Annotated in this window: 43 protein-coding genes and 2 riboswitches (2 of these 45 running past the window's edge); of the genes, 23 read left to right on the top strand and 20 right to left on the bottom strand. The window is 66.5% G+C overall.

The window, feature by feature from the left end:
• Both C1O66_RS06500 and C1O66_RS06495 read right to left on the bottom strand, forming a co-directional pair.
• Nucleotides 1-340, bottom strand: partial view of a S8 family peptidase gene (locus C1O66_RS06500; protein ID WP_207795909.1) — the 5' end (the start) only. 1,607 nt of this gene lie to the left of the window's left edge; only the first 340 of its 1,947 coding nucleotides appear in the window; the start codon lies at nt 338-340; its stop codon lies off the left edge, out of view.
• Nucleotides 341-394: 54 nt separating this feature from the next.
• A riboswitch (cyclic di-GMP riboswitch) is annotated at nt 395-490 on the bottom strand.
• Nucleotides 491-621: 131 nt separating this feature from the next.
• A complete protein-coding gene (locus C1O66_RS06495; protein WP_102767134.1) occupies nt 622-2,310 on the bottom strand; it encodes an electron transfer flavoprotein-ubiquinone oxidoreductase in 1,689 nt (562 codons plus the stop codon).
• A gap of 218 nt (nt 2,311-2,528) precedes the next feature.
• Between C1O66_RS06495 and C1O66_RS06490 the strand changes: the two genes are divergently transcribed.
• Both C1O66_RS06490 and C1O66_RS06485 read left to right on the top strand, forming a co-directional pair.
• Nucleotides 2,529-3,311, top strand: a complete 783-nt coding sequence (locus C1O66_RS06490; protein WP_102769501.1) for an SDR family oxidoreductase — start codon at nt 2,529-2,531, stop codon at nt 3,309-3,311.
• Nucleotides 3,312-3,317: 6 nt separating this feature from the next.
• Nucleotides 3,318-3,992, top strand: a complete 675-nt coding sequence (locus C1O66_RS06485; RefSeq protein ID WP_165794509.1) for a YceH family protein — start codon at nt 3,318-3,320, stop codon at nt 3,990-3,992.
• A gap of 64 nt (nt 3,993-4,056) precedes the next feature.
• On the opposite strand, the gene C1O66_RS06480 is transcribed toward C1O66_RS06485, so the two are convergent.
• Together C1O66_RS06480 and C1O66_RS06475 are read right to left on the bottom strand one after the other, a co-directional pair.
• On the bottom strand, nt 4,057-5,232 hold the full coding sequence (locus C1O66_RS06480; protein WP_165794508.1) for a serine hydrolase domain-containing protein: 1,176 nt from the start codon (nt 5,230-5,232) through the stop codon (nt 4,057-4,059).
• 38 nt (nt 5,233-5,270) lie between these two features.
• Entirely contained in the window at nt 5,271-8,036 is a 2,766-nt protein-coding gene (locus tag C1O66_RS06475; RefSeq protein WP_102767132.1) for a TonB-dependent receptor, read from the bottom strand.
• Between the two features lie 254 nt (nt 8,037-8,290).
• Between C1O66_RS06475 and C1O66_RS06470 the strand changes: the two genes are divergently transcribed.
• Nucleotides 8,291-9,805 carry a cyanophycinase gene (locus C1O66_RS06470; RefSeq protein WP_102767131.1) on the top strand — a complete coding sequence of 505 codons (1,515 nt, stop codon included), beginning with the start codon at nt 8,291-8,293 and terminating at the stop codon, nt 9,803-9,805.
• Nucleotides 9,806-9,888: 83 nt separating this feature from the next.
• Here C1O66_RS06470 and C1O66_RS06465 read toward each other — a convergent pair whose 3' ends face one another.
• Nucleotides 9,889-12,639 (bottom strand): TonB-dependent receptor, encoded by a 2,751-nt coding sequence (locus tag C1O66_RS06465; protein WP_102767130.1) that lies wholly within the window; start codon nt 12,637-12,639, stop codon nt 9,889-9,891.
• A gap of 309 nt (nt 12,640-12,948) precedes the next feature.
• On the opposite strand from C1O66_RS06465, the gene C1O66_RS06460 reads away from it, so the two are divergent.
• The 6 genes from C1O66_RS06460 to C1O66_RS06435 all read left to right on the top strand — a co-directional run bounded on the left by C1O66_RS06460 (nt 12,949) and on the right by C1O66_RS06435 (nt 20,004).
• Nucleotides 12,949-14,310: a cyanophycinase gene (locus C1O66_RS06460; RefSeq protein WP_102767129.1), complete on the top strand. Its 1,362-nt coding sequence runs from the start codon at nt 12,949-12,951 to the stop codon at nt 14,308-14,310.
• Nucleotides 14,311-14,448: 138 nt separating this feature from the next.
• A complete protein-coding gene (locus C1O66_RS06455; protein ID WP_102767128.1) occupies nt 14,449-15,570 on the top strand; it encodes a succinylglutamate desuccinylase/aspartoacylase family protein in 1,122 nt (373 codons plus the stop codon).
• An 8-nt stretch (nt 15,571-15,578) separates the two neighbouring features.
• Entirely contained in the window at nt 15,579-17,012 is a 1,434-nt protein-coding gene (locus C1O66_RS06450) for a YfcC family protein (protein ID WP_102767127.1), read from the top strand.
• 36 nt (nt 17,013-17,048) lie between these two features.
• Nucleotides 17,049-18,170: a GlxA family transcriptional regulator gene (locus C1O66_RS06445; protein ID WP_207795908.1), complete on the top strand. Its 1,122-nt coding sequence runs from the start codon at nt 17,049-17,051 to the stop codon at nt 18,168-18,170.
• Complete coding sequence (locus C1O66_RS06440; protein WP_102767126.1) at nt 18,167-19,243, top strand: arginine N-succinyltransferase; 1,077 nt, start codon at nt 18,167-18,169, stop codon at nt 19,241-19,243. The genes C1O66_RS06445 and C1O66_RS06440 overlap by 4 nt, the downstream gene beginning before the upstream one ends.
• A complete protein-coding gene (locus tag C1O66_RS06435) occupies nt 19,240-20,004 on the top strand; it encodes an arginine N-succinyltransferase (RefSeq protein WP_102767125.1) in 765 nt (254 codons plus the stop codon). The genes C1O66_RS06440 and C1O66_RS06435 overlap by 4 nt, the downstream gene beginning before the upstream one ends.
• Nucleotides 20,005-20,027: 23 nt before the next feature.
• Here the strand turns inward: C1O66_RS06435 and C1O66_RS06430 are convergent, their stop codons facing one another.
• The 5 genes from C1O66_RS06430 to C1O66_RS06410 form a co-directional block, all read right to left on the bottom strand.
• Nucleotides 20,028-20,372 carry a hypothetical protein gene (locus tag C1O66_RS06430; protein WP_102767124.1) on the bottom strand — a complete coding sequence of 115 codons (345 nt, stop codon included), beginning with the start codon at nt 20,370-20,372 and terminating at the stop codon, nt 20,028-20,030.
• Nucleotides 20,372-21,484, bottom strand: coding sequence for an outer membrane protein assembly factor BamB family protein (locus C1O66_RS06425; protein WP_102767123.1), 1,113 nt, complete (start codon nt 21,482-21,484; stop codon nt 20,372-20,374). The genes C1O66_RS06430 and C1O66_RS06425 overlap by 1 nt, the downstream gene beginning before the upstream one ends.
• A gap of 201 nt (nt 21,485-21,685) precedes the next feature.
• Nucleotides 21,686-22,078, bottom strand: a complete 393-nt coding sequence (locus tag C1O66_RS06420) for a hypothetical protein (protein ID WP_102767122.1) — start codon at nt 22,076-22,078, stop codon at nt 21,686-21,688.
• A 119-nt stretch (nt 22,079-22,197) separates the two neighbouring features.
• Nucleotides 22,198-22,674 (bottom strand): hypothetical protein, encoded by a 477-nt coding sequence (locus tag C1O66_RS06415; RefSeq protein WP_133155120.1) that lies wholly within the window; start codon nt 22,672-22,674, stop codon nt 22,198-22,200.
• Between the two features lie 140 nt (nt 22,675-22,814).
• The gene (locus C1O66_RS06410; protein ID WP_102767120.1) at nt 22,815-23,243 is read right to left on the bottom strand and encodes a GFA family protein; all 429 of its coding nucleotides are present in this window, start codon (nt 23,241-23,243) and stop codon (nt 22,815-22,817) included.
• Between the two features lie 486 nt (nt 23,244-23,729).
• Between C1O66_RS06410 and C1O66_RS06405 the strand changes: the two genes are divergently transcribed.
• On the top strand, nt 23,730-24,926 hold the full coding sequence (locus C1O66_RS06405) for an alpha/beta fold hydrolase (RefSeq protein ID WP_165794507.1): 1,197 nt from the start codon (nt 23,730-23,732) through the stop codon (nt 24,924-24,926).
• Nucleotides 24,927-24,935: 9 nt separating this feature from the next.
• Here C1O66_RS06405 and C1O66_RS06400 read toward each other — a convergent pair whose 3' ends face one another.
• Complete coding sequence (locus C1O66_RS06400; RefSeq protein WP_102767118.1) at nt 24,936-26,681, bottom strand: alkaline phosphatase D family protein; 1,746 nt, start codon at nt 26,679-26,681, stop codon at nt 24,936-24,938.
• Complete coding sequence (locus C1O66_RS06395) at nt 26,681-30,784, bottom strand: FAD-dependent oxidoreductase (protein ID WP_165794506.1); 4,104 nt, start codon at nt 30,782-30,784, stop codon at nt 26,681-26,683. The genes C1O66_RS06400 and C1O66_RS06395 overlap by 1 nt, the downstream gene beginning before the upstream one ends.
• A 192-nt stretch (nt 30,785-30,976) precedes the next feature.
• Here C1O66_RS06395 and C1O66_RS06390 point away from each other — a divergent pair, with 192 nt between their 5' ends.
• The 5 genes from C1O66_RS06390 (at nt 30,977) to yidD (ending at nt 36,217) form a co-directional block, all read left to right on the top strand.
• Nucleotides 30,977-31,474 carry a hypothetical protein gene (locus C1O66_RS06390; protein WP_102767116.1) on the top strand — a complete coding sequence of 166 codons (498 nt, stop codon included), beginning with the start codon at nt 30,977-30,979 and terminating at the stop codon, nt 31,472-31,474.
• Between the two features lie 140 nt (nt 31,475-31,614).
• A complete protein-coding gene (locus tag C1O66_RS06385; RefSeq protein WP_102767115.1) occupies nt 31,615-32,505 on the top strand; it encodes a hypothetical protein in 891 nt (296 codons plus the stop codon).
• A gap of 164 nt (nt 32,506-32,669) precedes the next feature.
• A riboswitch (cyclic di-GMP riboswitch) is annotated at nt 32,670-32,810 on the top strand.
• A 279-nt stretch (nt 32,811-33,089) separates the two neighbouring features.
• Nucleotides 33,090-35,108, top strand: a complete 2,019-nt coding sequence (locus tag C1O66_RS06380) for a methyl-accepting chemotaxis protein (protein WP_102767114.1) — start codon at nt 33,090-33,092, stop codon at nt 35,106-35,108.
• 79 nt (nt 35,109-35,187) lie between these two features.
• Nucleotides 35,188-35,706: a carboxymuconolactone decarboxylase family protein gene (locus C1O66_RS06375; RefSeq protein WP_102767113.1), complete on the top strand. Its 519-nt coding sequence runs from the start codon at nt 35,188-35,190 to the stop codon at nt 35,704-35,706.
• Nucleotides 35,707-35,716: 10 nt separating this feature from the next.
• Nucleotides 35,717-36,217: a membrane protein insertion efficiency factor YidD gene (gene yidD, locus C1O66_RS06370; RefSeq protein WP_102767112.1), complete on the top strand. Its 501-nt coding sequence runs from the start codon at nt 35,717-35,719 to the stop codon at nt 36,215-36,217.
• A 16-nt stretch (nt 36,218-36,233) separates the two neighbouring features.
• Here yidD and C1O66_RS06365 read toward each other — a convergent pair whose 3' ends face one another.
• The 3 genes from C1O66_RS06365 to C1O66_RS06355 all read right to left on the bottom strand — a co-directional run bounded on the left by C1O66_RS06365 (nt 36,234) and on the right by C1O66_RS06355 (nt 39,040).
• Nucleotides 36,234-37,463 (bottom strand): GGDEF domain-containing protein, encoded by a 1,230-nt coding sequence (locus C1O66_RS06365; protein WP_165794505.1) that lies wholly within the window; start codon nt 37,461-37,463, stop codon nt 36,234-36,236.
• A gap of 78 nt (nt 37,464-37,541) precedes the next feature.
• Nucleotides 37,542-38,453 carry a ParB N-terminal domain-containing protein gene (locus C1O66_RS06360; protein ID WP_102767110.1) on the bottom strand — a complete coding sequence of 304 codons (912 nt, stop codon included), beginning with the start codon at nt 38,451-38,453 and terminating at the stop codon, nt 37,542-37,544.
• Nucleotides 38,454-38,533: 80 nt separating this feature from the next.
• The gene (locus tag C1O66_RS06355) at nt 38,534-39,040 is read right to left on the bottom strand and encodes a response regulator (RefSeq protein WP_165794504.1); all 507 of its coding nucleotides are present in this window, start codon (nt 39,038-39,040) and stop codon (nt 38,534-38,536) included.
• A 451-nt stretch (nt 39,041-39,491) separates the two neighbouring features.
• Between C1O66_RS06355 and C1O66_RS06345 the strand changes: the two genes are divergently transcribed.
• Nucleotides 39,492-40,646: an NAD(P)/FAD-dependent oxidoreductase gene (locus C1O66_RS06345; protein WP_102767107.1), complete on the top strand. Its 1,155-nt coding sequence runs from the start codon at nt 39,492-39,494 to the stop codon at nt 40,644-40,646.
• Here the strand turns inward: C1O66_RS06345 and C1O66_RS06340 are convergent.
• Nucleotides 40,629-41,438: an arginyltransferase gene (locus tag C1O66_RS06340; protein ID WP_102767106.1), complete on the bottom strand. Its 810-nt coding sequence runs from the start codon at nt 41,436-41,438 to the stop codon at nt 40,629-40,631. The genes C1O66_RS06345 and C1O66_RS06340 overlap by 18 nt on opposite strands.
• A 69-nt stretch (nt 41,439-41,507) precedes the next feature.
• Nucleotides 41,508-42,275 carry a leucyl/phenylalanyl-tRNA--protein transferase gene (gene aat / locus C1O66_RS06335; protein ID WP_102767105.1) on the bottom strand — a complete coding sequence of 256 codons (768 nt, stop codon included), beginning with the start codon at nt 42,273-42,275 and terminating at the stop codon, nt 41,508-41,510.
• Between the two features lie 23 nt (nt 42,276-42,298).
• On the opposite strand from aat, the gene C1O66_RS06330 reads away from it, so the two are divergent.
• The 5 genes from C1O66_RS06330 to C1O66_RS06310 all read left to right on the top strand — a co-directional run bounded on the left by C1O66_RS06330 (nt 42,299) and on the right by C1O66_RS06310 (nt 46,439).
• Nucleotides 42,299-42,661, top strand: coding sequence for an arsenate reductase (locus C1O66_RS06330; protein ID WP_102767104.1), 363 nt, complete (start codon nt 42,299-42,301; stop codon nt 42,659-42,661).
• Between the two features lie 91 nt (nt 42,662-42,752).
• Complete coding sequence (locus C1O66_RS06325; protein WP_133155118.1) at nt 42,753-43,325, top strand: hypothetical protein; 573 nt, start codon at nt 42,753-42,755, stop codon at nt 43,323-43,325.
• Nucleotides 43,326-43,481: 156 nt separating this feature from the next.
• Nucleotides 43,482-44,066 carry a hypothetical protein gene (locus C1O66_RS23620; RefSeq protein ID WP_133155117.1) on the top strand — a complete coding sequence of 195 codons (585 nt, stop codon included), beginning with the start codon at nt 43,482-43,484 and terminating at the stop codon, nt 44,064-44,066.
• Nucleotides 44,067-44,426: 360 nt separating this feature from the next.
• Nucleotides 44,427-45,629 carry an ammonium transporter gene (locus C1O66_RS06315; RefSeq protein ID WP_102769498.1) on the top strand — a complete coding sequence of 401 codons (1,203 nt, stop codon included), beginning with the start codon at nt 44,427-44,429 and terminating at the stop codon, nt 45,627-45,629.
• A gap of 108 nt (nt 45,630-45,737) precedes the next feature.
• The gene (locus C1O66_RS06310) at nt 45,738-46,439 is read left to right on the top strand and encodes a riboflavin synthase subunit alpha (RefSeq protein ID WP_102767101.1); all 702 of its coding nucleotides are present in this window, start codon (nt 45,738-45,740) and stop codon (nt 46,437-46,439) included.
• A gap of 56 nt (nt 46,440-46,495) precedes the next feature.
• Here the strand turns inward: C1O66_RS06310 and acnA are convergent, their stop codons facing one another.
• Together acnA and C1O66_RS06300 are read right to left on the bottom strand one after the other, a co-directional pair.
• A complete protein-coding gene (acnA, locus tag C1O66_RS06305) occupies nt 46,496-49,318 on the bottom strand; it encodes an aconitate hydratase AcnA (protein ID WP_102767100.1) in 2,823 nt (940 codons plus the stop codon).
• Nucleotides 49,319-49,503: 185 nt separating this feature from the next.
• Nucleotides 49,504-50,796 carry a trypsin-like serine protease gene (locus tag C1O66_RS06300; RefSeq protein ID WP_102767099.1) on the bottom strand — a complete coding sequence of 431 codons (1,293 nt, stop codon included), beginning with the start codon at nt 50,794-50,796 and terminating at the stop codon, nt 49,504-49,506.
• A 398-nt stretch (nt 50,797-51,194) separates the two neighbouring features.
• Between C1O66_RS06300 and C1O66_RS06295 the strand changes: the two genes are divergently transcribed.
• The gene (locus tag C1O66_RS06295; RefSeq protein WP_102767098.1) at nt 51,195-52,208 is read left to right on the top strand and encodes a sulfate ABC transporter substrate-binding protein; all 1,014 of its coding nucleotides are present in this window, start codon (nt 51,195-51,197) and stop codon (nt 52,206-52,208) included.
• Nucleotides 52,209-52,322: 114 nt separating this feature from the next.
• On the top strand, nt 52,323-53,711 hold the full coding sequence (locus tag C1O66_RS06290; RefSeq protein WP_102769497.1) for a transposase: 1,389 nt from the start codon (nt 52,323-52,325) through the stop codon (nt 53,709-53,711).
• 841 nt (nt 53,712-54,552) lie between these two features.
• Here the strand turns inward: C1O66_RS06290 and C1O66_RS06285 are convergent.
• Nucleotides 54,553-57,671: the 3' portion of an NAD-glutamate dehydrogenase gene (locus C1O66_RS06285; protein ID WP_102767097.1), read on the bottom strand. It continues 1,717 nt past the right edge of the window; only the last 3,119 of its 4,836 coding nucleotides appear in the window; its start codon lies off the right edge, out of view — the gene reads right to left on this strand; the stop codon is at nt 54,553-54,555.

Genomic DNA, 57,671 nt, shown 5'->3' with positions numbered 1-57,671 from the left:
TCAGGCGACGGTCGAGGTGGAAGACTTGGGCGCCGTTGGCCATGCGGCGCAGGTGTTTCATGCGCACGCCCTGGCGGTTGGCAGCCACCTGCATGGCGGCTTCGCTGCGGGCATTGGGGCTGCCGTCGGCATTGCTGCTGACCGCGCCGCTGCGGTATTTGACGATCAGGCGGTCGGTGTTCGGGGTGGGTTCGAAACGCGCCATCGTGGGCGTGAGATCGTCGAGCTGCAGGGGCGGGCGGGCTTGGGCCGGGAAGCTGGCCGAGCTGGCCCAGGTGGCCAGGGTGAGTGCGGCGGCGAGCTGGGTGGCGCGCAGAGGGAATGTGGCCAGGTACAGCATCAGGGATCTGCCTCGGGAGGATCGAGGCCAGGCTCCGCCATCTCTAGGCGCTCACCTGGCAGCCCCGCTACCGTGGCGCGCTGTCAGGCGGTGCGCTGTAGGCCGGAGGCTTTGCGTCCCTTGCTTTCACAAGGTTTGCGGGTGCCCGCACGATAGGGCCGGGGCCTGCGGCAGTCCAGGGGCACAGAGCGCACATCGCGCAATTGTGAGAACTTGTATGCAAGCGGCGCAGATAAGAAAACGGGCCCTGTGCAGGGCCCGCTTGCGGCGCGATTTTTCTGTTACATGCCGGCGTAGTTGGGCCCGCCACCGCCTTCGGGCGTGACCCAGACGATGTTCTGGCTCGGGTCCTTGATGTCGCAGGTCTTGCAGTGCACGCAGTTCTGGGCGTTGATCTGCAGGCGGTCTTCGCCGGCATCGGTCTTGACGAACTCGTACACGCCGGCCGGGCAGTAGCGGCTCTCGGGGCCGGCGAATTTGGCCAGGTTCAGCGAGACCGGCACCGAGGCGTCTTTCAGCGTCAGGTGAGCGGGCTGGTTTTCCTCGTGGTTGGTGTTGGACACAAAGACCGAGGACAGGCGGTCAAAGGTCAGCTTGCCGTCCGGTTTGGGGTAGTCGATCTTGGCGCACTCGGCCGCCGGCTTGAGGTAGAGGTGGTCGGGCAGGGGGCGGTGGATGGTCCACGGCGGGCTCTTCATGCCCAGCTTGGGCAGCAGCCATTGCTCGATGCCGGTCATCAGCGTGCCGACGGTATTGCCCTTCTTGAACCATTGCTTGAAGTTGCGCGACTGGTTCAGCTCTTCATGCAGCCAGCTTTGCTCAAAGGCGGCAGGGTAGGCGCTCAGCTCGTCATGCTGGCGGCCGGCGGCCAGGGCTTCGAAAGCGGCCTCGGCCGCCAGCATGCCGCTCTTGATGGCGGCATGGCTGCCCTTGATGCGGGCGGCGTTCAGGTAGCCGGCATCGCAGCCGACCAGGGCGCCGCCGGGGAACACGGTCTTGGGCAGGCTCAGGAGGCCGCCGGCCGTGATGGCGCGGGCGCCGTAGCCCAGGCGCTTGCCGCCTTCGATGTGCTTGCGGATGCTGGGGTGGGTCTTCCAGCGCTGCATCTCTTCAAAGGGCGAGAGCCAGGGGTTTTTGTAGTCCAGGCCGACCACATAGCCCAGGGTGACCTTGTTGCCCTCCAGGTGGTAGAGGAAGCCGCCGCCGTAGGTGTCACCGTCCATGGGCCAGCCGGCGGTGTGCACCACCAGGCCGGGCTGCGCTTGCGCGGCCGGCACTTCCCAGAGTTCCTTGATGCCGATGGCGTAGCTTTGCGGGTCTTTGCCGGCGTCGAGCTGGAACTTGGCGATCAGCTGCTTGCCCAGATGGCCGCGGGCGCCTTCGGCAAAGATGGTGTACTTGCCCAGCAGTTCCATGCCGAGCTGGAAGTTCTCGGTCGGCTCGCCGTCCTTGCCCACGCCCAGATTGCCGGTGGCGACGCCGCGCACGCTGCCGTCTTCACCGTAGACCACTTCGGCGGCGGTGAAGCCGGGGAAGATCTCCACGCCCAGGCCCTCGGCCTGCTCGCCCAGCCATTTGGTGACGGCGCCGAGCGAGATGACGTAGTTGCCATCGTTGTGGAAGCAGCCGGGGATCAGCCACTGCGGCGTGGCGGTGGCGCCGGTTTCGTTGAGGAAGAGCACCTCGTCGGCCTGCACCGCCTGGTTCAGCGGCGCGCCGAGCTCCTTCCAGTTGGGCAGCAACTCGGTCAGCGCGCGCGGGTCCATGACGGCGCCCGAGAGGATGTGGGCGCCCGGCTCCGAGCCTTTTTCCAGCACCACGACCGAGAGCTCCTGGTTCTTGGCCGCCGCCAGCTGCTTGAGCCGGATCGCGGTGGCCAGGCCGCCGGGGCCGCCGCCGACGATGACCACGTCGTACTCCATCGATTCACGCGGTCCGTACTGGCTCAGAAGTTCTTGGTTCGTCGTCATGGTGTTCTTGTCCTGGCTGAAGCTGTAGAGCTGGCTTGTCTGCGCGGCATTCTATAAGGGGCTTTGATAAAACGAACGGTCGTGCTTTTCTTGCCGCTAGGTGCAAGGCTCTAGCGGCTTGTTGCAGGTCAATCAGACCTCGGCCGGGCGCTCTGTTTTCCTCGTAGGCCCCGGGGTCGCGTGCTACGCTTCTTCCGCAGTTTTCCCAGAGGATGACCATGAGTTACAGCATTGATTTGTCGGGCCGCGTGGCCCTGGTGACCGGCGCATCGAGCGGCCTGGGCGCCCAGTTCGCCCGAACCCTGGCCCAGGCCGGCGCCTGTGTGGTGTTGGCCGGCCGCCGCACCGAGCGGCTCAAGACCCTGCGCAGCGAAATCGAAGGCGCCGGTGGCGACGCCCATGTGGTGACCCTGGATGTCACCGATCTGGACAGCATCAAGTCGGCCGTGGCCCATGCCGAGACCGAAGTCGGCACGCTCGACATCCTGATCAACAACTCCGGCGTCAGCACCACCCAGCGCCTGACCGAGGTCACGCCCGACGACTACGACTTCGTCATGGACACCAATGTCCGCGGCGCCTTTTTTGTGGCGCAGGAGGTGGGCAAGCGCATGCTGGCCCGCGCCCAGGGCTCGGCGCCCGGCACCTTCATCGGCGGCCGCATCGTCAATATCGCCTCCATGGCCGGCCTGCGCGTGCTGAGCCAGATCGGCGTCTACTCCATGAGCAAGGCCGCGGTCATTCACATGACCCGCGCCATGGCGCTGGAGTGGGGCAAGTACGGCATCAATGTCAACGCCATCTGCCCGGGCTACATCGACACCGAGATCAACCACCACCACTGGGGCACCGAGCAGGGCAAGAAGCTGGTGGAGCTGCTGCCGCGCAAGCGCGTCGGCCAGCCGCAGGATCTGGACACCTCGCTGCTCATGCTCTGCGCCAACGAGAGCCATTTCATCAACGGGGCCATCATCCAGGCCGACGACGGCTTCGGGGTCTGAACATCCATGTCTTTGCGAACCCTGAGCGCCCTGGAGGCGCGTGTGCTGGCGGTGCTGGTGGAGAAGGAATCCACGGTGCCGGACAGTTATCCCCTGTCCCTCAACGCCTTGACCCTGGGCTGCAACCAGAAGACCGCCCGTGATCCGGTCATGAACGCCAGCGAGGCCGATGTGCTGCTGGCGCTGGAAGAGCTCAAGGCCATGCACCTGGTCAACAGCGTCAGCGGCAGCCGCGTGGTGCGTTTCGAGCACAACGGCGCGCGCGGCCTGGGCGTGCCCGGCGCCGGCCTGGCCTTGCTGACCTTGCTGATGCTGCGCGGCCCGCAGACCACGGCCGAGCTGCGCCTGCACACCGAGCGCCTGCACCGCTTTGCCGATGTGTCCTCGGTCGAGGGCTTTCTCGAGGAACTGGCCGAGGCCACGGACAAGCGCCCGGCCTTTGTCGTCAAGCTCGCCCGTGCGCCTGGCGCCCGCGAATCGCGCTGGGCTCATCTGCTCTGCGGTGAGCCGGTCATCGAGGCGCAAACCGGATTTTCCCCAGGAGCGAGCAGCCCCGAGCAAGCCGAAGACATCGCCCATCTGCGCGCCGAGCAGCAGCGTTTGAGCCGCGAGCTCGAGCAGCTCAAACTTTTGGTACAGCGGATGGCAGGTGAGTTGGGCATAGACTCCAGCCTCAGCTGACGAACAGCAGGCCGCGTGTTCGTCGGCAAGGTGCAGGTGGTCGGCTGCTGTGCCAGTGTCTGGCCTAGAGATCGCCCCAGCGTTTGATCAGAGACTGCCAGAGCTGGTGGCCGTTCAGGCTGTTGCTCAGAAAGACCAGGCCGCTGCCCTGTGAAGGGTTGAACTGGCAGTAGGCGCGAAAGCCACTGCTGTTCGTGCCGGTGTGATAGATCACGCGGCTGCCATCGGCCATGGGGTTGAGGATCCAGCCCAGGCTCCAGTAGGCCTTGGCCGGCTGGCCTGGCAGATCGAGGGCGCGCCCGGGCCGCTCCAGCGGCTGGCGGTCGCTGGCCACGGTCTGCGCGGCCAGCATTTCGCGCCGCCACTCTTCATTCAGCAAAGCGCTGGCCGTGGGTACCGGGCGCAAGAGCGCCGCCAGAAAGCGGCCGTAATCCTGCGCCGTGGTGTGCAAGGTGTAGGCCGCATTGGCCCGCTCGTAGCGGCTCCAGGGCAGGGGCTGGCCGTCCTCGCCATGGCCGCGCGCACGCCGGGCTTCGAGCGCCGGCGTCAGCACAAAGCTGCTGCTGCTCATGCCGAGCGGCGCGAACAGCTCGCGCTTGGCCGTGGTCTGCAGGGGCTCGCCCAGCAGATGCTCAAGTGCGCGCTGCAAGTAGAAATAGCCTTCGCCCGAATACTCAAAGCCCTCGCCGGGCGTGAACTTGAGGGGCAGGGGGCCGCTGTTCTCGTCGCCGCTGCGCCAGTTGGGCAGGCCGGAGCGGTGGCACAAGAGCATGCGCGCGGTGATGCGCGCCTGCGCGGGCTGCGGCGGTTGAAAGCGCTCGGGGTAGAAATCCAGAATCGGCTGATCGAGGCCCAGCCGTCCGCGCTGCACCTGTTGCATCAGCAGGTAGGCAAACACCGGCTTGCTCATGGAGGCGCATTCGAACACGGTGCCGGCCGTGACCGGCTCCGAGCTTTCCTCGCCGAACTCGCGCCGACCCAGTTGCCAGGCTTCGCTGAGCTCGCCATGCTGGATCAGCTGCAAGGCCAGGCCCGGCACGCCGAGTTTGGCCATCAAGCCCGGCCATTGCTGCTCCACCTCCTCGCGCCGCTCCAGCAGCCGCCGCGCCAAGGACAGGGCCTGCCAGGCGGGAGAGTTGCCGGAACCCGGCTCGACCGTGGCCCCGGCAGGCTGGGCGCGCACCCCAGCGGTCGACAGCCCGGCTGCGGCCAAGGCCTGCAATCCGAGACGGCGCTTCATGCCCACCTTCTCGATCGCCCGCCAGCCCATGCTCCGCTTCAGCGGAACTGGTACTGCACGCTCAGATAACCGAAGCGGCCACGCGGGTCGGTGTAACTGGGGTCGTAGCCCGAGATGAAGAAATAGGCCTGGTTGGAGTAGGGGGGCGCGGTATTAAAGAGGTTCTTGATGCCGGCCCGCAAGGTCAGATCCTTGCTCGCGTTCCAGGCGCCAGACAAGTCCCAAAGCGAGTAGGCCTTGACTTTGTTCTTCTCGACCACTTTGCCGGAGTTGGTGTCAATCGCCGAGTTCTGGTCGTCGTAAGCACTGATGTAGTTGTTGGACAGGCTCAAACTCCAGGGGCCTTGGCTCCAATCAACGGTCAGGCGATGGCGCCAGCGCTGCACCACGCCATCGGTGACGAACTTGCCCAAATTGCTGACGAAACCATCGCCATAGCCCGTTTGCTTTTCTGACTTGAGCGCCAAGGTTCCCACGAGCTTGGCTCCAAAGTCGCCCACGCCGGTGCGCAGGCCCTTCAAATCCATCGTGATATCGAGCCCCGAGGTTCGTTGCTTGCCCCGGTTCTCCTTGCGCAATTCGATGAAGCAAATTTCGTAATCGTCCGGGTCGTAGTCGCAACCCTCGAGCCCTTCATCCATGTTGTAGCGATGGACCAGCTTGCCGTACTTGTCGAGGTTGGCCAGGATGATGTCCTCACCGATGGTGCTGATCAGATCCGACTTCTGGATGTTCCAGTAGTCCAGGCTGACGCTGAGGTTTCGCGTGGCCTCGAACACCATGCCCAAGGAGAACTGACGGGAGCGCTCAGGTTTGAGGTTGGGATTGGAGTAGGTCTGGGTATCCCAGTTGTTGGCGCAGCGACCAAAATCGTTGTTGACATCGGCGCAGTACACCGGGTCTGGCAGGACCTGGGTACTGCCGAACTTGGTCGGACGGTAAAGATCGTTCATGGATGGAGCACGGAAGCCCCGGCCCGCGGAGGCGCGCAGCAAAAGATCAGTGCTGGGCTGGTAACGCAGGCCGATTTTCGGGTTGGTGCTGCCGCCGATCTTTTGGTAGTGATCGTGGCGAAGTGCCAGCTGCAATTCCACTTGTTTGGTGAATGGGGCATTCAGTTCGCCATAGGCGGCCCAGACTTTGCGTGAGTTCTTGACGAACTGGGAGTCACCTGGCGTCCAGTCCTCGTTGATGTTGTCCGAGAGCAGCAGTTCGGAGGCGCGAGACTCCACTTTCTCCCGCCGGAGTTCGCCGCCAAATGCAATGGCAAGCGCTCCGCCATCCAGACGCATCAGTTCGCGTGAGGCTTTGGCATCGAAGGAACTCATGCTGCCCTTGGCGCTGCGAACTTCGTCATTGACCTGGATCTTTTCTAGGTAGTCGCGGCCGGCTGCCGACGATGGACCAAAAACATTGATCAGGCCTTTGTGGATGCCGTCAATCAGTTCCTGGTACAGCAGATAGCCCCTGACATCTCGGTCTGCCACCTTGTTGGTGCTGTGATTGAGCGCCCAGTCATAGTCCCATCCTGCCAAGGCGCCCGACATCCCAAGAACCAGACGTTCGCCACGGCTCTCGAGGTTTGACTTTCGTGGGCCGGCTTCCAAAAGACGGGCGCGTACTTCGACAGTTTCGTCAGGCAGAGCTGAATCAAGACCGGGAATCATGGACGTCGGTAACTCGTTGGCGCGACGCAGCCGAATTCGGGTTGATGTGCCAACATAGTTGGTCTCAGCCTTGGCCAGGGAGAGTTCGGCAAACGCTTGATGACCGCCGCCCAGATCGAGTACGCCACGGCTCAAAAAGCTGAGTTTTTTGGAATCAGGGTACAGCTCCACATCGCGCATGTAATCGAACGTACAGCCATCGGGGCCGCCAATGCCGTCCTTCAGGTTCAGCGAATGCGGGGGATTGCAGTTCGGGGCACTGAGGTTGATGGTGGTCGATGTGGGGACCCTGCCGTTGATCTTGAATCCTTGGTCTTGCAAGGCCGTCAATTGATCGTCGGAAAGCAGAATATTGGCCGGCATCGGATAGCTGGACAGCAGATGCGGCAGCCGCTCAGGGACTTTCAGGTCCGAAATGAACTTGCGTTGCGAGGTGCTCAACGCATCCGTCTTCTGCACATCGAGCACCGCGAACACATTGAAGCCATCTTTGGCGTAGTCACCGAAGCCACCGGCCAGCGATGCACTTCGCTTGCCTGCGCCGCCTTCTTTGCTGGCGCCTGCGTAGGCATCGAGTTGCAGTCCTTGGTAGTCCTTTCTGGTGATGAAGTTGACCACGCCGCCGATGGCGTCGGCCCCGTACAAAGCGGATGCGCCGTCTAGCAGCACTTCCACGCGTTGGATGGCAGCCATGGGGATGGTGTTCAGGTCCACGCCGGCGTCATCGCCCGGCGAAGCGAAGTTCGCCATGCGTCGGCCGTTCAACAGAACCAGCGTGGATGAGGTGCCCAGGCCGCGCAAATTGGCGGAGTTGAATCCCATCTGGTCTTTGTAGCCACCGATGGCGATGGAGGCTCCGTCAGTCAGGCTGTTGCTGGCGGCGCTGATGCTGGCCACCAGTTCGGCAGCTGTGGTGATGCCGGCCTTGATAATGTCAGCCTTGGTGATCACCTGCACCGGCAGCGCCGTTTCTGACTCCAGGCGCTTGATCGCCGAGCCAGTCACTTCGACACGGTTCAGTGTGCTGGTGGCTTCCTGGGCTTGGGCCAGGTGGCTGGTCACGGCGGTCGAGGCCATCAGGGCCGCAAGGGCCGTGGCGCGAAGAACGGGGCGGGTGCAAGCGCGGGGCGGTGTCATCGGTACTTCTCCCAGGATGTAAGGGGTTTGCACCAGTCTAGGAAGCATGGACCTGTCGGGCCATAGGGGATTCACGCGCCAGTCGCATCAGCGCAACTCAGGGTGCAGTTCGTTCGCATAGCGTTCTAAACGCCCTCGGGGCGGCCTCAGACTGACCGGTGCACAAGGCCGCGAGTGCGGCCGTGCCATGATTCGCATCGCCCCGCCTGTATCTTCTGTTTTTGCGTTGGCTCATTCACACAGTCTCCCAGGCCATGAACACCAAGCACGTCTCTGATTTGTTGATCTCCACCCTGGCTGCGGGCCTGCTGGCCACGGCCAGCCTTGGCGCATCTGCCCAGGGTGGCACGGTGCACACCCTGAAGCCGGGCACCTTCGGCCCCGCCGGCACGGTGCTCGGCGCCACGCCGCCGCCGCCGACCACGCCGGTCAAGGGCGTGCATGCGCCCTCGCCGGTCACGGCCAAACCGATCAGTTCGACGGCAGGCCACAGCGCCGCGTCCGGCAGCAGCGCCGGCCCCGGCCCGCTGGGCGCGGGAGAGGGCGCCATCAAAGGCTATGCCGTGCCCATCGGGGGTGCATTGAAGGCCGACAACGAAGACGTCTGGGGCCGTATCGTGCAGCTGGCCGGCGGCAAGGGCGCGCGTTTTGTCGTCTTCGGCACGGCGGCCGAGGACCCCGAGGCCAGTGCCAAGACGGCGGTGGACATGTTGCAAAAGCGCGGCGCCGTGGCCGAGGCCCTGCCGGTGGCGCCCAAGTTCAGCTGGGTGGACCTGAGCAAGGTGGTGCGCGACCCGTCCCTGATCGCCAAGGTCAAGAACGCCCGCGGTGTGTTTTTTACCGGCGGCTCGCAAGAGCGCATCGTTGACGTGCTGATGCCGGGTGGCAATAGCACGCCCATGCTGGAAGCCATTTGGGACGTCTACCGCCGCGGCGGTGTGGTGGCCGGCACCTCGGCCGGTGCGGCCATCATGAGCACGGTGATGTTTCGTGACGCACCCAGCGTCATCAACATCATGAAAGGCAAGTGGGCCGAGGGCAAACAGATCGACCGTGGCCTCGGTTTTGTCGGCCCCGATCTCTTCGTCGACCAGCATTTCCTCAAGCGCGGCCGTTTTGGCCGCATGATCCCGCTGATGATGGCCAAGGGCTACAAGCTGGGCCTGGGTGTGGAAGAGAACTCGGCCGCCGTGGTGCATGGCGATGAGGTCGAGGTGATCGGTGCCAAGGGCGCCTTGCTGGTGGACCTGACCGATGTGAAGACCGACCCGACCCTGGGCGCCTTCAATGTGACCAGCGCCCGCCTGAGCTTCCTGGACCAGGGCGACCGCTACAGCCTCAAGACCCGGCAGACCACGCCGGCGCCCATCAAGCTGCGCGGCGCCAAGCACGACCACACGGCGCCCGACTTCAAACCTTACTTCACCGAAGACCGTTTCGATCTGGACATGCTGGGCGACTCCACCATCGCCAATGCCATGACCTATCTGATCGACAGCAACCGCAACGAGGTGCGCGGCCTGTCCTTCGATGTGCTGCCCAAGCCCGGTGACCCGGTCGCCGAGCTCGGTTTCCTGTTTCGCCTGTACAAGGGCAAGGGCAGTTATGGCTGGAGCACGGAGGAGTGGGGTGGTGAGGAGTTCACCGTGGTCAATCTCTACCTCGACGTGACCCCGGTGCGCATGCCCCAGCCGCTGTACAGCGCCTGGCCCGGCCCCGACCGCGCCACCGGTCCGGCCCCCGAGCGGGGCGACGGGCCGAGCAAGTGAAACGACAAGCCAGCCCCGATTGAATGGAAAAAGGGGCCGGGCGCGTGATGCGCCCGGCCCCTTTGCTTTGAGGCTGCCCGGTTTCAGCGGAAGCTGTAGTTCAGGCTGAGGTAGAAGTTGCGGCCGCGCGGGTCGGTGTAGGTCGGGTCATAGGTGGCCAGGAAGTAGTAGCCCTGGTTGGAGAACGGCGGCTGCGTGTCCAGCAGGTTCTGGATGCCGGCGCGCAGCTTGAGCTGCTTGTTGATGCGCCAGGAACCCGACAGATCCCACAGCGAGTAGGCCTGCACGCTGCGCGCGGGCAGCAGTTCGTCGGTGTTGGGATTGAAGGCGGTGTTGTGGTCGCGGTAGCCCGAGTAGTAGGTGTTGCCCAGGGTCAGGCCGTAAGGGCCCATATCCCAGTCCACCGACAGGCGATGGCGCCATTTCTGGATCACCTGGTCGCTCAGGAACTGGCCGGCGTTGTTCATGAAGGGCTCGCCGGCGCCGGGCTGGCGTTCGTACTTGAGCACATAGGTGCCGCTCAGCGAGGCGGTGAAGCGGCCCCAGCCCTCGGTGGCCTGGCGCAGGGTCAACTCCAGATCCAGGCCCGAGGTGCGCAGCTCGCCCTGGTTGTCCTTCTTGAGCAAGATGGTGTCGATGAATTCACCGAACTCGTCGCGCTTGACGAAGTCCTTCTCGTACTTCGGCAGATTGCCCAGGATCACCTGTTCCGAGAGGTCGCTGATGACATCGGTCTTGCGGATCTGCCAGTAGTCCAGGCTGGCGGTCGCGTCCTTGCTGGCTTCGAAGACCACGCCGAAGGAGGCCTGCTTGGACTTCTCGGGCTTGAGATTCGGGTTGCTGCGGCGCTCGACACGCCATTGGTCGGTGCAGTCAGCGACGGCAAAGCCCTGGGCCACGCAGCCCGGGTCGGTCAGGAAGGCCGAGCTGCTGCCAAACGAGGTCGGGCGGGTCAGCTCGGTGATGGTGGGCGCCCGGAAGCCGGTGCCGGCCGAGCCGCGCAGCACCAACTGCTTGTTCGGTTGCCAGCGCACGCCGAGCTTGGGGTTCAGGGTGTCGCCCACGCCGCTGTATTTGTCGTAGCGCAGCGCGGCTTGCAGTTCCAGCGTCTTGCTCACGGGGGCGTTCAGTTCGGCAAACACGGCGCCGACCTTGCGGCTGTTGCTGCTGGCCACAGGTGCATCACCGCGCGAGCTGCGGTCGCCCTGGATGTTGTTGGTCAGCAGCAAGGCCGAGGGTGTGAACTCGGTCACCTCGCGGCGCAGCTCGGCGCCCACGGCCAGACCCAGGTCGCCGCCGTCCAGCTTGCCCAGGCTGCCGCTGAGTTTGAAGTCCAGGGTGGTGGTCGTGCCCTTGGAGCGGCGCGATTCATCCTGCACGCGAATGCTGTTCAGCAAATCCTTGCCGGCCTGCGGCGAAGGGCCGAAAGGGTTGATCTTGCCCGTGCGCACGCCGGCGACGAACTCGTTGTAGAGGAAGTAGCCATCCTCGATGGCATCGGTCGAGCGGTTGACGGCGCGGTTCAGGGCGATGTCGTAGTCCCAGCCGCCGAACAAGGCCAGGCTGCCGCTCGCGCCCACCACCAGGCGCTCGGCGTCGCTGGTCACTTGATTGGTCCGGTTGCCGGCTTCGGTCACGCGCTGACGGATGTCCACCGTGCCGCCGAAGGGCAGGGGCTTGCTCAGGAAGGGGTTGATGGCCGCGGTCGGCACCGCGGTGATTTCGATCGGGTTGGGGCTGGCCACGTACTGGGTCGTGGTCTTGCTCTTCAGCACTTCGGCGAAGAGCTGGTGCTGCTCGTTCAGCTGAAAGACACCGCGGCCCAGGAAGGCGAGCTTCTCGGATTCGGGATATAGCTCGGTGTCCTGCATGTAGTCGAAGCTGCAGGCCTCGGACAGGTTGTCGGGCGCGTAGACCGTGGCCGGCGGGTTGCAGGCTGGGGCCGAGAGGTTGATGGTGCGCTGGGTCAGCGGCTTGCCGTTGAAGCTGAAGCCGGCGGCGTTGAGGGCATCGAGCTGCACCTTGCGTGCGGCGGCCCGGCTGGCCAGGCGGATGTTGCCGGGGAAGGTGCGGCTGCTCATGTAGAAGGGCAGGGTGCTGGCCAGCGGACGCTCCTTCAGAAAGTCGCGCTCGCTGCTGCGCAGGGCGCCGAGCTTTTGCGCGTCAATCACGCCGAAAACATTGAAGCGGTCCTTGGCCAAGTCACCGAAGCCACCGCCCAGCGAAGCGGCGGTCTTCTCGGCGCCACCCTCTTGGGTGCGCGAGGCGTAGACGTTCACATCGGCGCCGCGGTAGTCCTTGCGGGTGATGAAGTTGATGACGCCGCCGATGGCGTCGGTGCCGTAGATGGCCGAGGCGCCGTCCTTGAGGATTTCCACGCGTTCGATGGCGCCGGCCGGGATGTTGTTCAGGTCCACGCCCGAGTTGTCGCCGGGCGATGCGAAATTGGCCATGCGCCGGCCGTTCAGCAGCACCAGGGTGCTGGAGACGCCGATGCCGCGCAGGTTCGCGCCGTTGAAGCCGCGCTGGCCGCCGGTGCTGTCGGTGATGGAGGCGCCATCCGTCAGGCCGGCGGCATTGCCGCTGATGGATTTCATGATCTCGGCCGCGGTGGTGGCGCCGGTCTTGTCGATGTCGCTGCGCTTGAGGGTCTGCACCGGCAGGGCAGTCTCGCCCTCCAGGCGCTTGATGCTGGTGCCGGTGACTTCCACACGTTCCAGTTTCGCTTCCTGGGCTTGGGCGCTGCTCAGGAATTGGCTGCCGAGCAGCAGCATGGCGGCCTGGGCCAGGCGCTGGGGTTGAAAGAGTCGATGCGGCTTGCGGGCTTGCGTCATGGTGGAACCTTGGAGGAAGGAGAAGTGAACAGGTGAAGGGGTGAACAGGTGAGGGGGACGAACAACCTTGGGCGCCGGGGTGGCTGGGGTTCGAACGGACTCTAGAAGTGGCCCTCGTGACTTGCCTATGGGGTTTTGGCGCCTCGGTCGCTTGCGTGTAAATGCATGTCGCAAGCGCGCAAACCTCGATGAACAGGGGTGAAACGCGCTTGCATGGATGCGACACGCACTTGCGCTTTGCGTCCTTTGCAGGCGCTGCAGCGGGCCAACCCGCTGGTTTTGCGGCGCGCGCGCTGACAGACTGGCGCCATGCAAACCCCAAGCCACTCCATCGCATCCGGTGCGCGCACCGCAGTCCGCCGTCGCTTTCTGCTGGCCTCGCTGCTGGCCTCGCTTCTGGCCAGCACGGGCCTCTTCGCCACGCCCAGCCATGCGCAAACTTCGGCTGAAGCGGCGCCGCGCGGCACGGCCATCGTCATCGGCGGCGCGCTGAAGTACGACAACGACGCGGTCTGGAAACGCATCGTTGACGAGGCCGGCGGCCCCGGCGCGCGCTTCGCCGTGTTCGCCACGGCCGCCGCCAACCCCGAGCGCAGCGCCGGGCAAATCATCGAAGCCTTGCAGCGCCAGGGCGCCCGCGCCGAGCACATCCCCGTGGCGCCGCGCCTGGCCGGCAGCGATGTGGCCGCTGCCGTGCGCGACCCGGCCCTGCTGGCCAAGGTGAATGCGGCGCAAGGCGTGTTCTTCTCGGGCGGCGCGCAAGAGCTGATCGTTGACAGCCTGCAGCCCGGCGGCCAACCCACGCCCATGCTCGAGGCCATCTGGGCGCTCTACCGGCGCGGCGGTGTGGTGGCTGGCACCAGCGCCGGCGCGGCCATCATGAGCAGCACGATGTTTCGCGACGCGCAGGACTCGCTCAAGGTCTTGAAAGGTCAGCTGCGCCGCGGCCAGGAGGTGGACCGCGGCCTGGGCTTTGTCGGCCCCCATCTCTTCATCGATCAGCATTTCCTCAAGCGTGGCCGCATTGGCCGCCTCCTGCCCCTGATGCAGGCCGAGGGCTATCGCCTGGGCCTGGGCGTGGAAGAGAACAGCGCCGCCGTGATCAAGGGCGAGGCCCTGGAGGTGATCGGTGCGCGCGGCGTGCTGCTGGTGGACCTGAGCGAGGCCCGCCGTGATGCGCGCTTGCCCGCCTTCAACATCCGCGGCGTGCGCCTGAGCTTTCTCGACCGCGGTGATCGCCACCATCTGGGCCGCGGCGAAACCACGCCCTCGGCCGCCAAGCGCGCGGGCCTCAAGATCGACCCGCGCGCGCCGGACTTCAAGCCCTTCGTCACCCAGCAGCCCTTTCTGATGGACATGCTGGGCGACAACACGATTGCCAATGCCATGGCCCAGCTGATCGACAGCCCCTTCCCGGAAGTGCTGGGCCTGGCCTTCGCCGGCCCGCGCGCGGTGCCTGTATCGGCATCGGCATCGGCAGCGAGCGCGACGGGCAGTGAGCCGGACAGCGAGCTGGGTTTTGAGTTCCGCCTCTACAAAGGCCCGGACAGCCTGGCCTGGTTCACCGGCGCCCTGGGCGGCGAGGACTACACCGTGCTGAATCTGCGCCTCGATGTGCAGCCGGTGCGGGTGCAGCAGCCGTTCTACAAGGCCATCAGCCCGACCCCTTGAGCCGAGCCCGCGCGTTCTGCGCGCGGTCTACCTCCATGTCGCTCTCGATCTCGGCACTGGCTTCTCGTCCAGCCGAGCGGGCAGGGCTGTGCCCGCCCACTTCATTTCAGCTCATTCCTCTTTTTCACTCACACCCTCATGCGCCGCCAACTTCATGCCCTACCGCCGGCCCATGCCGGCAGCGCCCGCCAGCTGCACAGCCTGCATTTCGGTGCCTGCCAGAGCGGCCGCAAGGTCTACATCCAGGCCTCGCTCCATGCCGACGAGGTGCCGCCCATGTTGGTGGCCCAGCATTTGAAAGATCGATTGCTGGAGTTGGAGGCGGCCGGCCAGCTGCCCGGCGAGATCGTGCTGCTGCCCCTGGCCAACCCCATCGGCCTGGCCCAGGAGCTGCAGGGCACGTCCTTCGGTCGCTTCGATCTCAGCACCGGTGTCAACTTCAACCGCGGCTATCAACACCTGACCCCGGCCCTGCTGCCGCGCCTGCAGGGGCAGCTGGGCGCCGATGCCGTGGCCAATGTGCGCACGGTGCGCGCGGCCGCCAAGGCCTTGCTGGCCGAGCGGCCCGTGGCCACCGAGACCGAGGCCCTCAAGCGCCTGCTGCAAAGCCTGGCCCTGGACGCTGATGTGGTGCTGGACCTGCACTGCGACAACCAGGCCGTGCTCCATGTTTACACCGGCACGCCGCTGGCCTCGGCCCTGGCGCCGCTGGCCGCGCGCCTGGGAGCCCAGGCCTATCTGATCTCGCGCGAGTCGGGGGACGACCCTTTCGATGAATCCCTGGCCCGCCATTGGTGGGAGCTGGCCGAGCACTTCGGCCCGGCCACGCCGGTGCCCCTGGCCTGCCTGGCAGCCACGGTGGAGCTGCGTGGCGAGACCGAGGTGTCGCACGAGCTGGCCGCCGCCGATGCCGCCGCCCTGATCGAGTTTCTGCGCGACACCGGCGATGTGACGGACCGCCCACCTGCCGCGCTCCAGGGCCTGGCCTGCCCGGCCACGGCGCTGGAGGCGGTGGAGCCCATCGTCGCGCCCCATGCCGGCGTGCTGGTCTTCCTCAAGGCGCCCGGTGATCGCGTCGGCGCTGGTGAGGCCGTGGCCGAGCTGATCGATCCCTTGAGCGAGCAGCGCAGCCTGCTCTGCGCACGCGCCGCTGGCCTGATGTTTGCCCGGGTGTCTCGGCGTTATGCCAGCGCCGGCATGCGGGTCTGCAAGATCGCCGGCGCCATTCCTTTCCGCAGCGGCAAGCTGCTTTCCATGTGAGCCCGGCCATGTCCACGCCCATCACCCCAGCCAACCCCGCCGCAACCTCCGTCAAACCCCTCAAGTTCCCCAACACCTTTGTTCTGCTGTTCGCCCTGCTGGCCTTGATCGCCCTGGCCACCTGGGTGCTGCCCGGCGGCCAGTACCAGACGGAGTTGGTTGATGGCAAGAAGGTGATCGTGGCCGATTCCTTCCGCCACATCCCCAGCCAGCCGCAAGGCCTGGTGGCCTTGATGACGGCGCCGATCAAGGGTTTCGTCGAGGCGGCCCTGATCATCGGCTTTGTGCTCATCGTTGGTGGCGCCTTTTCGGTCCTGCAGCGCAGCGAGGCCATCGACGCGATGATCAAGTCCGTGGCCCGCGCCCATCGGCACTCGGCCCTGGTGCGCGCCGGCCTGATCCCGCTCTTCGTTGGGCTGTTCTCCCTGGGCGGTGCCACTTTCGGCATGGCCGAGGAGGCGATTCCCTTTGTGCTGATCTTCATCCCCCTGGCCCTGGCGCTGAAGTACGACAGCATCGTCGGCGTGGCGATTCCTTTCGTCGGCTCGCAGATCGGTTTTGCCACGGCCTTTCTCAACCCCTTCAATGTCGGCGTGGCCCAGAACATTGCCGGTGTGCCCATGTTCTCGGGCCTGGGCTACCGCCTGCTCTGCTGGCTGATCTTCACCACGGTGACCATCGCCTTTCTGATGTGGTACGCCGCCCGCGTGCAGCGCGATCCGCGCCTGAGCCCCTGCTTTGAACAAGACCAGGAGCGCCGCCGCCACCTGGACCTCAGCAGCTTCGAGCAGTTCGAAGGCCTGCAGCCGCGCCACAAGCTGGTGTTGGGCCTGTTCGTTCTGACCCTGCTGTCCATGATCGTCGGCGTGGTGCGCTTCGGTTGGTACATCGAGGAGATTGCGGCCCTGTTCCTGGTGATGGCCCTGGCCGTGGGTTGGGTGGCGCGGCTCTCGGCCGAGGATTTCGTCGCCGCCTTCATGCAAGGCGCCAAAGACCTGGTCAGCACCGCCCTGGTGATCGCCCTGGCCAAGGCCACCGTGGTGCTGATGCGCGACGGCCACATCATCGACACCGTGCTGCACAGCCTGGTGCCCTTGGTGGAATCGAGCAGCCCCATCTTCTCGGCGCAGAAGATGTTTCTGATCCAGTCGGTGATCAACTTCTTCATCCACTCCGGCACCGGCCAGGCGGCCCTGACCATGCCGGTGATGGCGCCGCTGGCCGATCTGGTGGGGGTGAGTCGGCAGACCGCCATCCTGGCATTTCAGTTCGGCGAGCTGACCACGCCGGTCATCCCCACCTCGGGCATCACGGTCGGCGTGCTGGCCCTGGCGGGCATCCCCTGGAGCCGTTGGGCCCGCTGGATGCTGCCCCTGCAGCTGGCCTACCTGCTGCTGGCCTTGCTGCTGCTGGCGGTGCCGAGCTGGATTCAGTGGCATTGAGCGCGTGCCGCCCGCCGCTTGCCGTACAGTGATCGCGTGAACGGCGACACCTCGATCTCCACCCGCATGCCGGCGCCTGAGCCGCAGGCGGCCGCGCTCGCCCCCGAGACGGCCTCGCACTGCCGTTGCGCGCTCCTGCTGCTACCCGGCGCCGCGCTCTTGTCGGTGGCCGGCGTGCTGGAAGCCTTGCAGCGTGCCAACGCACTGCAAACGGCCTGCCGCTATGACTGGCGCTGCTTCACGCTGGAGGGCCAAGCGCCCGCCTGGCCCGGCCTGGCGCTGCTGGCGCCCGTGACGGTGCCGCTTCGTGGCGAAGAGGGGGGCGAAGAGGGGGGCGAAGAAGGCAGTGAAGAAGGTGGCGGCGCAGCGCTGGACGCCGAGCTCCTGCTGGTCTTCAGCGGCGAGGCTGCGCTGGATGATGAGCGCCTTTTGTCCTGGCTGCGCCGGCAGGCGCAGCTCGGAGCCGAGCGCATGGCCATCGCCGGCATCGATGGTGGCAGCGCCTGGCTGGCCGCTGCCGGCCTGCTGGAAGGCGAGCGCGCCACCGTGGCCAGCGAATGGATCGAGGCCTTGCAAGAAGAGCAGCCGGCCGTGGTCTGGAGCGACAAGGTCTGGGAGATGAATGCCTCGGGCCTGCGCATGAGCTGTGCCGGCGGTAGCGCCAGCCTCGATCTGATGACCGCCTGGCTTGGCCGCCGCCACGGCGAGCGTCTGGCGCAAGACCTGACCCTGGCCCTGGGCCTGGAGCGCGCGCGGGGGCGCGATGAGCGCCAGCGCCGCCCCGTGGCCGAGCAGCGCGGCAACAGCCCCAAGCTGGCCGAGGCCCTGAGCCTGATGGAAGCCAATCTGGCCGAACCCCTGCCGACCGAGGAGGTGGCGCGCCTGGTGGGCGTGTCGCGCCGCCAGCTCGAGCGCTTGTTCAAGCAGCACCTCGACGCGCTGCCCTCGCGCTACTACCTGGAACTGCGCCTGAACCGCGCGCGCCGCCTGTTGCAGCAGAGCAGTCAGTCGATTCTGCAGATCGGTCTGAGCTGCGGTTTTTCCTCGGGCCCGCATTTTTCAAACGCCTACAAAGCCCATTTCGACAAGACCCCGCGCGACGAGCGCAGCCAACGCGCTGCGGCCTGGCGCCGCCCGGCAGGAGAGAGCCCCCCATGAACCTCATTGAGCCGCACGATCCGCGCGCGCTTGTCTTGCGCCCGGTGGCGCTGCCCGACCTGGCGGCGCTGGAGCGCATCGCCGCCGCCAGCGAGCACGGCATCAGCTCCTTGCCGCATGACCGCGAGCAGCTGCGCCAGCGCATCGCCCACTCGATCGAGTCCTTTGCCAGCGCCGACGATGCCAGTGGCGAAGAGCGTTATCTCTTTGTGCTGGAGGACCTGGCCCGGGGCGAGGTGGTGGGCTGCAGCGGCATCGCCGCCAGCGCCGGTTTCCATGACCGCTTCTACAGCTACCGCAACGAGTTCGTCGTTCATGCCAGCGCCGCCCTGGGCGAGAGCCACCGTCTGCACACCCTGCATCTGTGCCACGACCTGACCGGCTACACCTTGCTCACCTCCTTCTACATCGACCCGGCCTATGCCGAGGGCCCGGCGCCGCAGCTGCTCTCGCGCGCCCGCCTGCTCTTCATCCTGCGCCATCTGGAGCGCTTCAACGACCGCATCGCCGCCGAGAGCCCTGGCCTGGCCGACGAGGCCGGGCAAAGCCCTTTCTGGGACGCCGTGGGCCGGCGCTTCTTCGATATGGACTATCCGCAGGCCGAAGTCGTCACCGGCGGGCGCAGCAAATCCTTCATCGCCGACCTGATGCCGCAGTCGCCCATCTACGTGCCCCTGCTGCCCGAGGCTGCGCAGTTCGCCATCGGCCAGCTGCATCCTGTCGGCGAGCTGCCGTTTTCCATCCTGCAGGACGAGGGCTTCGATGCTGACAGCTATATCGACATCTTCGACGGCGGCCCCACGGTCGAGGCCAGCCTGCACCTGCTGCGCAGCGTGCGTCAAGCCCGCGAGCTGAGCGTTCGCGCCGACGCCATGGCCTTGGGCCAGCCGGTCTGGCACCTGGCGGTTCACAACGCCCGGCCGGGCTTTCGCGCCGTCTTGGCCGAGCTGCCACCGGCTGCCCAGGCCTTGGCGCCCGGGCATGAAGCGGTGCAACGCCTGGGCCTGAGCGAGGGCCAAAGCCTGTGGGTGACGCCGCTGCAGCCCGAAACGCAGGAAAGGAGCCGGCCATGAGCGCCGCAGCAGCAACTGACTTCGGCCGCCTGCGCCCCTGGCGCGCCGAAGACGCCGCCCACATCCGCGCGGCCGGCTGGCGCAACCAGACCGGCGCCGCCCTGCAGCTGGAAGCCCCCGCCGAGCAATGGCTGCTGCTGGCCGACCCGGAGGACGAGCGGCCGCTGGCCTGCTTGCGTCTGGTGGCGCGCCTGGGCCAGGCGCCGCTGCCGCGCTACAGCTATCACCTGGGCCAGATCGTCCACGCCGCCGCCGAGCTGGGTCTGTTTCGCGCCCAGCCGACCTTGCTGCTGGGCAATGACCACACGGGCGAGAGCGAGCTGGCCGATCTGGCCTGCGCGCCGGAGCTGGATGCGGCTCAGCAGCAGACCGCTCTGCTGCGCCTGATGCGCGCAGCACTGGAAACCATGGCCGCCCATCCTGAACGTTATGGTCGTCAGCTCTTGGTCGAACTGGCCGGCCCCCGCGATGCGTCCGGCGCCTCGCCCTTCTGGCAAGGCCTGGGCGCGCATTTCTTCAGCGGCGACCCGGCCGCCGCCGAAGCGCGCCTCGGCGAGGCCTGGCGCAGCCACCTCGCCGCCTTGCTGCCGCGCCAGACCTTGTACCTGTCCTTCCTGAGCCCCGAGGCGCAAGCCGTCGTGGGGCAGGTGGGTGATGCAGGCCGCGCGGCCGCAGCGGCAGCGGCCTCACTCGGCTTTGCCGATTCCAGCCATGTGCGGATTGATGATGGCGGGCCGGTCTGGGGCTTGCGGCTGCGCTGACGCAGGGGCCGTCGACCGCAAGTTCAATGCCCAGATTGGGCCGGGGTGGCCGAGCGAAGCGCGTCCAGGGCCTCGGTCAGCACGGCGTCCCCCATCGTCCGCCGAATCAAGTCATGGAGCTTGCCCTCCGCAAATTCCTGCCAGCTGCATTGGGTGGAGCCGGATGCGTGGGCAAAACGCCCGGTGGCGGCGCAAATGGTGCCGTTGTCAAAGAGGAAGAGTTCGTAGAGATCGCCGCCCGGGATGTCGAGCGTCCAGCTTCGAAGGGTCTTGGGAGGGGTGTATCTGCGGGGCACGATGCTTGAGCTTGGGCGGGCCTGCTTGTTCCCGAAGTGCCGGGTCACATAGTGGATGAACACGCGGCGCATCAGCGAAGGCCTGTTTCTGCAGCGAGAGGCGGGTTGCAGCCGAGCTCGTAGGCAAACACATGAGGTCCGTGGGTCACGAACATCCGCCCTTGGGCGAGCGCAATGCCGCCCGCCGAAGAGGGCTGTGTCTTGAGTCGAATCTCGGATTCAGGCGCGCCGGAACTGGCGCCGATACGGCAGATGACGCCATCATGGGTCAGATAGAGCAGGCCCTGCTCGCCGACCGGCAGCGGTGCGCCGCACAGGCCCCGCGCTTCTTGCCTTTGCCAGGCGATGGACAGGGACAGCTTCTCGCCAAACAAGCCTCGGGACGCCTTCACGTCAAGGGCAGTGATCGAGTCGGCGCCTGGGCGGAGGTTGTCGCGCCAGACGTAGAACCGGCCTTCGCTCGGGCCTTGCACCAGTCTGAGCGTTTGGTTCTGATCTTCGAGCGGCAGTTCGGCAAGCAGCTTGCCACCCGCCGCATCACGGATCTGGAGCGCGCGGCTGTTGCAGACATAGAGCCGCTTGCCCGAGACGATGGGGTTGTAAAAGTAGAGGCTGTCCGTGATCGACCACCCGCTCTTGCCGGTCTCAAGCGACAGGCTGTGAAGCGAGCATCTCGAGGGCTCGTCCATCCCGGTGCTGGCTGCGGCGCTGTGGAACACGCGGCCATCGGCCATCGTGAGTGGATAGGCGTGGCCGCCGCCCTCGAACTTCCACAAGGTTTCGCCCGAGTGCCGGTTCAGGCACCAGGTGAACTTCGCTCCGCCCGCGATCTCGGCAAAGACCAGTCGATCACCCGACAGAACAGGCACGCCGATATTCCTTCCACACTCAGGCCCCTGCCAGATCAGCTGCCCTTGCGCGTCGAGCGCATGAATGGAGCCTGCAAAGCTGCTCCAGTATGTGATGTCGCCAGCGGCGACCGGCTCGTTGCCGACGTGATCGATCAGACAGCTCCAGATCTCACGGCCCGTCGCCGCCTCGAAGGCGCACAGCTTGCTCTGATAAAAGCCTGCTTTTTCATAGTGAAAGCAAACAAGAACCCGGTCACCGGCGATGACCGGCCGCCGTGCCTGAACGCGCCGTTCCTTCGGCAGTTTGAAAGACCATTTCAGTTGTGCCTCCATCAGAACCCTGACCTCCTCTCAGGTGCAAAACGTGTGAATTGAGCCCCGAGCAAGAGCTGGGAAAGCAAGGCCAAGAACGAACTGGGGCCTGAAGTGGGGAGTCCTTGCCAGTCGGCTCGAGTGCAAAGTTAGGAATTGTTGGTGCGATGGGACAGTGAATGGACGCCGAAAGCGGTCTGCTCGAAAGAAGGGGGGTGAACCTCAGTCACCGAAGCTGACAGAGCATGGCTCGGCTCCTTCGAAGGCAACGCTGATCATTGCATCAGGCCATTCGCTTAGGGAGAACTCGACCGCGAACTTGCCGGACTTGTAGACCGTGAATCCATCGCAGACCAGTTCACCATTTCCGGCAATGAACTCTTGCGCGCACGCATCTGACCTGACGAACGCGTCGGCTGCTCGAATCAGATCCTTCGGGCTTCGTAGAAGCTGGCGTGCGACTTCAACAGCCTCCGGGCTGGGTCGTTCCTTGTCTCCTTCCACGCTGACGTAAAGGCCATCCTGTACCGTCGCCGGAAACCACATGGTTCGCACCCGCTTGAACTGCCCGAGTTGCGAGTCTTTAAACGTTCGCTGGCGCCAGAATCCGAACATCTGAGGCTCAACGTTCAAGGCAAGCGGCGCCGGAAGGAGCGCAGCGAGTGGATGGCACCAACGAAGCCCATGAAAATGGCGAAGCCATGGGTTCTATTGGCACCCGCTTGATCGCAAAGCTAGGCGCCTGTTTGTACCGCCTGCTTGAGGGCGTCGAGCGCAGGCCGAACAGATGCCGCCCAGTTCTTTTCCTGGGAGTCAGATTCATACACAAAGACATTTGCTGCCCCCCGGTCAAAGATGCCTCGAGCCGCAACTGACTTGTGCAACAAGACCAGAGTTGGCAACTCAAGCATGAGCGAAATGGTGGCTTCGATCTGATTCCACTCAGTGGGCAGCATCAACTTCGAAGATATCGGCACATGCTTCACGCTGCCTGCTTCCATGAAAATTTGAGGGAGGCCGAGAACAATCGTGCATTGACAGCGTTTCATTAATCGGCGTACGTCTTCAAACGGACTCATGAGCGGCGCTTGGCTCTTGCCAATGGTGTTGGCGTTAAATCCAACATCTTGGAGCAACTGATAGAAGTCAGTCAGCTTTCGTTCGATTACCTGTGGTGCCCAGTTCGGGCGGGATACAAAGGTCGGAATCATCCTTGGCTGTTCCATGTTTGCTCTTGGCTCTTGCTAAAACACATGGCTGTAGGCGTCAAAAGTGTTGGGTGTCGATCGTTAATCAGTTTGCACAACATTTAAGCATGCGCTCGAGGCTTAGGTCGGCCTCGCAAACCCGATCAGCTTTCCTGCCCTGTACCGAGTTGTGTGTCATTGCATACGTCGGGTTGCTCGTCCAGACACCTCCAGGTATCCGCCCCGTCAAACCTGCGCACGCGCACGGAGGCGATCAGCTGCGGATCAAAGTTACCGAGGTGGACGCCATGTTTGGCGCCGGGCTCGGGTGCAATGGGCTCCCAATGGGTCACGCTGCCGCCGTGGGCACAGGGCATGGTTCGCAGGGTCTTGTCGCCTTGGATGTAGGCCTGTTGCGGTAGCGCGCCTGGCGCGGTTTCGATCTTCACCGCGCCCCATTCGAAATTCACCCAGGGTCCGCCGACCCGGCGGCACAGCGAGCAGTTGCAGGATGTGGCCGTCTCGGGCGTCTTGGGCAGGGGCAGGCGGACGGCGCCGCAATGACAGGAACCTTGGTGCTGAACCTGTTGCATGGTCGGATGGCCTTGACGAGAAGTGGCTTCAGTTCATGGTGCGGGAGTGTCCTTAGGCTAACCGATTCATTCGTGGCGATGCGAGGAGCGTACGGCCTTGCATGCCAGCTGGAAGCGACTGAAATGACCTGAGCCGTCCGACTTGCTTGGCAGGTGCGCCGGTCTCTGAGCGATGCGCTTGACCCCAGGCCACGCTTCATCCCCGTGTTTTGACGCCCTGTCTGCGATGCCGGCCGGTACAGCGCAGGGCGCTGGCCGCATGGTGGCTGTAGGCCTACAGTCGGGACACTCCCTCTCTTCGATTCCCGCCGCACCCTCCCGGACTTGACGCTCATGACTTCCTCGACAGCCTGCCTTTGCCGTCCCGCCTTACACCCATCCTCGTCCTTTCAGCGCTTGCAGCTGCCCCTGGTGGCCTTGTTGATGTCCGCCTTCAGCCTCTCGACATATGCTCAAGCGCAGGCTCAGCCGCAGGTCCAAGCGACCGTGGCCCCCGCCCCAATCAACGAACAAATGCTCGACGTCGGCGGCCGCAAGCTGCATGCGATTCTCATGGGTGATGAAAAGGCGCAGGCCACGATCGTGTTCGAGTCGGGATTCAGCATGGACTTGAGCGCCTGGCGGCGGGTGGCGCCGCAGCTGGCGCCGCGGGCCAAGGTTCTCATCTACTCGCGTGCCGGCCATGGCCAGAGCGAGCCCAGCCCGGCGCCGGTCAGCTTGCAGCAATCAGGCCGCGATCTGTCGGCTCTGCTCAAAGCGGCGCAGCTGCCGCCGCCCTATGTGCTGGTCGGCCATTCCTACGGCGCCTTTTTGATCCGCGACTTCGCAAGCCGCCACCCCGAGCAGATTGCCGGTTTGGTTTTTGTGGACCCAGCGCATGAGCGCTATGACCAGGTGCTCAAGCCGCTGGACGCCGCCCGCCTGGCCGCCGAGCAAGCGCATCTGGAGCGCGGGGCGCCCGAGCGCTTCCGCGCAGATGTGCGCTACATCCAGTCCATCATGGATGCCGGCAAGCTGCCCGATGCGGGCGGCCCCTTGCCTGATGTGCCGGCCGTGGTGCTGACGTCCACGCGCCGCTATGCCAAGCCCGAGGTGCTTTTGCACACGCCGGCCGGCATGTCCGCCTGGCGCCAGCTGCACAGCGATTTCTTCGCCCAGTTCAGCAATGGCGCCCATGTGCTGACCCCGACCAGCGGCCACCACATCCAGTTCGACGAGCCGCATCTCGTGGTGGCGGCGGTGGACCAAGTCATCCGCTTGAGCCAGGAGCAGGCGCAGCGCCGCGCGCTGGAAGCGGCGCGTGCCAAGCTGGGCGGCGACCTGCAGGCCGCGGCCGCGGCCGCTGATCCGCAAGCGGCGGTGGAGCTGGCGATCCGTGCCCCTGGCCTGAGCGAAGCCGATGTCAACAACGCCGGCTACGCCATCCTTGGCGATGGCAAGCAAGCGCCGCGCGCCCAGCTGGCGGCCCTGGTGCTGGGCGCCAATGCGCGGCTCTACCCCAAGTCAGACAACGCGGCCGACAGCCACGGCGAGGTCTTGCTCAAGCTGGGCCGTCGCGCCGAAGCACGCGCCGAGTTCGCTCGCGCCCTGAGCCTGGCTGAGGCCACCGGCCGCAGCCCGCGCGTGCTCGACAGCTACCGCAAGCACCTGGCCGAAGCCGCCGAGCTTGCTGCCAAGCCTTGAGCCTTCAGCTCACAGACCCAGCGGGAAACGCCCATCCGGCGCCGGCAGATCCGGCCCGTCGAGGCGATGGAGCGGCCGCCCGGCCCGGTCGTACCAGAGCTGCAGCTCGCTGCCTTCCACACGCAAGAGCGCGAAGCCATCGCCGGGGAAGTCCGTCCAGGCGCTGACGCGGCAGCGCAAGACCTGACCCTTGACGGGGCCATCGAAAGTGAACTCGTCGGGCTCGGCCAGGGCCTCGACATCGGTGATGGCAAAAGGCCAGGGTGCATAGAGGGCCGAGCTGTGGATGCTGTGCAGGCGGACGGTTGGGCCCTGGGCCTCGCCATTGGCGTCCAGCGCGCAGATCTCGGCGCTGACGAAGCCCGAGCGGTGCTCGTCGCCGGAGAGAAACACCACGCCGTCGGCCTGTTGGGCCCAAAGCTCTGCCAGCAGAGACTTCAGGCTGGCCGGGTAGCCGCACCATGCGTCGGAGTGCAGGGCGCTGGCGGCATGCTCCTGGCAGGCGCGGCGGCGCGGCAACAGCAGGGAGCCGGTCAAGACCAGGCGGGGGCGCTCGCGATGGCTGCGCAGCCAGTGCGCGAATGCCGCTTCCTGCTCCGGGCTGAAGATGCGGGCTTCGCGCCAGTTGCCGCTGTGCCGGGGCTCGCGCTCTGTGCGGGTGTCGCCGATGAAAAAAGCCGCGCCGCGCCAGACGAAGTCGTGCCAGAAATGCTGGAACAGCCCCGGGCGCTCCTGCTCATCACCGGGCTCCCAGCGCGCCGCCCAGGCGGCGGCCACCGCCGCGTCGAAGAAGGGGCCGCGGCGCAGGCCGCCGGGGGCCGTGGGGTCAGCGACGGGCTCCCAGTTGTCTTCGATCTCGTGGTCGTCGGGGGCGTGGACGATGCGCGCCAGGCTGGGCGGCAGATGACGAACCAAGCCGGCCTTGAAATGCTGGTAGGGCTTGGCATAACGCTCGATTCGCGTGCCCGCATCGGCCAGGCCGCCACTGGCATCGGCATAGATCTCATCGCCGGCCAGCAGCAGCAAGGACAGCTCAGCCCCGCGCGCATGCTCGCGGCTGAAAGCCAGCAATCGAGCCAGCGAAGCCTGTGCCGGGCCCACCAGCTCGGGCGCGGTGTCGGCCGGCTGGCTGGCATCGAGCACGCCCGGCGGGTACTGGCAGGCGGCCAGCACCAGGCTCAGGGCCTGGCCAGGCCGGGCCTGCTCGGGCTGGGTGTCGGGCCGCTGTACGAGGGCGTGGCGCCAGCTCAGCGGCGGCTGGGCCAGGGCGTCGCGCAGGGCGTCTTCCAGGCCCGGTGGCGGCCGCTCGCCCTCGCGGCGCGGCGTGCGGGCGTCGGCGTAGACGAGAAGGCAGAGCAGGGCGGCATCTTCATCGGGCCCGCCCTCGAAGAAGTCCATCGGTATGGCATGGCGCAGCGGCTCGCCGGGCAGGGGTTCGCGCGTGCCATCGCCGGCCGGCTTCTCAAACACCTGCAGCCGCGCCTGGCTGGCCAGGGGCGCATCGGGCTGCAACGGCTGCCATTCATCGGCACTCACGCGCCGCATTGGCAGCCAGGCCCAGAGCCGTGGCCAGCCCAGCTCGGGCTGCAGGGCGGTCAACACCAGGGCCAGGTCTTGCCCGGCCGGCGCATCGGTATCGGGCAGGGCGGCGGGTGCCGCCCGGTGGCGCACTTCCAGGCGATGCAGGGGCGGGTGGGCGCTGCGCAGTTCCGGGTCGAGCCTTTGTGCTTCGGCGGGGGTGAGACGCTGGGGCATCACGACAAGCCCTCCTTCAGGAAGCCGATGATGTGGGGGAAAACGCGCTGCTCGATGTGGCGGCCGATCAGGCAGTCCTGGTGGCCATGCTCGGCGATCACGCGGAAACGGTAGCGGCCCGGCGCCACCTGCTCGTAGAGATCGGCCGTCAGCTCGGCGCTCTCGGCCTGGCAGAGGCCGTTGTCCTGGCCGTGGATGGACAGCACCGGGAACTGCTGCAGCTGGGCCAGGGTCTTGGCCATGTCGTCGAGGTAGAGGCTGGCGCCGCTCCAGTCGGTGATCTCGTTGCTGCGCGCGAAGTTGATGGCTTGCGCCACGGTGTCCATGTTCAGCGGGCCGAAATGGTCATCGATGAAATCGAACACCGGCTGGTCGACATTGCCGATGGCGAAGTCGCGACCGTAGAGCAGGTCCATGCGGTGGCGGGTGGCCGTCCACGGCGTTTTGCGCAGGCTGGGGAAGGGCGGGTTCTCGATGTCGAACTCCTTGTCCGGGTAGGGCAGGCTGGACAACAGACGGTCGATCAGTTGGTCCGTCAGGCCCGCCGGCTCGCTCGGGCGGAAGCTGTAGTCGTCCAGTGGCAGGTAGGGTCGGATGTACTGCATCAGATGCGCCCGCAAGCTGTTGGTGGGCGAGAAGATCATCTTGGGCGTGACCTGCGAGATCACCAGCCGGCGGATCAGCCCGCCGGCCATCAGCTTTTGGCGCAGGGGGTAGAAGTGCTCGAAGGTCTGGGCTTGCGGCTGCAGCAAGGCCATGTGCAGCATCACCGAGCCCATGCAGTGCGCCAGCACGTCGATCTGGGGCTTGTCGCTGGCGCGCAGCACATGGTCCACCGCCACCGGGATGTCGTTGAGCGCGCATTCCTCAAAGGTCCAGGGCAGGCGGGCCGAGGGCATGCCGGCGCTGGTGCGCATGTCGGCGATCCAGATGTCGAAGCCGGCGTCCCACAAGAGCTGGGCTGGGCCCGGCTGCACCGAGTGGTGCGCAAAGGTCGTGCCGCTGGCGCTGTAGCCGTGCAGCATCAGCACCGGCTGGCCATGGCCGCCGGCTTTGGCGCGGTAGCGGGTCAAGCGCAGGTGCACGGCTTGGTCGTCATCGTCTGCTTCGCGTGTCTGCACCGGCTGGCGCGAGAGCCCGGCTTCGCCACGCCGGCCCACGGCCAGCTCGCAGATCTCGGGCGCCGGCAGGCCCGGCACCTCGGCCGGCAGGCGCTGGGGCTGGCGCGGCGGCGCCGCGTCGGGCTTGCGGAAGCTCCAGATGTGCACGCCGATCAGCAGGCGCAGCACATAGCTGAGCAGGGAGCCGACATCGCGCATGGCGCTGGCCAGGTCCTGCTGCTGGGTGATGCGCAGCAGGGGCTGGCCTTGGCGGGCCAGGTAGAAGAGATCCAGGTCCAGCTGCGGCGTGCCGCCGTCCAGGCCTGGCAGCTGCGGCGCCTCCAGGCTCATGCGGCTGAGCTGGGTCCAGGGGTTGGAGCGACGGGTGTAGCTGATGCGCTTCACGCCGTGCAGGGGCTGGGCATAAAGCGGCTGCAGCCAGGCGGGCAAGACCTGACCCGGCTCCGGCCGCTGGGGATGGACGTGGTACTCCATCAGGCGCAGCTGGCCGCCATGGCTGGCCAGGGCCAGGGCGTTGCGGGCCCGCTCGAGAAAGTCCTTGGGGCGAGGGCCGAAACGGGGTTTGGGCGCCTCGCTTTGCTGCAGCTTGTCCATCAAGGCAAACATGCTGTCGCGCCAGCCGCGATTCATGAACCAGGCTTTCAGTGCGCTGCAGCGGCGCTGGCGGTGGCTGCTGCGGGCGCGGTGGAAGACTTGCAGCTGTGCCTGCTCCAGCGGCGCCAGCCAGCGCGCATCGCGGTCCTCACGCTCGGCATGCATCCAGAGCTTGAGGCCCTGGCGCTGCGGGTCGGCGCTGACGAGCATGGGCCGGCCGGGCGAGTCGGGGTCGGCGGCGGTGTCGAAGAGGCGCAGCCGGCTCTGGCCCCCGGGCCCGCTCTGCAAGCGGCGCTGCGGCCCCGGCTGCAGCAAGTCCCGCAGGGCCACCGGTTCGAATACAAACGTGAGCTCCAGATACTTGAGCTCGCCGCCCGGCGCGCCGGGCAGGCGCACATAGCCGCTCATGCGCTCGCGGAACTCGGCCAGGGTGGGCTGGCTGTGCGGCGCCTGCTCGGGCTTGATTACTCGGTAGACCGGCCGAGGGGCCAGGTCTTGCGCTTGGCGTGGGCCGCGCTCGAGCAATCCCCAGCGCTGGCGCAAGCTGGCCAGGGCGCGCAGGCTCAAAGCGGTGATGGTCAGGGCCGGGTTGATGCCCACGGCGGCCGGCACGATGGCGCCGTCCAGCACGGCCAGGCCCGGGTGCACGGCCTCGCCGAAGCGGCCGCTGAAGACCTGGCCCCATTCATTGACCACGCCGCGGCTGGCCTCGTCGCCCATGGCGCAGCCGCCCAGCGGGTGCACGGTCAGCATGGGGCCGCGCTGGTCATTGATGAGAAAGCTCATCTCGGCCGGCAGCAGCCGCCACATGGGGTTGGCCAGCAGGCGCGCGCCGTGGCGAGCGAGGCGCAGGTTCAGCCAGTCGTGGCGGGCCTGAACGGCGGGGTCCTGCCGGGCTTCGGGCCAGTGCACGCCGAGGGTGCCGGGCTCGGGGGCTTGCTGCTTGCGCGCCGGGCTGTGCAGGCGGCCGATGGCCGCATCCAGGCCCATCACGGCCACTGGCAGCATGCGCGGGCGCCGCGCCACCGGGATGGCATAGGGGTCGTCGAAGCTGAGGCTGCTGCCATGCTCGCTTCGGTCCGGCCGGGCCAGGCCGTGCAGGGTCTCGGCCATGGCAAAGCTCTCTTCAAAGGCCCAGCGCATCGGCCCCGGGATGGCCAGGTCCTCGATCACAAAGCCGCCCGCCTCGCGCACATCAATGAGGCCCGTGATGGTGGGGCCGACCTCGCGCTGGGCGGGCGTCTGGTCTTCGTCCGCCAGCGCGTTCAGATCGCTGGGCGCATCGACGGCCAAGGCCAGCACATCGCCATTGCCGCTGAACTGCTCGCCCAGCCGGTCGGACAGGGTCAGGCCTTGCTCGCGCGAGCGCATCAGGATCTCGGTCGAGCCCAGGCTGCCCGCCGCCAGCACCACATGCCGGGCGCGCAGCTGCAGATCGCGTGGCTCTCGGGCGTTCAGCTTTTCGTCGGTGTGGGACAGGTGCACGGTCCAAACGGGCTCATCGCCCGCGCTGCGCTCCAGATGGCGCACCGTGGCCCCCGTCACCAGTCGCACACCACGGGCCTGGGCCTGGCGCAGCAGATTGGTGTCCAGCGATTCCTTGGCGCCCTGGTTGCAGCCGGTGGCGCAGTCACCGCAGGCGATGCAGCGCTCCAGCGGCAGGCCGGCGGCGCTGCGCGGCGCGGCCTCCAGGGCCACGGTGATGGGCACCTGGCGAGTCGGCACGGCGCCCTCGGCGCCCAACTGGGCCAGGAAGTCGGCCCGGCGCGGGCGGTGGCCGCTTAGGCGGGCGATGGTGTTGGGCTGGCCTTGCGCATCAAGGCTGCCCAGGGCGCGGCCGGCCTGCTCGTACCAGGCCTGCATCTGGCCGGGGTCGCGGCGCAGGGCTTGCGGCCAGCGCTCACCCTCGAAGACCGAGGCCAGGGCCGGCTCCATCACCCCGGCATTGATCAGCGAACCGCCGCCCAGGCCATTGGCCAGAACCACGCACATGTCCGGCCCGAGGCGGAAGTCGAACAGGGCCTTGCGGTAGCCCTTGACCTCGGCGCTGCCCGCGGTGGCGAAGCGCACATGGCCGGGCAGATCGGCCATGCGGCGCGGGAAGGCGCCAGGCAGGTACTCCTGGCCGCGCTCGAGCACGGCGATGCGCATGGGCCGATCGGGGGAATCGGCCGTCGCGCAGCGCGACACATACTCGGCCGCCGCCGCACCGCCGTAGCCGCTGCCGATGATGAGCACATCGAAGGGTTCGCTGGCCGGGGCCCCGCCGTCCGCCATCTCGGCGAGCAAGACCTCCAGACCGACGGAGATGTCACGGGTGGCGCGTCGTGGACGGGCCGCCCCGGCGGCCGGGTGGGTGTTCGAGTCTGAAGTCGGAGTGGACATCATGAAAACAGTCTCGCGGTGAACAGCCGCGCAGCATAACGGGAGGTGCACGCGGGTGGCCCTGCGAGTGTGGGAGCGGGCCAGGCCTTGCTCTTCGCCTGGGGCCGGGAACCTCATGAAAACCCTGAGTGAATGCGCCGTCGGCCGGGCTCGGATTCGCGCAGAATGCGCCGGCCAAACAGGGAGGATTTTTCAATGCGTTTGCGTTCAACTTTTGCGCTGCTGGCCGTCTCGGCCATGTTCGCCGGCTGCGCCAGCTACCAGCCCATTCCAGCGGATTACAAAGGCCCGACCGCCACCGTGACCGATTCCGGCCGGCTGGAGGACGGCACCAAGGCCCAGATGTTTGTGCTGGCCGAGATCGAAGGCAATCGCATCGACAACGCCATCGGCGACAGTGCCCGCGCCAGCCAGGGCAAGGGCTTTGCGCTGACCACGGTGTTCACCAGCCGGGCGCTGCCGGCCCGGCCGATGAAGGTCAAGCTGGTGGCCAGCCACGCCACCGCAGCGCCGATTCAGGCCATGGCCAGCCAGATGGCGGGCACCTGGTATTCGACCGAGGGTGTGGTCGATTTCAAGCCCGAGCCTGACGGCCAGTACGTGGTGCGCGGCGAGCTGAAGAAGCAGGGCTCGACCGTCTGGATCGAGGACGCCAAGACCCGCCAGGCGGTGACCGCCAAGGTGGGTTCTTGAAACGGGAGCGCGCGCCGTCTTTGACGAGCGGCGCGCGCCGGCGCTGTTTGAAGCAGTGGGGCGCCAGCGCCGCAGCCCTGGCGTTGCCCTGGGGTTCAGCCGGCGCGAATGGGGTGCCAGGGGCGGGGCCTGGGTCGGCCTTGCTGGCCACCCCGCGCGCGCGTTTCAGCCTGCCCTTTCATCGGGTCAATGGCTACATCCTGATCGACGCCAAGGTCGGCAGGCGGGCCGGGCGCTTGATGTTCGACACCGGCACCGAGTTCCCCTTGTTCATCAACCGCCATGTGCTGCCCATGGCCAAGGACCAGTTCATGGCGCGCGGCCATGCCGCCTCCGGGCAGGCCCTGGTGCTGTACCGGCAGCGCGCGCCCTTGCGCGATCTGGTGTTGGCGGGGGAGCTGGCCTTCGCGCCGCTGGCCGGGCTGCCGCATGCCGACTTCAGTTTTCTCGAGGCCGCCATCAGCGAACGCTTTTTGGGCATGCTGGGCCATGGCTTCAGCCGTGACTACGAGTTCGCGCTGGATTACCAGCAGCAGATCCTGGATTTCTTTGCCCTGCCTGCGGCAGGGGCTGCGGACCCGGAAGCGGACGAGGTGCCGCAGTACCGGCCGGATCCCGCCGCGGCATTGCTTCTGGTCATGAAATTTCGCCCCACTGGGGTGAACGGCAAGATGCCGGAGCTGGAGGTGCAGCTGGGCGGGCAGCGCCTGCGCGCCACCGTGGACACCGGCAACCTGGGCTCCCTGCGCCTGAGCCCGGCCTTGCGTGAGCAACTGGAGGCCCAGGGGCTGCTGCGCGTCACGCCGGGGCGCTATCTGCTGGGCCAGCCCTCGCAGCATCTGCGCGCCAGTCTCAGCGGGCTCAGCATCCAGGGTGTGGCCCTGCCGCCCTTGCAGGAGCTGCACCTGACCCTGGACGCCAGCGATGCGCCGGGCCAGGGCCCGCATCTGGGTCTGGGCTATCAGTTCCTCAAATCCTATGTGTCGGTCTGGAACTACCAGCGCTCGGAGATCCGCCTCTACCGGCCTTGAGCTGCGGCGGTGCAGCGAAGAGCAGCGAGGCGAGGCCGGGAAGGCGCGGCCGTGAACGATGTCTCGTTGCGTCGCGATACCTAGGGTTTTCCCTTGATTTGCGATCGAGTCTTGATCACAATCAAATACCAGTTCAGAACCAGAGGCCCACAAGGCCTGGCGAGAACTGGTGTTGGCACACCCGATTGAAAAACGGGGTCGCAAAGCTTCCGGTCTACGACCGCGGAGGCACTGAAAGGTGAACGCCTGGCCGCGCCACAACCCATCAGACTGCTTCCGCGCGCCACGACAGCGGGGCCGCCACAGCCTGACAAGGAGGACGGGGTCATCCCGGTCTCGATTGCGAACTTGCCCGCGAGTTCGCCCTTCACCGGCGCCGCGTGCGCCCGATCTCAGGCCTGTGTTCATCGTCTGACGCGTTCTGCCCGTTCTCATGGACCGGGCAGACCTTGCTTGTTGGCGATCGCGATTCCTTTTCCGTTCTTCATTCCGTTTCTTGGCCTCAGCTTCCGATGGCTGAGCAGCGGCATGCATGGCTGTGCGAATGACCGAATCAACGACGACCGACCGCCTGGACCCCGACGATGTTTGCCTCCCCCGCTGTAGCTGTTTCTTCTTCCACCCAACGCTCCACCCAGGCCACGCCGGCCGCGCAGCGCGCCGGCCGCCCCAGCTCCCTGGCCCGCCGCGTGGCCTGGATCGGCGGCCTCGGTGTGGCCCTGCTGATCGGCCTGACCACCCTGGGCCTGAGCCTGCAATCGAACGGCGTGGAACGCGAGCGCGCCGCCGCGCTGGCCACCAGCGAGGCGGCCTCGGTGGCCCGAATGGCCGATGCTTTTGACAACAGCGCGCGGCTGATGGTCGAGCGTTTCTACAACACCTTTGCCAGCGAGTTCCAGGGCAGCTTCAGCCTCAGTGCCGATGGCCGTGACCTGCAATTCGAGCAGACCCGCCTGGCCGGCAATTTCGAGGCGGTGGACCGTTTCAGCCGCAATTCCGGCGGCGCTGCCACCATCTTTATGCGCCAGGGCGATGACTTCCTGCGCATCAGCACCTCGCTGAAGAAGGAGAACGGCGAGCGTGCCGTTGGCACTTTGCTGGGCAGCAATCACCCGGCCTATGCCACGCTGATGCAGGGCCAGCCCTATGTCGGCCGCGCCGTGCTCTTCGGCCGCCCCTTCATGAACCACTACCAGCCGGTCAAGGACGCCGCAGGTCGGGTGGTGGGCATTCTCTTCGTCGGCTTCGACACCTCGGAGTTCCAGCGCTCGCTGGAGCAGATGACGCGCGAGGTCAAGCTCTTCGAAACCGGCGGCCTCTACCTGGTGGACCCGACTGGCGCCAAGGGCCAGCCCCTGCTGCGCGCCCACCCCAGCCAGGCCGGCAAGCCGGTGGCCGAGCTGAGCCCTGAGGCCGATCGTTTCCTGCAGGAGATGTTCAAGAAGCCGGCCGGTTTTGCCGGCCCGGCGCCGGCCTTGCTGAACCCCAAGCAGAAAGACACCTGGCTGGTGGGGCAGCGCAGCGAGGCCACGGGTTGGTGGGTGCTGGCCGAGGTCTCGGATGCCGAGGCCTTGCGCGAGCACTGGCGCGTGCAGCGCCATCTCTGGCTGACCCTGGGCCTGGCCAGTCTGGTTCTGGCGGCCGGCCTGTACGGGCTGCTGCGCCGCTGGGTGGGCCAGCCGCTGGCCGCACTCAATGCCGCCGTGCTGCGCGTGGCCGAGGGCGATCTGTCCCAGCCGGTGCAGACCCTGCGCCATGACGATCTGGGCCTGCTGGCCGGCAATGTCGAGCGCATGCGTTTGCAGCTGGCCCGCACCATCGGCTCGGTGCGCCTGGCCACCGATGGCATTTCCACCGCCAGCTCGCAAGTCGCCGCCGGCAGCCAGGACCTGTCCAGCCGCACCGAAAGCGGCGCCAGCAGCCTGCAGCAGATCGCCAGCTCGGTCGAGCAGCTGACCGTGGCGGTCACGCAAACGGCCGAGTCCGCCGGTGTCGCCAGCGATCTGGCCCTCAGCGCCAATGCCGCTGCTCAGCAGGGTGGCGAGGTGATGGAGCAGCTGGTGCAGACCATGGACGGCATCAGCCGCGCCAGCGGCAAGATCAGCGAGGTCATCGGCACCATCGACGCGATCGCCTTCCAGACCAACATCCTGGCGCTCAATGCCGCCGTCGAGGCCGCCCGTGCCGGCGAGCAGGGCCGCGGCTTCGCCGTGGTGGCCAAGGAGGTGCGCAGCCTGGCCCAACATTGCGCCGAGTCTGCGCGCGAGATCAAGGGCTTGATCAGCGGCAGCAGCGAGCGGGTCGATGCCGGCCTGAAGCTGGTGCAGACCGCCGGGCGCTCCATGGGTGAGATCGTGCACAGCATCGGCCGGGTCAGCACCGCCGTGGCCGAGATCAATGAAGCCACGCGCGAGCAGGGCGCCGGCCTGGGTCAGGTCAACTCGGCCATCACCGATCTGGACGCCAGCACGCAGCAGAACGCCGCCCTGGTGGAAGAGAGCGCCGCGGCGGCCGAGAGCCTGCACGCCCAAGCCCAGACCCTGGTGGACCTGGTGCGGGGTTTCCATCTGCTGCAGGCGCAGGCCGCCGCGCTGCGCCCCTGAGTTTCGGCAGGGGCGCCCGGCTCTGCGAAACTGCGAGCTTCATCGGACGCCGTTCGATCTGGCCTGGACCTGATTCACCATGAGTGACACCGCTGCTTCCCCTCAATCTCCAGCCGCACCCGCCAGCGCGGGCGGCACCGCGCCGGTTCAGGCGCGCATCGACTGGGCTGCGTTCGAAACGCATGCCGGCGGTGTGGTCGGCGCCCTGCGCGACTACAGTCGCGCGGTCGACGCCTCGGGCCTGGACAAGGGCCTGGTCGAGCTGCTCAAGCTGCGCGCCTCGCAGATCAATGGCTGCGCGTTCTGCCTGCAGTTCCATCTGAACCTGGCGCGCAAGCTGGGCCTGCCGCAGCGCCAGCTGGACCAGCTGGCCGCCTGGCGCGATTCGCATGCCTTCAGCGCCCGCGAGCGTGCCGCACTGGCTTGGACCGAAGCCCTGACCCGCATGGCCGCCGCACCGGTGGAGGGCACGCTGTACGCGGACATTCAAGCCCAGTTCAGCGAAGGCGAGATCGCCAATCTGACCGCGGCCGTCGCCGCCATCAACGCCTGGAACCGCATCGCCGGCGCGCTGCGCTTCACCCCGCCGGGCGGCTGATCCCTTGTCGATGCCAAGCCGGCGCCTGGGTGGGCTGCAGATCCTGGCCCTGGCCCTGATCCGGGGCTACCAGCGTTTTCTGTCGCCGCACAAAGGCTTTGTCTGCGCCTACCGCGTGCATCGCCGGCATGCAGCGGGCTGCTCGGCCCTGGGCTACCGGGCCATCCGCCGCCTCGGTGTGTGGCGCGGCTTGGGCGTCTTGCGTCTGCGTCTGGCGGCTTGTGGTGACTTGCACCGGCGCTGTCAGGCCGAGATGGCCGAGGTGGCCGGCAGCGGGCGCCGGCCGCTGGCCGCTCAGCGCGGGGACTGCGATTGCGGCTGCGATCTCGGCGACCTGGGCGGCTGCAACAGCTGCGACGCCAGCGACGGCGCCCGCATCTTCAGCCGCCTGATCGATGGCTGCAGCTGCTGTGATTGCGGCTGCGATGGCTGGGGGCGGGATCGCAAGAAGCCGCCCGCCAAACCGAGCTGGCGCTACCGAAAACGCCAGCCTCGCGATCGCGATCGATAGCGCTTGTGCTCGTGCTTCAGGCCGACAGCGCCTGGATGCGCGGCTCGCTGCTCAGCACCACCCGGTTGCGCCCCTCGGCCTTGGCGCGGTAGAGCGCCTGATCGGCCGCGTCCACCAGGCGCAGGGCCAGGGCCTGCTTGTCGTCGGGCTCGCGGCTGCCTTCGGGTGCACGCTCCAGCATGGCCAGGCCCACCGAGACGGTGGCCGGGATGAACTCACCGCTGGGCAGCAGCAGGGCGCGGGCGGCGATGCTGGCGCGGATGCGCTCGGCGATCTCGCGCGCGTGCTGCAGCGGCGCCTGCGGCAGCAGCACCACGAACTCTTCGCCGCCAAAGCGGGCAATCGTGTCGCCCAGGCGCAGCTGCGACTGGATCAGGTGGCCGATGCTTCGCAGCACCTCGTCGCCGGCCGGGTGGCCGTGGCGGTCGTTGATGGCCTTGAAGTGATCGAGGTCCAGGAACAGGCAGGCCAAGTCGTGGCGGTAGCGCCGCGCCTGCGCGATCTCGATCAGGCAGCGGTGCTCGAAATAGCGGCGGTTGTGCACGCCGGTCAGCATGTCGGTCAGGCCGGCCAGCTTGAGCCGTTCCTGGTTGAGCGCGCTGTCCAGACAGACCGAGACGATGGCGGCCAGGCGCTCCAGCAGCTGGGTGCCGGCGCCGCGCTCGTAGCGGGACGGGTCGCTGCTGCCGAAATGCAGGCTGCCGATCAGTTCGCCGTGGCGTGACAGCGGCAGCAGGGCCACCGAGGCCAGGGTGGCTTGAGGAGCGCGATGGGGCGCAGCATGGGGCGCGCCAAACAGCGGGCGGTGCCGCTGCTCATTGAAGGGGCCCAGCCAGGGCTGGTGCAGCTGGCCTTGGAACAGCGGCGCGATCGGGGCGATGCTGGGCAGCAGGGTCAGGCCGTCCAGCGGCGCGGGTTCGTGGTGGTTGGGGCCTTCATGGCGGTGACGCTCAGCGTCCAGCATGCGGCTGGCTTCGTCGTCACGGTCCAGCAGCACCATGGACACGGCATCGATACCAAAGGCCTGGCGGTAGTCATTGAGCAGCAGGCTCAGCAGCTCGGCCATGGAACGCGCCCCGATCAGCCGGTGTTCCAGCTGGTCGAAGCGGCGCATCTTCTCTTCGTTGTTGCGCGCTTCACGCAAAAGGCTGTCCAACTGCCGGCGCAGGGCCTGGTTTTCTGCCTGGAGATCGCTGTCCATCGGGTGCTTACTGAGGGAAGGGGTGGAGGCCGCGGTGGGCCTCACTGTAGCCGCTCCGTGGGGCGATTCAGCCGAGTTTCGCGATCTGGCGCCGCTGCCTGCTTGCTGTGGCTGTTGCAGCTGCTACTGCTGTTGCTGTTGCTGCAGGAGCGCGAGTTGATCCTTGAGCCGCAGTACCTCGTCCTTGAGCTGCTTGTTCTCGGCCGTCAGCTCGGCCACGGTGTCCTGCAGCAGCTTGAGCTGGGTTTCACGGTTGCGCAGGTCGGCGTCGCTGGCGCTCTCGGCGGCGCTGCCGGCTTCGCCCGTGGCCTCAGTGCCGGCCTCGGCGGTCTTGGGTGCGCGGTTGCCGCTCTTGCCTTCACGCACGCGCTTGGCGGCTTGCTGCAGCTCCTTCTTGCCGCCGGCCACGGCGGCGATCTGTTCTTCCGGCGCCAGGCTGGCCACAGCGGCGGCGGCGTTGATGGAGATGGTGCCGGCCTTGACCGCCTCGACCAGCTCGGGCGCGGCGCTTTTCTGGATCTTCTCGATCTGCACCACGGTGTTGCTGCTGATGCGCGCGGCCTTGGCGATGGCCTCCCGGCTGGTCAGTGGCTCGGGCGGGGGCAGGGCGCTGCTGTCAGGGCCGGTGGGCAGGCCATCGGCCAGATCGGGCGGGAACTCCACCGCGCCAGCCGAGCCGGCTTCGGCCAGGCGGGCCACCGCCTCCTTGGCGCGCGCGGCCACGATTTCCTTTTTGCGCAGGGCCAGGATGCCGCGCTGGAAATCCGACACGCTGCGCCGGCCCAGGTGCTGGTCGATCATCCACAGGTGCACGTCTTCCATGGATTTGAAGCGCGGGTTCTGCACCGTCTGGAAGGGGATGCCGTGCTTCTGGCAGATGCCGTAGCGGTTGTGGCCGTCGACCAGGATTTCGCCCCAGAGCACCAGCGCGTCGCGGCAGCCCTCGGCCAGGATGCTGCGCTCCAGCGCCTGGTGTTCTTCGGGGGTCAGCGGGTCGATGTAGGCGCGCAGTTCGTCAAGGACGGTGATGTTCATGGGCAGGGGAGGGGCAGGGCTTCCGCGAGGAAGCCGCCCTATTGGGCTGATCGGGTGACAAACGAGAAAGGGCGCGCATTTTAGGCTGGCTGCGCGACCCGCTCCTGGCCGCCCGGTGCCAGCGTCAGCGCCAAGCCCTGCGCCACAGCCTGGCGCAGCTCGCCCGCGGCAAACGGTTTGTGCAGCAGGAACAGGGCGCCATACTGCTGCGCGCGGCGTTGGCAATCGCTGCCCCGGTCCATGGTGATGAAGCCCACGGGCAGCTGCTCAAAGCCCGCCTGGCGCAGGCGTTGCAGCATTTCCAGGCCTGAGGCGCCGGGCATGTGCCAGTCGGCCAGCACCAGATCGGGCCGGAAGCGCGCCACCTGGGTCAGGGCGTCCAGGCCATCGCTGGCGGTTTCGATCTGCAGAGGGCCCAACTCTTCGCAGTCCAGGCAGCGGCGAATCAAAGCCTGGATGGCGCGGCTGTCGTCCACGATCAAGATGCGGCGCGCGCGCCGCAGGGCCTGGCTGCCGCCGCCGTGGTCTCTGTCGTGGTCGTTGTTGGGGTGAGCGGCAGCCGCCAGCTCCTGGGTGTGCACCGTCATCGCCATCCCTCACTCGCTCACTCGTGGGTCTCGGCCGGAGCGCTGTTGTGCGCGCTCTCGGTGTTCTGATCTGCTCGCGCCGCATCTGGCGCCCGGTGGGGCGTGTGTTGGCGGGCAAGCGGGTGGCTCCCTGGGCCGTGCTGATGCCGGTGTGTGAGCCCGTGTTGGCGCGGGCACCGGGATGGGTGTTCCATCCACGCGCGCAGCGCCTGGGCTTCTTGGCTGCGGAGTTTCGGGGCGAGCTGCGCCCAGTCAAAGCCTGAACAGGGCGGGCAAAGTGGTGCATTTCTGCGCCGCGCCGGGCGTTGGGGCGCAGAGCGCGCTCCGGGGTGGGCTTCCGTGCCGCAGGGCGGGCTGGCGTTTGTGGCGGCCACCGCACAATGGGCAGCCGTGTGGCCCCGGCATGACGCCGGAGCAAGACGAGTCAAACAAAGGAAAGCGAGTCCCCTGCATGAATGAGCTGTGGCCAGAGGCGGCTTTGGACCGCGTGGATGCCGTGGTGGTGGGCGCCGGCGTGTTGGGCCTGGCCGTGGGCCGGGCCTTGGCCCAGCGAGGCCTGGAAACCCTGGTGCTGGAGCGTGCCGGCCAGATCGGCAGCGGCATCAGCTCGCGCAGCAGCGAGGTGATCCATGCCGGGCTCTACTACCCCAGCGGCTCGCTCAAGGCCGAGCTGTGCGTGCGCGGCCGCGAGCTGCTCTACGACTTCTGCGCCTCGCATGCCGTGCCGCACCGGCGCTGCGGCAAGCTGCTGGTGGCCACCGAGGCGGCCCAGCTGCCGGCCCTGCAGGCCCTGGCCGAGCAGGCGCGGCGCAATGGCGTGGACGATGTGCAAGCCTTGAGTGCTGCGCAGGCGCGGGCCCTGGAGCCGGCGTTGCGCTGCGAGGCGGCCTTGCTCTCGCCCTCGACCGGCATCGTCGACAGCCATGCGCTGATGCTGGCTCTGCAGGGCGAGCTGGAGGCCGCGGGCGGCTGTGTGGCCGTGGGCAGCGCGGTCGGGGCCTTGTGCCGCCAGGGGGGGCTGTGGCGGGTGGAGTTGCAGGCCGAGGCCGGTGCTGAGCCTTATGCTGTGTTGAGCCCGCGTGTGGTCAATGCCGCCGGCCTGTGGGCACCGGCCTTGGCCCGGGCCACCGAGGGCCTGGCCGCCCGCCATCAGCCGGAGCCGCGCTTTTGCAAGGGCAGCTATTTCTCGCTCTCGGGCCGCGCGCCTTTTTCGCACCTGATCTATCCCATGCCACAAGCCGCGGGCCTGGGCGTGCACCTGACCCTGGATCTGGGAGGTCAGGCCCGCTTCGGGCCCGATGTGGAATGGCTGGACGGCGTCAGCGACCCGGACGCGCTGGACTACCGCGTCGACCCCGCGCGCGGCGAGCGCTTTGCCGCCGAAGTGCGCCGTTACTGGCCCGATCTGCCCGAGGGCCGCCTGCAAGCCTCCTATGCCGGCGTGCGGCCCAAGATCAGCGGCCCGGGCGAGCCGGCCGCTGATTTCCGCATCGAAGGTCCGGCCGAGCATGGCCTGCCTGGCCTGGTGCAGCTGCTGGGCCTGGAGTCCCCCGGGCTGACCAGCTGCCTGGCGGTGGCCGAGCGGGTGTCAGCGCTCCTGGATTAAGTCTGGCGCTGGGCCCGAGCTCGCAGTGCTGCCTACGCCGCCCACGCCGTCCTCGCTGTCCTCCGCCCACTGCCACTGGCCTTGCTGCAGCAGCTGGTGCGGGCGGAAATCGGCCTTGTAGGCCATCTTGCCGCTCTCGGCGATCCAGTAGCCGAGGTAGAGGTGGGCCAGCTGCAGATCGCGCGTCTGCTGGATCTGCCAGAGCACGTTGTAGGTGCCGTAACTGCAGCGCTCCTCGGGCTCGTAGAAGGTGTAGACGGCCGAGAGCCCGTCGCTGAGGATGTCCAGGATGGAGACCATCTTGAGCACCATCTCGCCATCGTCACGGCGCTCGCGGAACTCCACCAGGCGTGAGTTGATGCGGCTTTGCAGCAGGAACTGGCTGTACTGCTCGACGCTGTCGTGGTCCATGCCGCCGCCCGAGTGGCGCGCGGCCTGGTAGCGCAGGTAGAGCTCGTAGTGCTCCTGGCTGTAGCCCAGGCGCATGACCTTGGCCTGCAGATGCTGGTGCTGGCGCAGGGCGCGGCGCTGGCTGCGGCTGGGCTTGAAGCTGGCCACCGGGATGCGCATGGGCACGCAGGCCTTGCAGCCATCGCAGAACGGCCGGTAGGTGAACAGGCCGCTGCGCCGAAAACCGGCCGCCACCAGGCTGGAGTAGGCGTCGGCGTGGATCAGGTGGCTGGGCGTGGCCACCTGGGAGCGCGCCTGGCGGTCCGCCAGGTAGCTGCAGGGGTAGGCGGCCGTGGCGTAGAACTGCAGCTGGGCCAGCGGAAGCTCTTTCAGATGGGTCACGGTCGTCGGCTCGGTGGCGGCAAATTGGGTGGAAGAAGGTGGGGGAGAGCGTCGGGCGAATGCTCCGGATCAGGGCTCGAATCCAGCATCCCGGTCAAACGCCGGGCCCAGCTGTGCCCACAGCGCCGGATGATAGGTCCAATCCTGTGGCGTCGGCCGCTGCAGGGCTTGCTGGATGTGGGCCTCGAACTGCTGACGCGGCACTTCGGCGGCGCCCAGCGAGGCCAGGTGGCGGGTGTTCTGCTGGCAGTCGATCCAGGGGATGCCATGCCGGCGGCACAGGCAGACCAGGGCGGCCAGGGCGATCTTGGATGCATCCGTGCGGCGCATGAACATCGATTCCCCGAAAAACATGCCGCCGAGGTTGATGCCGTAGAGCCCACCCGCCAGCTCGCCGTCCATCCAGGTCTCGATGCTGTGCACGGCGCCCTGCGCCCGTGACCAGGCCAGGTAGGCGGCCTGCATCTCGGGAAGGATCCAGGTGCCGCTCTGGCCCTCGCGCGGCGCCTGGGCGCAGGCGCGCAGCACCTCGGGTAGGGCGCTGTCCACCCGGATCTCGCAGCCCGGCGTGCGGATGAAGTGCTGCAAGGTCTTGCGCAGCGAACGGGAGAGCTTGAAATGGGCGGTCTGCAGCACCATGCGCGGGTCCGGCGCCCACCACAGCGGCGGTTGATTGGGCCCGTACCAGGGAAAGATGCCGCGCGCGTAGGCTGCGGCCAGGCGCTCGGGGCGGAGGTCGCCGCCGGCGGCCAGCAGGCCCGGGGCGTCGGACTCGGGTCCCAGCGCGCGCTGCGTCGGGGGGAAGTCCAGGCTGCGTTCATCCAACCAATCGATCATGCGGTCATGGTAGCGTGCGACCCATGATTACCGTTTATGGCATCCCCAACTGCGACACCGTCAAACGCGCCCGCACCTGGCTGCAAGAACAGCCCGGTCTGACGGTTGAATTCCACGACTTCAAGAAAGCCGGCGTCCCCGCCGACCAACTGCCCCTCTGGATGGCGGCCCTGGGCTGGGACAAGGTGATCAACCGCGCCGGCACCACCTGGCGCAAGCTCGACGAAGCGACCAAAGCCGCCGTCGTCGACGCCAGCAGCGCCACCCAACTCGCCCTGGCCCAGCCCAGCGTCATCAAGCGCCCGCTGGTGCGCTGGTCGGATGGCAGCTTCACGGTGGGGTTTGGGGTGGAGGTGTTTGGGGAGAAGGTGGCGGGGGGCGGGTGAGTGGGCTTTTTCTTCCGGGTGGCTCGCGGGCACTCAAGCGTTTCGCGTTGGATACCCAAACTGAGCAGACTTGGTAACAAAGTTGGGCGTCATGAAAGTCCTTCGTGTATCTCTATTGTTCCTCTCGCTCGCTGCGACGGCCTCGCCGCAGGCAAGCGCATCGGACCGTCCTGAGCGATCTGAGTATTCGGACGGTGCTTTGTCGCTTAAGCTCATTAGCCGCTCTGATGGCGGCGAGGATGGATACTTTGCGAGATTTGTTGGTACGGTCCGCCTCACCGGTACTTTGGTGATCGAGTTTGACCGACTCCCCGACATTACCGACGACCGAGACACGGACGGAGAAGCCTTCTTTGTTCCCGACGATTCGTCTCGCCGGAAGTTGCCAGCTGCCGTGGGCCGCTTCTATCCGCGGCCCGTCTCCTCCATCGCTTTGGACAAGAAACCTCGGGTACTGCTTCTGCCTTTGCTTGGTCGAAAAAGGACCGATGCGCTGTTGAACGGAGTCATGCCCAGGTATGAATTGCCAGCCTCACTCACGATCAAGTCTTTTTCCTCCTGGGTCGAATGCGATCACAGGAGCTACACGGCCGAGGTTGCATCTATCAGACCGGTAAGTTCACAAGTCATCGCGAAGGCTAAGCCATCGCTTATTGGGTGCTAAATGCCGTCGCGTGCAACGACGCCCAACCCTTCGCTCAAGCGGACCCGCAACGGCATGCCACCTTCGGGCCTCATGTCATTCTGGCCCTTCGGTGTCCTGCCGTCGCAGGCCAGTTAGCTCAAACGTTAAGTTTCATTGCATGCCGTGGTTCATCATATGAAGCGCTCAATCCAATTTGTTTTGGCTGCGTTCCTGCTATTGGCGGTCGGCTTCGCCGCTGGCGCTGTTACAGCAGGAGTGAAGCAGTGGTTTCTACCGCTGGCCACAATCAACATCGAGAACCAAAGCGGTCAAGCTTTGCGCTACCTCGAAGTACGTTTCAAGAACTCAGTGTCAGACGCCACGTGGCAGTTGAAGCCTTTGGCGGTCGGAGAGCGCGCAGTCGCTCGTATCCATATTCCGGGTGAGGGCGGATACACAGTTCGCGCTGTGCTCGCTGATGGTGCGGTTGTGAAGGAAAGCCAGGGTTACGTTCATGCTGGCTATCAAATCAATGAGGTTGTTGGCAAGGAAGAGATTCGCGGCGATGTTGTTCGCCTGTACCAAAACGATGACACCTGGCCCCTTGCTCGATCCGACCCGCAATGGCATGCCATTCCAAGCCATCATTTCATTTGGGTCCGTCCGCGCCCTGCCACCGCAGGCGGCTCCGCGTGGACCTCAAGCGCTCCGTCACAGGAGGAGTATCGAGTGGAGCTGTATCGTCCTAGCAGTCGAGGGAATGTTTGCTTGCTGACCTAAGTTTTCGCGTCAGCCGCTCGGTCAGCAGAAGCCTTGGCGCCCTGCTGCTTGCAGGAGAGGCATCCGGCCATTCGTGGCTTTTGCTCGGCTTGGCCTGCTCAAAAATCGGGGCTGTTGGGACCTGAAGGGCCAGCCACGGTCGCCGGCTCTAGCGCTCATCCCTGGTGCGTTCGCGCCCCGAAATGAAGCTTGATGCATTGGTTTGGTGCGCGCGTTCCCGATTAGTCCTGCGCCAATTTGGGCACTGTTCTTGCTGATCTGGTGCGTCTGGCCCTCCGATGGTGCAAAGAAAAGAGGAAGGGCCGGCCACCAGACCCGACAACAAGCCAGCCCGCCCGCCCCATGGACACTACTTCCTCTCTGTCATCACTCAAGCAAGGCGCAGACGCGCTGTTCATCTTGCTCGGCGCCATCATGGTGCTGGCCATGCATGCGGGCTTTGCCTTTCTGGAGCTGGGCACGGTGCGCAAGAAGAACCAGGTCAATGCTCTGGTCAAGATCCTGGTGGATTTCGCGGTGTCCACGGTGGCCTACTTTCTGGTGGGCTACAGCGTGGCCTACGGCGTGCACTTCTTCACCGGGGCCGAAAGCCTGGCGGCGCGCAATGGCTATGAGCTGGTGAAGTTCTTCTTCCTGCTGACCTTTGCGGCGGCGATTCCGGCCATCATCAGCGGCGGCATTGCCGAGCGGGCCCGCTTCGGCCCGCAGCTGGCGGCTACGGCCGTGATCGTGGGCCTGATCTACCCGCTGTTCGAGGGCCTGGTCTGGAACCAGGGCTTTGGTTTTCAATCCTGGCTCAAAGCCCAGTTCGGCGCCGAGTTTCATGACTTTGCCGGCTCGGTGGTCGTGCATGCGGTGGGCGGCTGGATCGCGCTGGCCGCCGTGCTCTTGCTCGGCCCGCGCATGAACCGCTATCGCAAGGACGGCGCCATCAGCGCGCATCCGCCGTCCAGCATTCCCTTCCTGGCCCTGGGCGCCTGGGTGCTGGCGGTGGGCTGGTTCGGCTTCAATGTGATGAGCGCGCAGACCCTGGACAAGATCTCGGGCCTGGTGGCCGTCAATTCGCTGATGGCCATGGTGGGCGGCACCCTGGCCGCCGTGCTGGCCGGCCGCAACGACCCTGGCTTCGCCTACAACGGCCCGCTGGCCGGCCTGGTGGCCGTGTGCGCGGGCTCGGACGTGATGCACCCGCATGGCGCCCTGATCACCGGCGCGGTGGCCGGCTACATCTTCGTCAAGATGTTCACCCTGACGCAGAACCGCTGGAAGATCGACGATGTGCTGGGCGTGTGGCCTCTGCACGGCCTCTGCGGTGCCTGGGGCGGCATTGCCTGCGGCATCTTCGGCAGCCAGGCCGGCGGCGGCGTGGGCGGTGTGAGCTTCTGGTCGCAGCTGATCGGCACCCTGGCCGGCGTGGCCTGGGCCTTGGCCGGCGGCTTTGTGGTCTACGGCCTGCTCAAGCGTTTTGTTGGCTTGCGCCTGAGCCAGGAAGAAGAGTTCGACGGTGCCGACCTGTCCATCCACAAAATCGGCGCCACGCCGGACCGCGAGGTCAGCTGGTAAGCTCAGGCCAGCGCATTCCCCCAATTGGGCTGCCTGTCTCCCACCGCCTTCGGGCGGTGGTGGCGTTTTGGGCCTAGGGTCTTCTTCATTCACCGCAGTTCAATCACGATGTTCACAGGCATTGTTCAAGCCGTGGCCCAGGTGGCCGCCCTGCAAGACCGCCCCGGTCTGCGCAGCTTCACGCTGCAGTTCCCGCCCGGCTTCTGCCAGGGCCTGGAGATCGGCGCCAGCGTGGCCTCAGACGGCGTGTGCCTGACGGTGACGGCGCTGGACGAGGCGGCCGACCGCGCCGACTTCGATGTGATGCAGCAGAGCCTGAACCTCACCACGCTGGGCGCGCTGCAGCCGGGCAGCCGGCTCAATGTCGAGCGCGCCGCGCGCGACGGCGCCGAGATCGGCGGCCACCCGCTGTCCGGCCACGTCGATTTCATGGCCACGGTGCAGGCCATCCGCCAGCCCGAGAACAACCATGTCATCCGCATCGGCGTGCCCGCGCCGTGGATGCGCTACATCTTCGCCAAAGGCTATATCGCGGTGAACGGCGCCAGCCTGACCGTGGCCGAAGCCGGCCGCGAGCGCGACGGCTCGGGCTGGTTCGAGGTCTGGCTGATCCCCGAAACCCTGCGCATGACCACCTTCGCCGAAAAGGGCGTGGGCGCAGCCCTGCACATCGAGATCGAGCGCCAGACCCAGGTCATGGTGGACACGGTGCGCGCTGCGGTGGACGAGCGCCTGGGCCCGCTGCTGCCGGCGCTGGAGGCCTGGCTGGCCTCGCAAGGCCAGAGCCTGGACGGCGTGCTGGGCGGCTGAGCCCGGCTGGGCGAGCGAGCGGGCGGACCGACGGGCGCCTTTCCCCCGTCCATTTTTCAAGCCCGCAGCAAGTCGCGCAGCACAAAGGGCAGGATGCCGCCGTGCTGGTAGTACAGCACCTCGATCGGTGTGTCGATGCGCAGCAGCAGCGGGGCGCTGCGCTGTGTGCCATCGGCGCGGTGGATGCGCAGCTCGGCCTGGCGCTGCGGTGTCAGCTCGCCGTCGATGACGATATCGATGACTTCATCGCCGCGCAGGCCCAGGCTTTGCCAGCTCTCGCCGGGCAGGAACTGCAGGGGCAGCACGCCCATGCCGACCAGGTTGGCGCGGTGGATGCGCTCGAAGGAGCGAGCCACCACGGCCTTGATGCCCAGCAGCGCCGTGCCCTTGGCTGCCCAGTCGCGGCTGGAGCCGGTGCCGTATTCCTCGCCGGCAAAGATCACGGTCGGCACGCCGGCCGCCTGGTAGGCCATGGCGGCGTCGTAGATGGGGCGGGGCTCGCCGCCGGGCTGCTGCAGGGTCAGGCCGCCTTCGATGCGCTGGCCGTCGGGGCCGGGTGGCAGCATCAGGTTCTTGATGCGGACGTTGGCAAAGGTGCCGCGCATCATCACCTCGTGGTGGCCGCGGCGGCTGCCGTAACTGTTGAAGTCAACGGCCTTGATGCCTTGGGCCTGCAGGTAGAGCCCGGCCGGTGAGCTGGCCTTGATGGAGCCGGCGGGCGAGATGTGGTCGGTGGTGATGGAGTCGCCGAACAAGGCCATGATGCGGGCGCCCTGCACGCCGCCTGCGCTGCCTGCGCCAGCTGCGCCGCTTTGCGGGGGCTGCATCTCGAAGCCGGCGAAGAAGGGCGGGCGGGCGATGTAGCTGCTGCTGGGCCAGTCGTAGCTGTCGCCGCTGACGCCTTCGATCTGCTTCCAGAGCTTGCCGGGCTTGCGCTCCACCTGCTCGTAGTTGGCGCGGAAGGTCTTGGGGTTCATGGCCTGGCTGAGTAGGGCATGGACTTCATCGCTGTGCGGCCAGATGTCGCCCAGGAAGATCTCGCGGCCTTCGCTGTTGCGGCCCACCGGTTCGGTCATCAGGTCCACCTGCACATTGCCGGCCAGGGCATAGGCCAGCACCAGGGGCGGCGAGGCCAGGAAGTTGGCCTTGAGGTTGGGGTGGATGCGGGCCTCGAAGTTGCGGTTGCCCGAGAGCACGGCGGCGCAGATGAGCTGATTGGCCGTGATGGTTTCGTTGATCTCGGCCGTCAGGTCGCCGGCATTGCCGATGCAGGTGGTGCAGCCATAGGCCGCCACATTGAAGCCCAGCTGCTCCAGATAGGGCAGCAGGCCGGTCACTTGCAAGTACTCGGTGACCACGCGCGAGCCCGGGGCCAGCGAGGTCTTGATGTGCGGGGCCACGCGCAGGCCGGCCTCCACCGCCTTTTTGGCCAGCAGGCCGGCGGCCAGCATCACGCTGGGGTTGGAGGTGTTGGTGCAGGAGGTGATGGCGGCGATCAGCACATCGCCATTGCGCAGGGCCAGGCCGCTGCGGGTGGGGAAGCTCTGCGTGAGCTTTTCGGCCGGCTGGTTGAAACCGCTGGCGCTGTCCGTCGAGCTGAAGAGTTCGGCAAAACGCTGGCTCAGGTGGGTGATTTCGATGCGGTCCTGCGGCCGCTTGGGGCCGGCCAGCGAGGGCGTGACCTGGCCCAGGTCGAGCACGATGCGGCGGCTGTATTCGATCTGCTGCAGCTCGGGCGAGGCCTCGGGCGTGCCGGGGATGCCGAACAGGCCCTGGGCGCGGAAATAAGCTTCGAAGGCGGCGATCTCGCGGCCGGTGCGGCCAGTGCCGCGGAAGTAGTCCAGGGTTTTCTCGTCCACCGGGAAGAAGCCCATGGTGGCGCCGTACTCGGGCGCCATATTGGCGATGGTGGCGCGGTCAGGCACGCTCAGGCGGGCCACACCAGGGCCGTAGAACTCGACGAACTGGCCGACCACTTTCTCGCGCCGCAAGATCTCGGTGACGCTGAGCACCAGGTCGGTGGCGGTGACGCCCTCGCGCAGCTCGCCGCGCAGCTCGAAGCCGACCACATCGGGCGTCAGCACATAGACCGGTTGGCCCAGCATGGCGGCTTCCGCCTCGATGCCGCCCACGCCCCAGCCGACCACGCCGATGCCGTTGATCATGGTGGTGTGGCTGTCGGTGCCGACCAGGCTGTCGGGGTAGTAGAGCTTGGCGCCCTTGTCGTCCTTGGGGCCGCTTTTGTGCACGCCGCGCGCCAGATACTCCAGGTTCACCTGGTGGACGATGCCGAAGCCGGGCGGCACGACGCGGAAGGTGTCAAAGGCCTGCATGCCCCATTTCATGAACTGGTAACGCTCGCGGTTGCGCTGGAATTCCAGTTTCATGTTCAGGTCCAGCGCGTCGGCGCTGCCGTAGTGGTCAATCATCACCGAGTGGTCCACCACCAGGTCCACCGGCACCAGGGGCTCGATGTTCTTGGCGGGCAGGCCGAGGCTGGTGGCGACATCGCGCATGGCGGCCAGGTCGGCCAGCAGGGGCACGCCGGTGAAATCCTGCAGCACCACGCGGGCCACGGGGAAGGGGATCTCCAGGCTGCGCGGCTCGGCCGACACCGGCTGCCATTGCGCCAGCTGGGCCACATGCTCGGGCGTCACGCCCGGCTCGCCGCAGTGGCGCAGCAAGGACTCCAGCATGATGCGCAGGCTGACCGGCAGCCGCGTGATCTGCGGGAACTGCACGCTCAAGGCCGGCAGCGAGAACAAGCGGCCGCTGCGAGCCTTGCCGAACTCGAAGTGGCGCAGGGTGTGGGCGAAGGGATGTGCCGCTTGTGCGGATCCGGGCGCTGCTTGCTGCTCGATGGGCGTGGATTCGGTCATCAATGCCTCCTGGGAGATGGAGGCTGATTGTGAGCCTGTCTTGATGACAGCAGCGAGTAGCCCTTCAAAGCGGAGGAGGCCGCCCCGCATGCAGGCGACCTCCTGGCCCCGTGGCGCACGAGCCCCGGCTCACGCAGCGTGGCGGGGCTCAATGCCAGGGGCAGCTCGCCAAAGGCGAGGCCCGCTCAGTTGCAGCTGCCTTGCGCGGACCAGACGTTGCTGTAGATGTCCGGCTGCGCGGCTTGCGACCACCAGATGGCCTGGTACTTTTTGCCCTTGTAGCTGACCACATCGCGAATGGCGTACAGCTTGGTGGCGCTCCAGGCCGCCACACCGCCGCAGCCTGTGTCTCCGCCACCGCCCACGCGCAGCACTTGCGAGCTGGTGTTGCTTTGGTTGGCCGTGTCCGTGACCGTCAAGGTCACGGTATAGCTGCCTGCGCTTGCGTAGGCATGGTTGGGCGAGGACTGGGTGGAGCTGCTGCCATCACCGAAGTTCCATGCCCAGCGGCTGATGCCCTTGTCGTCGGTGGAGGCATCGCTGAAGACAACGTTGAGCCCGGTGACGGTGGCGTTGAAGCGGGCCACAGGTGCCTGGTCGGGCGGCACATCGGTGTCCGGGCGCACGCCGGTTCGCTGGGCGATCCAGTCGAGATAGCTGCTGGTTCGTGTGAACACCGTCGCGCCGCGGCAGGAGTTGCCCCAGCTGACCGTACCGATGCTGTAGAACTTGCCGTTGGCGCTGGCCGCAAACGGACCACCGCTGTCACCGTTGCAGGCCGACACGCCGCCGGTGCCGCCGCCGCAGATCACCGAGGCTGGCAGGTTGAAGGCCATCTCGCTGCTGCAGGTGGAGTTGCTCAGCACCGGCAGGTTGACCTCACGCAGCACATCGCTGGGGCTGCCGCCGTTGCTGGTCAGGCCCCAGCCAGACACGGTGACATAGCGGCCCACGCCCGCGATTTGCGATTCGATCGCCGCGGTGGGCAGCTTGGCCGGCGTGATGTTGGCCGGTGCGGGGCTGGCCAGGCGAAGCACGGCAATGTCCCAGCCGGAGCGGATGCCTTGCGCGCCGCGCCAGTTCTCGTGGCTGATGATCTGGCTGACCCGGATGTTCTGCCCATCGCGCCGGCTGATGCTGTGCGCGCCGACCTGCACCGTCAGGCTGGCGGTGGATGCGCCGTCCACGCAGTGCGCAGCCGTCAGCACCCAGTTCGGGCTGATCAGGGTGCCGCCGCAACCCTGGCGGCCGTTCATGAGCAGCGCCACTTGGTAGGGGCGGGAGTAGGGCGTGGTCACGGTGCCGCCCACGATCTGAGGCGTGGCTTCGTCGGGTTTGGCCGCGACGCCGCTGGCGGCCGTCTGGGCGAAGCTTCCGCCCGCGAGCAGCCCGAGGCTGGCGGCCAGGGTCAGGCGCGCGCTTAGTCTGGCGAGTGAAACTGGGTGTGGGGTGTTGCGGGGGGTACGGCGGTAGGTCATCGCAGATCTCCGGTTGGGGATGAACAGCCTGATCCGAGCTGAAGTCCCTGTTCATGGGGCTGTGCAGAGGGTCAGGGCTTGCAAGAGCTGCGGATCGATCGCTGTTCTTGCGGCTGGCGATGGTGCGTTCAGGGGCCGCGTTCGGGCATGGTGCTAACCCTGAAAAACGGCGGTGAATTCCCGCTGAAGCCACCGAACGGGCTGGAGCCTGTAAGAGCTTGCATCAGGCCCAACCCCAGGATCGTTCCTCGGCTTATTCGCTGGCTATCGGCACATTCAGAGCTTGCTCGTTTTTTGCATAAGCAAACCGATTCTTCTTGTTTGCGGCCCGGGGCCCCCTACCTACAGTCCGGCGCATCCCTTCACCTCTTTGCGCTGCCTTGAAGCCTTTGCCTGCCATGAACCTCTTGCGTCGTACTCTTTCCGTTTGGGCTGCCGCTGCCGCACTGGGCGGCGCTGGCTTGGCTCAGGCTCAAACCACCCTGCTCAATGTGTCCTACGACCCGACCCGTGAGCTGTATCAGGAATTCAACAACGCCTTTGCCAAGCACTGGAAAGCCAAGACCGGCGAGACCTTGACGGTCAAGCAATCGCATGGTGGTTCGGGCAAGCAGGCGCGCTCGGTGATTGACGGCCTCGAAGCCGACGTCGTGACCCTGTCCCTGGCCTATGGCATCGACGCTCTGCATGACGCGGGCAAACTGCTGCCTGTGGATTGGCAGAAGCGCCTGCCCAACAATGCCAGCCCTCACACCTCGACCATCGTCTTCCTGGTGCGCAAGGGCAACCCCAAGCACATCAGCAACTGGCCGGACCTGGCTCGCTGCGGCGTGGATGTGATCACCCCCAATCCCAAGACCTCGGGCGGCGCGCGCTGGAACTATCTGGCAGCCTGGGCTTTTGCCCTGAGCCAGCCGGGCGGCAATGCCGAATCGGCCAAGGCCTTCGTCAAACGCATTTATGCCAATACCAAGGTGTTGGACTCGGGCGCGCGCGGCTCGCTGACCACCTTCACGGAACGTGGCATTGGCGATGTGCTGATCTTCTGGGAGAACGAGGCCTGTCTGGCGCAGAAGGAGCTGGGTGCTGACAAGTTCGAGATCGTGACGCCCAGCCTCAGCATCCTGGCCGAGCCGCCGGTGTCCGTGGTGGACAAGGTGGTGGACAAGCGCGGCACACGCAAGCAGGCGCAGGCTTATCTGGAGTTTCTCTACACGCCGGAAGGCCAGGATATTGCAGCACGCCATTTCTACCGCCCGCGCGATGTCAAGGTGGCTGCGCGTTATGCCAAGCAATTCAAGCAAAGCAAGCTGATCACGGTCGATGAGGTTTTCGGCGGCTGGCGCACGGCGCAGAAGACCCATTTTGCCGACGGTGGTGTGTTCGATCAGATCTTCACGCCGGGGCGATGAGAAGCGAGTTTGGAGGCAGCAATCGGCATATTCTGTTGAAAAAGTCCCTACCTCGACCCGCTTGTGCACCGTACAATTTGAGTGTTAGCCGGTCGAATCTTGGAGGGCGTCGAGATGATGGGACGACAAGCGAGCGGGCAAGATCGGTTGTTCTATTCGTTCAACCTCGAAGACCACATTCCCCAGAATCATCTGCTGCGCGGCATTGATCGCTGCCTTGACTTCGCTGGCCTGCGTGAGCACCTGGCCGAGCATTACAGCCAGATCGGCCGCCCGTCCATCGACCCTGAGTTGATGCTGCGCATGTTGGTCGTCGGGTACTGCTATGGCATCCGCTCCGAGCGCCGCCTGTGCGAGGAGTTGCACTTGAACTTGGCCTACCGTTGGTTCTGCCGACTGAGCCTGGAAGACGCCGTACCCGATCACTCCACTTTCTCGAAGAATCGCCATGGGCGCTTCCGTGACAGCGGCGTGTTCCGTTGGTTGTTCGATGAGGTCGTGCGTCGCTGTATGGCAGCCGGCCTCGTCAAGGCTGAGGGCTTTGCAGTAGATGCCAGCATCGTGGAGGCCGATGCCAGCAGCCAGCGTGGTGTGGCTGGCACCGAGTCGGTTGACTGGAAAGATCCAGCACTGAGCACACGCGCCGTGCGCGAGTACCTGGAAGGATTAGATGCCGAAGCCCTTGGCAAGGTCCTACCCAAGAAGATTTCGCTGACCGACCCACAAGCAAGTTGGACGGCGGCGACGGGCGGCCCCGCGTTCTTCGCCTACTCGACGAATTACCTCATCGATGCCGAGCATGGCGTGATCATGGATGTCCAGGCCACGCCGGCCCACCGCACCGCCGAGGTCGAGTCGACCAAACTGATGGTTGATCGAGTGCAGGAGCAGTTCGGCCTCAAGCCCGAGCGGTTGATCGGCGACACGGCCTACGGCACGGCGCCCATGCTGAGTTGGATGGTGGACGAAAAGGGCATCGAACCCCATGTGCCCGTCTGGGATCGCACGCAGCGCGATGACGGCACGCTCTCAAGCAACGAGTTCACTTGGGACGAGCAGGCCAAGGAATACACCTGCCCACAAGGTCGCCCGCTGCGCAGCCAGTGGCGCGTCTTCAAGATTGAGCGCAGTCACATCACCAAGGCCGACACTGTGATTTACCGTGCGAGCCAACAAGATTGCGCCAACTGCCCCGAGAAGCAGCGCTGCTGCCCCACCACCCCTATGCGCAAGATCGTTCGCAGCGTTCACGAAGCCGCACGGGACGTAGGGCGCAAGATTGCCACCACCGAACAGTACGAGCGCTCACGTTGCCAACGCAAGAAGGTGGAAATGCTGTTTGCCCACCTGAAGCGAATCCTGCGGCTGGATCGCTTGCGCCTGCGAGGACTTAGTGGCGCGATGGACGAGTTCACGATGGCTGCGGCAGTACAAAACCTGCGTCGTTTGGCGATGCGGGTGCCGCAAGGTCCACCAACTCAAGGCACAGCTACGCCCGCTTGAGGCGAAACCCCATCGATTAACCTCAAAACCGGGTCGAAAGACCTGGTTCAGACGAAGAAAAGGTGAGTTGAGCGCCTTCGCCTTCCCTTCCGCAACGTCGCCTTCGAGCCGATCAGCGACTTTTTCAACAGAATAGGCACATTGCGGACCTCCGCTGTCTTGATTGATCTTTCTCGCTGCGGTGGCCCGGCCCGCCGCCGGGCTCATGGTTCGCGGGTCGGCTCTTTGAGCCGACTCCCCTCGGTGCTCACTCCGCGGCTCAGCGGCGCCAAACTCCCTCCGTTCGCTGCGCTCACTGTGGTCAAACAGTGGCGCCGAGTCAGAGCTTGAAGCGCGCTTGAAGCAAGCTTCGGCGCGCGCCTGAGCCGCTCCGCTGCGCCCTCGGCCGCGCACAAATCGCCCGTCGGCGAGCCGAGCCACCTCCGGAAGTGGTGTCCTCCACCGTGGAAGGGGCAGATCGACCGCGATGCAAGCGCCCTGCAGCCCGTGCCGCTGCCGGGCGATTTGTGCCGGGCCGAGCAGCACAGCGCCTCGGGGCGCGCGCGGGTACGCGCGCTTCAAGTTCTGACTTGGCGCTTCTGTCTGAACGAAGCGAACGCAGGGAGCGAAGTGAGTTATGCGCCAGCCCCGAGGCGCGAGCAGCGCAGGGAAGTCGGCCCGCCAGGGCCGACCCCGGAACCATGAGCCCGGCAGCGGCACGGGCTGCAGGGCCTCACGAGAACACCGAGTGGCTGCTCTGTGCAGCGAGCAAAACGGCCCGTCGATCCAACCTGACGGTACAGAAACAAACTCCGCCCAGGCTGCTTGCCCGGGCGGGGCTTTGTCATGGCCGCAAGAAAGCTCAGGCCAGGTTGCGCAGTTCTCGCAGGGCGACCGACAGCATGGCCAGGTCCACGCCCTTGGCCTCGCTGAGTTCGGCCAGCAGGCGTTGGGCGCGTTCCAGCGCGGCCTGGTTGCTTTGCTCCCAGGCGCTCAGCTTTTGCTCGCCGGCATGGCTCAGTACATCGTGGGCGATCTGGCGTTGCAGGCCGGCCAGATCGTCGCCCAGCGCGGCCTTGGCTTGCGTCTGCCAGTAGCTGTCGGTCGGCAGGGCGTCGATCTGCTGGCGCAGGCGGGCCAGGCCCAGGCGTTCGCCCAGGCTGGCATGCACATCGGCCACTTCGCCCAGGGGCTGTTGCGTTGCGTCGGCAATCTCGGCAATGTCCAGGGCGGCGAACAAGGCCTCGGCCGTGATCACGGCCTGCGCCAACTCGCTCGGCACACCGGCGGCCACCCAGGCTTCGGCGCGTGGCGATTGCAGGGCCTGGGCTTGCACGCGGGCACGCAAGGCATCCACCGCCGGCGTGAAGCGCTGGAACACCTGCTCCATGGGCTCGGCCAGGCGGCGTGAGCGCAGGAACCAGGTGGTGGCATGGCTGCCCAGGCGGCCCAGCTCGTTGATCAGCTCGGCCTGCACCTCATCGGGCACCTTGTTGTCCAGAGCCTCGATCTGCAGCCACAGGGGCACAAAGCCGAAGACCTCGCGGGTGGCCAGGTAGGCGCGCACGATCTGCGCCGGCTTGGCGCCGGTCGATTCGCTCAGGCGGTGCACAAAGGTCGCGCCCACGCGGTTGAGCATGCTGTTCAGCACATGGGTGACGATGATTTCGCGCTTGAGCGGGTGGCGCGGAATCAGGGCCGCGAACTTCTCGCGCAGCAGGGGCGGGAAATAGCGCGCCAGAGCAGTGCCGATCCAGGCGTCCTCGGGCAGGTCCGAACTCATCAGCTGATCGGACAGCCACATCTTGCTGTAGGCCAGCAGCACGGCCAACTCGGGGCTGGTCAGGCCCACGCCACGGGCTTTGCGTTCCTTGATCTCATCGTCGGTGGGCAGGAACTCGATGGCGCGGTTGAGCTGACCATTGCGCTCTAGGAAGCGGATGAAGCGCGCCTGCGAGTCGATCAGGCTGACGCCTTGGCGTCGGGCAATCGACAGGGCCTGGGTCTGGAAGTAGTTGTCACGCAGCACCAGGGCGGCGACATCGTCCGTCATCTGCGGCAGCAGGGCATTGCGCTGCTTGGCCGTCATCTCGCCGTCGCCGGTGGCCAGACCCAGCAAGATCTTGATGTTGACCTCATGGTCTGAGGTGTCCACGCCGGCCGAGTTGTCGATCGCGTCGGTGTTGATGCGCACGCCATGCAGCGCCGCCTCGACCCGGCCGCGTTGGGTGCAGCCCAGATTGCCACCTTCGGCCACCACCTTGCAGCGCAAGTCGGCGCCGTTGATGCGCAAGGCATCGTTGGCCCGGTCGCCGACATCGGCATGGCTTTCGCCGCTGCTCTTGATGTAGGTGCCGATGCCGCCGTTGTAGAGCAGGTCCACGGGCGCCTTGAGGATGGCGCTGAGCAGCTCGGTTGGCGCCAAGCGCTCGGCCTCGATGCCCAGCACGGCGCGCGCCTGCGGCGAGATCGGGATCGACTTTTCCGAGCGTGCCCAGACCCCGCCACCGTCCGAGATCAGGCTGGCGTCGTAGTCGGCCCAGCTGGAGCGCGGCAGCTTGAACAGCCGGTCGCGCTCGGCAAAGCTCTTGGCCGCATCGGGATTCGGGTCGATGAAGACATGGCGGTGGTCAAAGGCGGCCACCAGGCGGATGTGCGGCGACAGCAGCATGCCGTTGCCGAACACATCGCCCGACATATCGCCCACGCCGACCACGGTGAACTCCTGGCTCTGTGTGTCCAGGCCCATCTCGCGGAAATGGCGTTTGACCGACTCCCAGGCGCCGCGGGCGGTGATGCCCATGGCCTTGTGGTCATAGCCGATCGAGCCGCCCGAGGCAAAAGCGTCGCCCAGCCAGTGGCCGTATTCGGCGCTGACCGCGTTGGCGTAGTCGGAGAAAGTGGCCGTGCCCTTGTCGGCGGCAACCACGAGGTAGGGGTCGTCCTCGTCCATGCGCAGCACCTGGGGCGGTGGCACGACCTGACCCCCCGCGTAGTTGTCGGTCAGGTCGAGCAGGGCGCGCAGATAGTCCTGGTAGCAGGCCACGCCTTCCTTCATGAAGGCCTCGCGCTCGCTGGACGGTGGCGCCTTTTTCAGCACAAAGCCGCCCTTGCTGCCCACCGGCACGATGACGGTGTTCTTGACCATCTGCGCCTTGACCAGGCCCAGCACTTCGGTGCGGAAGTCTTCCGGTCGATCAGACCAGCGCAGGCCGCCACGGGCGACCTTGCCGCCGCGCAGGTGAATGCCTTCGAAGCGCGGCGAGTAGGCAAAGATCTCGTACAGCGGCCGCGGCTCGGGCAGGCCCGGCACCTTGGCCGAGTCCAGCTTGAAGCTGACGAAACTGCGGCGTGCGCCCGGCGCGCCCGAGTGGCCGATGCCGGTGCGCCAGAAATTGGTGCGCAGCGTGGCCAGGATCAGGGCCAGCAGCTGGCGCAGCACCCGGTCTTCCTGCAGATTGGAGACCTTCTCCAGCGCCTTCTCGATGGCGTTGACCTGGGCGGTGGCGCCAGCGGCGTCATGGGCCTCGGGGTCGAAGCGCAGCTTGAACAGGCCCACCAGCATGCGGGCGATGCGCGGGTGCGCCGCCAGCGTGGCCTCGATGCTGGCCTGCGAGAGCGCAAAGCCGATCTGGCGCAGGTATTTGGCGTAGGCGCGCAGCACCACGATCTCGTCGCTGGCTAGGCCCGCGCGCAGCACCAGACGGTTGAAATCGTCGTTCTCGACCTCGCCGCGGAAGACCCGGGCGAAGGTGTCCTCGAACAGCTTGGACAAGGCCTCGGGCTCGATCTCGTCGGACACGGCGGCCTGCAGCTGGAAATCGTGCAGGGACACGCTGTCGCTGCCGTCCGCGGCATCGGCACCAGCGGCGTCGAGGATGCGGTGGTTGTACTCGCCGAGCACGCGCACGCCCATGTGCTCCAGCATGGGCAGGCTGTCGGACAGCACCACCGAGGCGCCGCGGCGATAGACCTTGAAGC

It is taken from the genome of Paucibacter aquatile, from assembly GCF_002885975.1.
In the GTDB taxonomy this organism is placed as follows: Bacteria; Pseudomonadota; Gammaproteobacteria; order Burkholderiales; family Burkholderiaceae_C; genus Paucibacter_A; species Paucibacter_A aquatilis.
The sequence above is the reverse complement of the archived record's forward strand: the minus strand, read 5'-3'. Positions and strand labels throughout refer to the sequence as shown.

Bases quoted from the DNA above. Each gene is read 5' to 3' on its own strand.
- C1O66_RS06495 (WP_102767134.1), bottom strand. From the start codon at position 2,310: ATGACGACGAACCAAGAACTTCTGAGCCAGTACGGACCGCGTGAATCG.
- C1O66_RS06490 (WP_102769501.1), top strand. From the start codon at position 2,529: ATGAGTTACAGCATTGATTTGTCGGGCCGCGTGGCCCTGGTGACCGGC.
- C1O66_RS06485 (WP_165794509.1), top strand. From the start codon at position 3,318: ATGTCTTTGCGAACCCTGAGCGCCCTGGAGGCGCGTGTGCTGGCGGTG.
- C1O66_RS06480 (WP_165794508.1), bottom strand. From the start codon at position 5,232: ATGAAGCGCCGTCTCGGATTGCAGGCCTTGGCCGCAGCCGGGCTGTCG.
- C1O66_RS06475 (WP_102767132.1), bottom strand. From the start codon at position 8,036: ATGACACCGCCCCGCGCTTGCACCCGCCCCGTTCTTCGCGCCACGGCC.
- C1O66_RS06470 (WP_102767131.1), top strand. From the start codon at position 8,291: ATGAACACCAAGCACGTCTCTGATTTGTTGATCTCCACCCTGGCTGCG.
- C1O66_RS06465 (WP_102767130.1), bottom strand. From the start codon at position 12,639: ATGACGCAAGCCCGCAAGCCGCATCGACTCTTTCAACCCCAGCGCCTG.
- C1O66_RS06460 (WP_102767129.1), top strand. From the start codon at position 12,949: ATGCAAACCCCAAGCCACTCCATCGCATCCGGTGCGCGCACCGCAGTC.
- C1O66_RS06455 (WP_102767128.1), top strand. From the start codon at position 14,449: ATGCGCCGCCAACTTCATGCCCTACCGCCGGCCCATGCCGGCAGCGCC.
- C1O66_RS06450 (WP_102767127.1), top strand. From the start codon at position 15,579: ATGTCCACGCCCATCACCCCAGCCAACCCCGCCGCAACCTCCGTCAAA.
- C1O66_RS06440 (WP_102767126.1), top strand. From the start codon at position 18,167: ATGAACCTCATTGAGCCGCACGATCCGCGCGCGCTTGTCTTGCGCCCG.
- C1O66_RS06435 (WP_102767125.1), top strand. From the start codon at position 19,240: ATGAGCGCCGCAGCAGCAACTGACTTCGGCCGCCTGCGCCCCTGGCGC.
- C1O66_RS06430 (WP_102767124.1), bottom strand. From the start codon at position 20,372: ATGCGCCGCGTGTTCATCCACTATGTGACCCGGCACTTCGGGAACAAG.
- C1O66_RS06425 (WP_102767123.1), bottom strand. From the start codon at position 21,484: ATGGAGGCACAACTGAAATGGTCTTTCAAACTGCCGAAGGAACGGCGC.
- C1O66_RS06420 (WP_102767122.1), bottom strand. From the start codon at position 22,078: ATGTTCGGATTCTGGCGCCAGCGAACGTTTAAAGACTCGCAACTCGGG.
- C1O66_RS06415 (WP_133155120.1), bottom strand. From the start codon at position 22,674: ATGATTCCGACCTTTGTATCCCGCCCGAACTGGGCACCACAGGTAATC.
- C1O66_RS06410 (WP_102767120.1), bottom strand. From the start codon at position 23,243: ATGCAACAGGTTCAGCACCAAGGTTCCTGTCATTGCGGCGCCGTCCGC.
- C1O66_RS06400 (WP_102767118.1), bottom strand. From the start codon at position 26,681: ATGCCCCAGCGTCTCACCCCCGCCGAAGCACAAAGGCTCGACCCGGAA.
- C1O66_RS06395 (WP_165794506.1), bottom strand. From the start codon at position 30,784: ATGATGTCCACTCCGACTTCAGACTCGAACACCCACCCGGCCGCCGGG.
- C1O66_RS06390 (WP_102767116.1), top strand. From the start codon at position 30,977: ATGCGTTTGCGTTCAACTTTTGCGCTGCTGGCCGTCTCGGCCATGTTC.
- C1O66_RS06380 (WP_102767114.1), top strand. From the start codon at position 33,090: ATGTTTGCCTCCCCCGCTGTAGCTGTTTCTTCTTCCACCCAACGCTCC.
- C1O66_RS06375 (WP_102767113.1), top strand. From the start codon at position 35,188: ATGAGTGACACCGCTGCTTCCCCTCAATCTCCAGCCGCACCCGCCAGC.
- yidD (WP_102767112.1), top strand. From the start codon at position 35,717: ATGCCAAGCCGGCGCCTGGGTGGGCTGCAGATCCTGGCCCTGGCCCTG.
- C1O66_RS06360 (WP_102767110.1), bottom strand. From the start codon at position 38,453: ATGAACATCACCGTCCTTGACGAACTGCGCGCCTACATCGACCCGCTG.
- C1O66_RS06355 (WP_165794504.1), bottom strand. From the start codon at position 39,040: ATGACGGTGCACACCCAGGAGCTGGCGGCTGCCGCTCACCCCAACAAC.
- C1O66_RS06345 (WP_102767107.1), top strand. From the start codon at position 39,492: ATGAATGAGCTGTGGCCAGAGGCGGCTTTGGACCGCGTGGATGCCGTG.
- aat (WP_102767105.1), bottom strand. From the start codon at position 42,275: ATGATCGATTGGTTGGATGAACGCAGCCTGGACTTCCCCCCGACGCAG.
- C1O66_RS06330 (WP_102767104.1), top strand. From the start codon at position 42,299: ATGATTACCGTTTATGGCATCCCCAACTGCGACACCGTCAAACGCGCC.
- C1O66_RS06325 (WP_133155118.1), top strand. From the start codon at position 42,753: ATGAAAGTCCTTCGTGTATCTCTATTGTTCCTCTCGCTCGCTGCGACG.
- C1O66_RS23620 (WP_133155117.1), top strand. From the start codon at position 43,482: ATGAAGCGCTCAATCCAATTTGTTTTGGCTGCGTTCCTGCTATTGGCG.
- C1O66_RS06310 (WP_102767101.1), top strand. From the start codon at position 45,738: ATGTTCACAGGCATTGTTCAAGCCGTGGCCCAGGTGGCCGCCCTGCAA.
- acnA (WP_102767100.1), bottom strand. From the start codon at position 49,318: ATGACCGAATCCACGCCCATCGAGCAGCAAGCAGCGCCCGGATCCGCA.
- C1O66_RS06300 (WP_102767099.1), bottom strand. From the start codon at position 50,796: ATGACCTACCGCCGTACCCCCCGCAACACCCCACACCCAGTTTCACTC.
- C1O66_RS06295 (WP_102767098.1), top strand. From the start codon at position 51,195: ATGAACCTCTTGCGTCGTACTCTTTCCGTTTGGGCTGCCGCTGCCGCA.
- C1O66_RS06290 (WP_102769497.1), top strand. From the start codon at position 52,323: ATGATGGGACGACAAGCGAGCGGGCAAGATCGGTTGTTCTATTCGTTC.